Below are 57,671 nucleotides of genomic sequence, written 5' to 3'. Positions count from 1 at the left end.
CGGCTCCGCATCTTCATAGGCGTAAAGCATGACGTGGGCACGAACGCCACCGTCGGGGCCGAGATCGGTCTCGTTGGCGGTGACCAGCAGGTTACGGGCGGGAATGGCAACGCCGCTTTCCGGCGAGAGACCGGACGGCAGAAGCTGTACGAGTTCGGGCGCGTCAGCGGCGCTGTCGTCATAGACGCCGACGACGGAGGCACGCTCGGACAGCACGAACAGATAATTGGTGTCGCCGAAGGTTCCCTTGATCATGCCCTCGGGCTCGACGCCCTTCTTGCCGGCGCGCTTGTCCGGGAAATGGCCGATCGAGGCAACGGCGCGTTCGAACGTGTTGCCGGAATCATAAAGCAGTTCGCCGGCATCCGAGAAAATCGAGAAGCCGCGCGAGCCGCCCTTGTAATCGCCTTCATTGGCGATGGCGAAGCGGTCATTGTCGAGCCATTTAACGGTGTCGGGCTCGCGGGCGATGCCGGACAGCGAGCCGGTGAAATCGAGCTTGCCGTCCTTTTCGATATCAACGCCGCTGATGTCGACCGTACCGGCGGAGAAGTGGTTCTTGACCTCGCCGGTATTGCCGTCAACGATGACGATGCCGTTGTTTTCCTGCAGGGTCACCACGATCTCGTTGTCGTCGTTGATATCGACGAATTCCGGCTCGGGATCGGTGGGCGCGACCATTTCGGAGAAACCGGTCAGGGCAACGTGCTTGATCGTGGCGCAATCGGCAACGCCGTCAGCAAGCGAAATGATGACGAGATCGCCGGCCGGCATCTGCGGGATTTCGCCGTCGTTCAGTTCCTCGTCACGCTCGTTTTCAATCGCGATCGCAACGATCGAGCCATCCGGCGAAACGGCGACGGAATCGGGCTGGCCGCCGAGATCGCACTGGCTTTCCAGCGCGCGCGAGGCGATATCGACAACGCCGAGGAAACCCGACGGCGCGGTGTAACTTTCCGAGGTGTTGACGCCGACCAGCGCCTTTTCGCCGGAAACGGCAACCGATGTCGGCTCGCCGTCAAGCGTGGTGATGCCGAGGCCGGCCGGGGCTTTCGGATCGGTGATGTCGACGAAGCCGATGGCGCCAAGCGGGCTGTCGGAATAGATCAGCGTGTTGCCGTCTTCGCTGGCTGCGATGATCTCGGCCGAGGTCTCGGTCGCAGGGTCCATGTCGGCGGGCAGATTGCCGGCGACGGAGAAGACCGCAATGCGGTTGAAGACGGGCTCGGCGGCGGCGGAGAAAGCGGCGGAAGCCAGAAGCGCAGCGCTCAAGGCCGCGCCGGTGAGACGGAATCGCATGAATATACCCTCCAAGGTGATGATGTCCGGAGGGTTCTGCGCGCCCGGTGTGACAGCAGGATTACGCGGCGATGACAGGACGATGACAACCCCGCCTACTTCTCCCTTCGCCGCTCGATCAGCATGATCGAAAGCGAGGCGCAAAGGATCATCACGCCGCCGATCCAGAACAACGTGTCCGGCGCATAGCCGAACACCAGCCAGCCGCCGAGCACGTTGAGCGGCAGTTTCAGATCGTCAAATGGCTGGACATAGGCCGCGTCCGCGCTCGAATAGGCCAGCGTCAAGAAATATTGCGCCAGCGCCGTCAGCAGGCCGAGCGCCAGCATGATCCAGATCACATCGCCGGTCGGCACGGCGAAACCGCCGCCAATGGCGACCAGCGCGTTGATCGGCGTCAGCAGCATCAGGAGCCAGACGGTGATCGATTCGGGGCGCTCATGGGCCGTCAGCCGCTTGGTGATCAGCGAGGTTCCACCCCAAAGAAGCGCGGAGGCAACCGGCAAAAGCGCCGCCCAGGTGAAGCTTTCCGACCAGGGCTGCAGGATCAGCAACGCGCCGGTGAAGCCGACCGCCGTCGCGATCCAGCGCGACGGGCCGACCGTCTCGCCCAGGAACAGCTTCGCGCCGACGATGATGAAAAAGGGCGAGGTCATGACCAGCGCGATCGCCTGGCTGATCGGAACCGAAGCAAGGCCGATCGCCCAGGCCTGCACGCCGAGCGCGGAAAGCGCGACCCGGAAAACATGCTGCCAGGGATGATTGGTCCGCATCACCGAAAGGCCGGTGCGCCAAAGATAGGGCACGGCAAAGACCAGCGCGATGCCATATTGCCAGAAGGCGACCGAGGAGGCGGCAAACCCCATATTCATCGTCACCTGCTGAAGCGCCACATTGCCGGCCGCGTAGACCACGCCGGCCATCACCATCCAGAAGGCCCCGGTCAGAGCCGGAGAGCGATAGATTGCCTTAGCCATATGTACGACAGACCTTTCAGCACGAGCGCGAAACGATGCCAGAGGTAAAGAAGTTAGGCCTTCCGGGCAAGCGCGTTTGCGCGCCGCGCGTCACAACGGCCGGACGCGGGTGACATAGGCCTCGAAGAAATCCGAAAACCGGGCGACCCGGATCGGCAGACGCTCATAGGGCGGATAGTAGAGCGTGAGCCACAGTTCCGGCGGCGACCAATCGGAAAGCACTTGCCTCAACCGCCCTTGCGCGAGTTGCTCCTCCACAATGAAGCGCGGAAGCAGCGCCACGCCCTCGCCGTTCTCAGCAAGCCGTGCCAGCAATTCGCCGTTGTTGCCAGCGAGTTTCGTCCCTGCCCTCACCCGCCGACTTTTGCCGGCGCTCGTCAGCTCCCAGGTTTCACCCGTCGCCTCGGCGTCGAAGGCGAGGCAGGCGGCGGCGGAAAGATCGTCAGGCGTTTGCGGCGTTCCGTTGGCGGCGAGAAAGCCGGGCGAGGCCACCAGCACCCGACGGACCGGGCACAGCTTGCGCCAGATCGTCGACTTGTCGTCCGGCGGGCCGGAAATGCGGATCGCCAGATCGTAGGGCGCGCCGACGATATCGACGAAGCTGTCCTCCAGCGTCACCGAAAGACTGATCGCGGGATGCTCCGTACGGAAGCCGGACAGCACGTCCGGCAATATCTGCTGGCCAAGCGAGAGCGGCGCATTCAGCCGGATGTGGCCGCTGACGGCGCTTTCACGCTCGCGCACCTCCTCGTTGGCATCGTCGAAGGCGTTCAGCAGCGGCCGCATCCGCGCCGCATAGATCGCTCCCGCCGAGGTGAGCGAAACCTGGCGGGTGGTGCGCACGAAAAGCTGTACGCCGAGCCGTTCCTCCAGCGCGCCAACGGCCCGCGTCACGCTCGGCGCGGTCATGGAAAGCGCGCGCGATGCTGCGGCAAAGCTCCCGAGCTCTGCCACGCTCAGGAAAACGCGGATGTCGTTCAGATCTTTCATGAGACAATTATTACGTATTTTGCAATAATATTGTCAATTTTATTCCACTTATCGTTTCGCGTTTGCGGACCCAACTTGTGTCCATAAACGAGGCGCGGCACAGTCGCCCCGTAAGGCAAGGAACAGTTTGATGTTACAGCAGATCAAAGGCTTGCATCACATCACCTCCATGGCGGCGGATGCACAGGCCAATAACGACTTCTTCACCGGCACGCTCGGTCTTCGCCGCGTCAAGAAGACCGTGAACTTTGATGCCCCGGATGTCTATCACCTCTATTACGGCGATGAAGTCGGCACGCCCGGCTCGGTGATGACCTATTTCCCCTTCCCTCACATAGCGGCGGGAAGGCCCGGAACAGGCGAGGTCGGCGAAACACTGTTTGCGGTTCCGCGCGGCTCGCTCGGCTTCTGGAAGGAGCGTCTCGGCAAGCTGGGGGTGGGAAACGTCACGGAAAGCGAAGTCTTCGGCGAAAAGCGGCTGCATTTCTCAGGTCCCGATCGGGATGCCTTCGCGCTGGTCGAGGTGGACAATGATCACCGCGCCGGCTGGCTCAAGGGCGATATCGCCGAGGCGGAGGCGATCCGTGGCTTCCATGGCGCAAGCCTGCGGCTGGCGGACAGCCGCGCGACGGCGGAACTGCTCGGCTTCATGGGCTATGAAAAGGTCGACAGCAAGGACGACTGGACCCGTTTTGCGATCGGCAACGGCAATGGCGCCGATGTCATCGACATCCAGACCCTGCCGTCCGCCAACGCCGCCCGCCAGGGTGCGGGCTCCGTGCACCATATCGCGTTCGCGGTGGAAGATCGCGCCGCCCAGCTCGACGTCCGCAAGGCGTTGATGGATACCGGTTACCAGGTGACCCCGGTGATCGACCGGAACTATTTCTGGGCGATCTATTTCCGCACGCCCGGCGGTGTGCTGTTCGAGATCGCCACCAACGAACCGGGCTTTGACGCCGACGAGGACACGGCCCATCTCGGCGAGGCACTGAAACTGCCGCCGCAATATGAACAGCATCGCCCCCAGATCGAGCAGATCCTGACGCCGATCGAGGATTGATCCAGCCCCCCTGCCCGTCCGCTGCTTTACCTCCGGACGGGCGGGTTATGATCACCAGTCAGTGGTAATGCCCTCATTTCCTTGACCTCGGCAAAGCCGGGTCCGACTGACGCCGGCTAATAGCTGCCGGCTGGAGCAACATATCATGACAAACGAAGTATATCAGGCCTTCACGCGTAAAGGTGCAGACGGACCACCGCTGGTTTTCAGCTTTCACGGCACGGGCGGCAACGAAAACCAGTTCGTGCCCCTCGTCGATCAGATTCTGCCAAACGCGGCCATCGTGTCACCGCGTGGCGATGTATCGGAACATGGCGCCCTGCGCTTTTTCCGCCGCACCGGTGAAGACGTCTACGACATGGACGATCTCGCCCGCCGCACGGAGAAGATGACCCGCTTCATCAAGATGCACAGGGCGGCCAATCCCGGTCGCGCGGTCTATGGCATCGGCTATTCCAACGGCGCGAACATTCTGGCCTCGGTGTTTCTCGAAAGACCGGAGCTCTTTGACCGCGCCGTGCTGCTCCACCCGCTGATCCCCTGGACACCCAGGGACAATGCCGGCCTCACCGGCAAGCAAATCCTGGTGACGGCGGGCGAGCGCGACCCGATCTGCCCGCCATCGCTGACCGAGGCCCTGATCGGCTATTTCGAAGCGCAGAAAGCGGGGCTTCGTTCACTCTTCCATCCCGGCGGCCACGAAATCCGCCCGGAGGAGATTGACGCCGTCGCCGCCTTCCTCAAGGCCTGACGAAGGCGATCAGGTCGCATCCGGCAACGCGCCGGATGCGGCAGGCCCTATTGGCCCAACAGGTTTTCGACGTGACGCGGGATTGCCGTTTCGCGTTCGCGCTTGGCGCGTTCGGCGCGCAGGATCGAGCGGACGAGGTCGTAGGCATCGTCGAGGTCGTCGTTGATGACGACATATTCGTAGTCCCGCCAGTGCGAGATTTCGCCGGTGGCGTTCTTCAGGCGCACTTCCATGGCGGCCTTGCTGTCTTCCGCGCGCGCCAGCAGCCGGGCCCTCAGCGCCTCCATCGAGGGCGGCAGCACGAAGATGCCGACGACATCGCCGGGCATGGCCTGCTTCAACTGCTCGGCGCCCTGCACATCGATATCGAACAGCACGTCGCGGCCGGCGGCAAGCGATTGCTCGACGGCGGCCTTCGGCGTGGCGTAGTAATTACCGTGCACCTCCGCCCACTCCAGAAACGCGCCCTCGTCGCGTTTCTTCATGAAACCGTCCGGGTCCATGAAGAAATAATGCACGCCCTCGCGCTCGCTCGGGCGGATCTGCCGCGTGGTGGCGCTGATGGACAGATCGATCATCGAGTCCTCGGCCAGAAGCCGCCGCGCGATCGTCGATTTGCCCGCGCCCGAAGGCGCCGCCAGCACCAGCATCACGCCCCGTCGTCTCACCGTTTCGCTCACGTCCATGCTCACTCCAGATTCTGCAATTGCTCGCGAAATTGATCGATGACCGTTTTCAATTCAAGCCCGGCAGCCGTAACCCCCACCGAATTGGACTTGGAACAGATCGTATTGGTCTCGCGGTTGAATTCCTGCGCGAGGAAGTCGAGCCGTCGCCCGCATGGCCCGGGCTCGGCCAGCAGAGCGCGGGCAGCCGTCACATGGGCGCGCAGACGGTCGATTTCCTCGCGAATATCGGATTTGGTGGCAAGCAGCACGGCCTCGGCATAGAGCCGGTCGCTTTCGAGCGAGGGGGCCGCTTCAAGGAGCCGCTGCACCTGTTCGGCAAGTTTCGCCGCGATCATGGCGGGCTGGCGCGACGGGTCCGCCTCGATATCGTCCGTCAGCGCCTCGATCGCGTCGATCTGCGCTTGCAGCACGGCCACGATCTTCTCGCCCTCCTCCGCCCGCATCGAGGCGAGCCGGTCGATCGCGAGCTCCAGATCGCGCAGGATCAGGGCTTCGCGTTTCTGCAGGGTCTCGCCGCCCTCCTCCGCCTCGCGCAGTTCGGCGATGCCGCGAATCGCCAGCAATCCTTCGAGCGACAGGCGCGAATCATCCAGTCTGGAAGCAAGCCGGGTTTTGAGATCGAGCACAGCCTCGAGCGCGCTGTCATTGACGGCCAGTTCGAGCTTGCTATCGGCAACGCTGAGGTTGAGCGCGACCTGCACATTGCCGCGCGTCAGCCTTGCGGCGGCAAGCTTTCTGACAGCGCTTTCCAGATGGTCAAAACCCTGCGGCAGCCTGAGGCGCAGATCGAGGCCCTTGCCGTTGACGGAGCGCAGCTCCCAGGTCCAGCGATAGCGATCAAACTGCCTTTGGCTGCGGGCAAAACCTGTCATCGATTGCTGTGTCATGGTCCCTCGCTAACGCTCGCGTGGCGGCACACTACAGGATTTGACGCAACGTCGGAACGCAATAGACAGGCAAACGCACGGTTTTTAGTTGGCGGAACGCTCGGCCTCGACCTTGCGCCATGCCCGCACATTGGCGTTGTGCTCATCCAGCGTCTCGGCGAAGGCGTGGCCTCCGCTGCCATCGGCTACGAAATACAGCGCATCGGTCTCGGCGGGGTTGGCGACAGCCTCCAGCGCATCGCGTCCGGGATTGGCGATCGGCCCCGGCGGCAGACCATTGATGCGATAGGTATTGTACGGCGTTTCCTTGTCGAGATCGGAGCGGTAGATCGGGCGATCGGAGGGTTTCCCCTCGCCGCCGAAGATGCCGTAGATCACGGTCGGATCGGACTGGAGGCGCATGCCGCGCTTGAGACGGTTGAGGAATACCGCCGCAACCAGCGGCCGCTCCTCGGCCACGCCGGTTTCCTTTTCCACGATCGAGGCGAGGGTGAGGAATTCCTCCTTGTTCTCGATCGGCAGGTCCCTGGCGCGCTGCAGCCAGATTTCATCGACCAGCGCGTCCTGGCCCGCCCGCATCTTTTCGACGATCTCGATGCGCGGCGTTCCGCGCGCAAAGGAGAAGGTCTGCGGCATCAGGCTGCCTTCCGGCGGCAATTCCTCCGGCAGGTCGCCGGAAAGGTTCGGGTCGGCCGCCAGCTTGTCGAAGACTTCGCGCACCGTCAGCCCCTCGGGGAACGAAATGCTGAACAGGATCGACTTGCCGGATTCGAACAGATCGGCGATCTCCTGCATCGAAGCGCCCGCCTCGATCTCGTAATCGCCGGCCTTCAGGGTCTCGCCGTCGCGCATGCGCGCCGCGGTCACATAGCGGAAAATCCGGGAATCCGAGATCACGCCCGCGCGCTCCAGGTCACGCGCGATCATCGCCAGACCCGCGCCGCTCTTCACCGTGAATTCCGTGTCGGCGGCCAGCGGACCGGGATCGCGATAGCTCGACATGGCGTAGTAATAGATCGCGATTGCGCCGAGGCAGCACAGCACCAGCAGCGTCATCATGAAATTAAGCAGGATGACGACCGGGCTCTTGGCTTTCTTCGAACGCGCGCTTGGTTGGGGTACACGCTCAGGCCTCAGCGCCTGCTTGGCCGATTTCACCGCCGCCGGTCTGCGTTCCGGCGCCGAACCGCGCTCACTGTCCTGATCCGAGCCGCTCACCGGACCCCCTTTTCGCATGTTCCTCGACGACTTCGGAAAGCCGCCTGACCCAAATGAATTGCCGGTGTTGTTATCAATGTCCGACATTGCCGGCGAACCGGATGAAAACGGCCAGTCGAAGCTTAGCCGGATGGCGGCGCTGATTCGTCATCAACGGCTGCCAAAGCCTGCTCTTCAATAAAAAAACGGCTGCAAAATGTCAGCCGTTTCTTTTCCATGTCCACAATGGCGGTCGGCTCAATCCGCGTAGCGCCGCAGCACCAGCGAGGCATTGGTGCCGCCAAAGCCGAAGGAGTTCGACAGCGCAACATCGATATTGCGCTTGCGGGCCGCCTTCGGCACCAGATCGATCGCCGTCTCGCGCTCGGGATTGTCGAGGTTGAGCGTCGGCGGCGCGACATTGTCGCGGATCGCGAGCGTCGAGAAGATCGCCTCGATCGCGCCCGCCGCGCCCAGAAGATGGCCGGTGGCGGACTTGGTGGAGGACATCGACACCTTGCCGGCGGCATCGCCCAGCAGCCGCTCGACGGCGCCAAGCTCGATCGTGTCGGCCATGGTCGAGGTGCCGTGGGCATTGATGTAGTCGACCTCGGACGGCGCGATGCCGGCGCGCTTCAGCGCCGACGTCATGCAACGGAACGCGCCCTCGCCATCCTCGCTCGGCGCGGTGATGTGGAAGGCATCGCCGCTCATGCCGTAGCCGACCACTTCGGCATAGATCTTGGCGCCGCGGGCCTTGGCGTGTTCCAGCTCCTCCAGCACCACGATGCCGGAGCCCTCGCCCATCACGAACCCGTCGCGATCGACATCATAGGGGCGCGAAGCCCGCTGAGGGTCGTCATTGAAATTGGTGGAGAGCGCCTTGCAGGCGGCAAAGCCGGCAAGCGCGATGCGGCAGATCGGCGATTCCGTGCCGCCGGCGACCATCACATCGGCATCGCCATAACCGATGATCCGGCTGGCGTCGCCGATCGCATGCGCGCCCGTTGAGCACGCCGTGACCACGGAGTGGTTGGGGCCGCGCAGCTTGTGGCGGATCGAGACCTGACCGGAAGCGAGATTGATCAGCCGGCCGGGAATGAAGAACGGGGAAACGCGGCGGGGGCCGCGGTCGCGCAGCGTGTAGCCGGCTTCGACGATGCCTTCGAGGCCGCCGATGCCGGAGCCGATCAGCACGCCGGTCGCGATCTGGTCGTCATCGCTCTCGGGATGCCAGCCGGCATCGTCAAGCGCCATGTCGGCGGCGGCGATCGCATAGGTGATGAACGGATCGACCTTGCGCTGTTCCTTCGGCTCCAGCCACTGATCGGCATTGAAGGTTCCATCGCTGCCGTCGCCAACCGGGATCGAGCATGCGATCCGGGCTGCAAGATCTTCGGTCTCGAACGCGGTGACCTTGCTTGCGCCGCTAACGCCGTCAAGCAGACGCGACCAGGTTGCCTCGGTTCCTGAGCCCAGCGGCGTTACCATGCCCAGACCGGTGATTACGACACGCCTCATTGGTGGATCGCCCCCATTCTCTCAAGTTTCTTGTCATCGTGACCGATCGTTCGTGCCGGTCGGAGCCGCATTGAATCGGCTTCGTCCCGACTATAAACGCTCTCGTCACAAGCGCAAAACCGTCCTTGATGCGTTCCCGTCCCGGAACGCCGGACAAAAAAATGGCCCGTATTACCGGGCCGTTCGAGGCGGGTTGCAGGTATGACCCGAACGCCGCCCTGAATTTTCAGTCGATCAGGCCTGAGCCTTTTCGATGAACTTGATGGCATCGCCGACCGTGAGGATCGAATCAGCGGCATCGTCGGGGATTTCCACACCGAACTCTTCTTCGAAGGCCATGACCAGCTCGACGGTATCGAGCGAGTCGGCGCCGAGATCGTCGATGAAGCTTGCGCTTTCGACAACCTTGTCGGCATCCACGCCCAGGTGGTCAACTACAATTTTCTTAACGCGTTCTGCGATATCGCTCATGTCGGTTTCCTCGACCTGTCTCAAGTTCTACCGGATGCCTTGACATCCGCTATGTGAAAGCCGTCGGCCCTCCAAAAGGAAACACGCCGCGGCAGATATGTGAACCAAAGCCCACTTAAACCGAAATCCCGGTCGATGGACCGGGCTTCGTTTGCTGGACTGTTCTTGGCAGTCCCGGCCCGCTTACCATGCTTTGTTCTGAGCGCAAAGCCCAAAAAACACCGCGTTGCCGGTCTCTCCAGCATTTTTGACGGCCCGCGTGGAGCGGACCGCGATGTCAGATCATGGCCATCCCGCCATTGATATGCAAGGTCTGGCCCGTCACGTAGCCAGCCTCGTTGGAGGCAAGATAGGTAACGGCGGCGGCAATGTCATCCCCGCTGCCCATCCGCTTCATCGGAACGGCGCCGAGGATCGCCTCTTTCTGCTTGTCGTTCAGCTTGTCGGTCATGGCGGTTTCGATAAAGCCGGGGGCGACGCAATTGACCGTGACGTTGCGCGGCGCGACTTCCTGCGCCAGCGATTTCGAAAAGCCGATCATGCCGGCCTTGGCGGCGCAGTAATTGGCCTGACCCGGATTGCCGGTGACGCCGACGATCGAGGTGATGTTGATGACCCGGCCGAAACGGCGGCGCATCATCGGATGCATGATGGTGCGGGTCAGCACGAAGGCGGCGGTGAGATTGACCTCCAGCACGCTTTCCCAGTCGGCATCGCTCATGCGCACGAACAGGCCATCCTTGGTGATGCCGGCATTGTTGACCAGGATATCGATGCCGCCGAGATCGGCCTCGGCCTTTTCGCCGAGCGCCTTGACGGCCTCGCGATCCGAAAGATTGGCGGGAAACACATGGGTGCGTTCGCCAAGCTCGCCGGCCAGCGCCTCAAGCTTTTCCGCGCGGGTGCCGTGGAGCGCCACGGTTGCGCCCTGGGCGTGGAGCATGCGGGCGATCGCCTCGCCGATGCCGCCGCTGGCGCCGGTAACGAGCGCCTTTCGGCCAGTCAGATCCAACATGTCATAACCTCGTCAGATGTTTGCCCGCCAGGCGGGCTGTTTCGGTTTCAGCCCTTGATCGCCTTCAGCGCCGCGTCGATATCGCCCGGCGCGTTGATCGCGACGCCGTTCAGGGCACGCTCGATGCGCCGCGCAAGACCGGTCAGCACCTTGCCGGCGCCGACTTCATAGAGCGTTTCGATTTCATTTGCCGCAAACCAGCTCACCGTCTCGCGCCAGCGCACCCGGCCGGTGACCTGCTCGACCAGCAGCTTCGTGATCTCGTCGGGATCGGAAACGGGGGCGGCGCGGACATTGGCGATCACCGGCACCACCGGCTCGCCGCGACGGACTTCGGCAAGCGCCTCCTCCATGGCATCGGCGGCGGGCGCCATCAGGGCACAATGGAAGGGTGCGGAGACCGGCAGCAGCAGCGCGCGCTTGGCGCCCTTTTCGGTCGCGATCCCGACCGCCTTTTCGACAGCTTCCTTGCTGCCGGAGATGACCACCTGGCCGCCGCCATTGTCATTGGCGATCTGGCAGACGCCGGCGGATGATGCTTCATCGCACAGCGCCTCGACATCATCGAACTCAAGCCCGATGATCGCCGCCATCGCACCCTTGCCGACGGGGACGGCGCGCTGCATGGCGTTGCCGCGAATCCGCAGAAGACGCGCGGTATCGGCCAGCGAGAAAGTGCCGGCGGCGCAGAGCGCCGAATATTCGCCGAGCGAATGGCCGGCGACGTAGGAAATGTCCTTGGCGAGATCGAGCCCTTCGGCTTCCAGCACCCTGACGGTTGCAAGCGAGACCGCCATCAGCGCCGGCTGGGCGTTGGCGGTGAGCTGGAGCTGATCCTCCGGCCCTTCCCAGATCGTGGCGGAGAGCTTTTCGTCGAGGGCGTCGTCCACTTCCTCGAACACCAGTCGGGCGGCCGTGAATTCGTCCGCCAGCGCCTTGCCCATGCCGACAGTCTGGCTTCCCTGTCCGGGAAAGGTAAATGCAACGCTCATCTCGATCAGCCTCTTTGCCGTGAAACCTCCCCGCGCGCTCCTTCTTCATAGCGGACCGCGTCGGTTTTCGTTCTCCAATTGACGTTTCATGCGCCCAAGTCAAGGGCGCGCCATGATGCGCCGTCATGGGGCCCGTCCCGAAAAAAGCCCGGATGCGCTTGCGCCCGGGGCGGTTCCGGCTAAAGTCGCCTCACCGATCACACCAGCCGTTTTTCAAGGTAAACTTATGAAAATCAAAAGTTTGGGCCGCACCGGCATCAAGGTTTCGCAAATCTGCCTCGGCACCATGACATGGGGCACGCAGAACACGCTGGAGGAAGCCTCCGCCCAGATGGACTATGCCGTGGAAAACGGCGTCAACTTCTTCGATACCGCCGAGATGTATCCGACCACGCCGATCGGCCCGGAAACCTATGGCCGCACTGAGGAATTCATCGGGCAATGGCTGAAGGCGCGCGGAAGGCGCGACGATATCGTGCTTGCCAGCAAGGTGGCCGGACCCGGCCGGCCCTGGGTCAGAGACGGCGCGCCGGTAACCCCCGCCGGCATCCGCGCCGCGCTCGATGACAGCCTGAAGCGGCTCAACACCGACTATATCGACCTCTACCAGGTGCACTGGCCGAACCGGAACCATTTCCACTTCCGCAATTCCTGGTCCTACTCCCCTTTCGGTCAGGACCGCCATCAGGCCCGCGTCGATATCGCCGAAACGCTGGATACGCTCGACGAGTTGGTGAAGGCCGGCAAGATCCGCGCGATCGGCCTTTCCAACGAGACCTGCTGGGGCACGATGAAATATCTGGAGCGCGCCGAGGCGAAGGATCGCGCCCGCATCGCCACCATCCAGAACGAATACAATCTTCTCTACCGCCACCACGATCTCGATATGGCGGAGCTCGCCTTTCACGAGGATGTCGGCCTGCTGGCGTTCTCGCCGCTTTCCGCTGGGCTTCTCACCGGCAAATACCGCAACGGAAAGCGGCCCGAAGGCTCGCGCGCGGCGGTCTCGTCTGCCGATCTCGGCGGCCGCCTGCAGGAGCATCAGGAACCGGCGGTGGATGCCTATTGCAAGCTTGCCGAAACCCACGGGCTTGACCCGGCGCAGATGGCGCTCGGCTTCGTGCTGTCGCGCCCCTTCGTGACCGCCGCCATCATCGGCGCCACCACGATGGACCAGCTCAAGACCAACATCGCCGCAGCCAACGTGGCCATGACCGACGACATTCTCGGCGATATCGCAAGGGTGCACCGGGCGTTTCCCGCGCCGGTCTGAGGACTGACTGCATAGCCCCCAAACAATCTCCCCCCTTGAGGGGGAGATGCCCCGACAGGGGCAGAGAGGGGTGAACCCTATCCGAGAGCATGGAGTTAGCGGCTTTTAGGGCTTGCGCCCTTTACCCCTCTCTGTCGCTTTCGCGACATCTCCCCCTCAAGGGGGGAGATTGTGGGCTGCGGCGCCGTGCGCATCACCTTGACCCCGATCGCGGCACTTCTGCTAACCAAATTCCGTCCCGCCTCATTGTCTCTTGCGCACAAGCCCCCATATCCACCCCAAACGCCGGTGACGGCCGGCCAGAATGGGGACTTGCATTGGATTTTCTTTATATCGCGCTCGGGCTCGTCGGGCTTTACTTCGGAGCGGAATGGCTGGTTTCAGGCGCGGTCGCGACCGCGCGGCGGATGGGGATCTCGCCGCTGGTGGCCTCGCTGATCATCGTCGGCTTCGGCACCTCGCTGCCCGAGCTTCTGGTTTCCATCCGCGCAGCACTTACCGGCGCGCCGGGCATCGCGCTGGGCAATGTGGTCGGCTCCAACATCGCCAATATATTGCTGATCGTCGGCGCTGCGGCGGTGATCTTTCCGATTTCCGGATGGAACCGGGATGTGCGCCGCGATGCCATCGCCATGACGGGCGCCTCCATCCTCCTCCTGTTCCTGGTGCAGTTTGACGTGATCGGGCGGACGGCAGGCCTGGTGCTGCTGGCGCTGCTCGCGCTGTTCCTCTACCGCACCTACCGCTTCGCCGTCGCCACCGAGACCAAGCCCGAACTGCCGGCCGATGGCGCGATGCCGGTCTGGAAGATGGCGGTGCTGATCGTCGCGGGTCTGATCCTGCTGATCATCGGCGCGGAACTCCTGATCCGCGGCGCGACCGAGCTTGCCGCCCATTTCGGCATATCGGACGCCGTGGTCGGCCTGACGGTCGTGGCGCTCGGCACCAGCCTGCCGGAGCTCGCCACCGCCGTCGTCGCCGCCCTCAAGCGCCACTCGGACGTGGCGATCGGCAATGTCACCGGCTCCTGCATCTTCAACGTGCTGTGCATCATCGGCGCCACCGCCGTGATCGCGCCGCTGCCCGTGCCGGAAGGCTTCGCGACCTTCGACGTGCCGGTGATGCTGGCCGCGACGGTGTTCTTCGCGCTGATGCTGTTCTTCGCCCCGAAATTCCACCGGGCGACGGGCGCTGCAATGCTGGCCGCCTATGCGGGCTATATCTGGGCGCTTGTGTAGCCTTGTGTAGCGCGCCCCGCCCTCACGTCGCGCCTTGCTAAACATGATAATAATAGTCATATTAAAGCGATGAACAAACGACCAGAACCGAAGCGCTTCGAGGTCCTCTCGACGGCGCAACTCACCCCGAACATGCGACGCGTAACCATTGGCGGCCCCGCCATGGCGAAGTTTCCACCCCACCAGGACGGCGGCTATGTGAAGCTGATGCTGCCCGGCGCCGGTGAAAAGCCGATGGTGCGCACCTACACGATCCGCCGCCAGACGGCCGACGCCCTCGACATCGATTTCGCGCTCCACGGCGATCACGGCAGCGGCGGACCGGCCGTGTCATGGGCGCAGACCGTAAAGCCCGGCGAGACGATCACCGTCGGCGGACCGGGCCCGGCCAAACCGCTTGCGCCCGGCGCAGACTGGTATCTCGTCGCCGGCGACATGACCGCGCTCCCCGCCATCGCCGTCAATCTGGAGGCCCTGCCCGATGATGCCGTCGGCGACGCGGTGATCGAGATCCAGAGCGAAGCGGACCGCCAGGACCTGCCCCACCCCGAAGGCGTCACCCTGCACTGGCTCATCAACCCCGAACCCGGCCATCACCCGCAAAAATTCGAAACCTTCGTCCGCGCCCTCCCCTGGCGCAACGGCCGCGTCTACGCCTGGTGCGCCGCCGAATTCGAAACCATGCGGCGGGTGCGGGCGTATCTGAGGCAGGAACGCGGGCTTGGGCCGGACCAGCTCTATATTTCCAGCTACTGGAAACAGGGGCTCGGGGAGGATCAGCACCGGGTGGTGAAACGGGCGGATGCTGAGACGGCAGCCGGGTGAGAGGGGCAGCAACGTGGTATGGGGCTGGCAGCTTGGATTATGTAAAAATTTGCGCTTTGGTGTTGAACTCTGATTGTGAAGGTAAGCAGCTGCAATGGGGCCGGCTGCTGACAGCTGGCTTTCCGCCTCGCGATTGACAGAGCTGACACTCGCGGTCGGCAGGCGCATGGTCACTTGCGGCCCATTCCGAGCTTTCATGCCGAGTTGGACGAATAATCGATGCCAGTTCAAACACGATGTTCGGTCGCGACGGAAATCGATATGGAGCAAGACGTAGGCTTTTCGGTGATGCTGAAGAAGGTGCTGCATCTGCGAAATGACCGCAGGGCGCAGCCGGTTTCGCAACACTGATTTGCCTACTGAGTGACTTAACTCTTTCTGATAACTCGATTCTGAATAAAAAATTGTCGGCCTTTTGGAGTAAGTGTCATAAATTCGGCAACACTGCCGTTGGTCGTTTTGCTAACCATAGTTTTTATCAGCCCAAGCGCTTCAAGCTGCACTTTAATCGTTACCCTGTCCGTACCATTCATTGACGAAATCTTATATCCGAATTCAACTTCGTTCGCGGCCTCTTTTAAAGCAGATAAAATTGCGGCATCTGTTTTCGCCCTGTCGAGTTCACCAGCCACAGCAACAAAAATCTGCCTCCAAGTGAGATCAATCGTTCTCTGTGTGTAGCGTGTTCCCCTGGAAGAAGGAGGATTATACGATGTGGTAAGACGCACTGTAAATGTATCATCTAAATCGGCAATGTCCTCAATTTCGGAACTTCCGGACGCTTGGAGCGTCTGTATCTTTTCCTTGAGTTCAGCATTCTCCTGAAGTGTTTTATTACTTTGCTCTAATAGGGTATCGCTCGCTGCGCTATCTCCACGGATCCACCCGACTTGAGGGAAATCGCTAAACGCGTGTATCAACGACTTAAGGACCAGCGGCTCTAGCTCCTGTCGACTCCCCCAAGACTTGACCAATCGACCTGTCATCACCTTTTCTCTGAAGTTGTTTAAAGCCTCGACAACCTCGGGGTCGACATCACTTTTTCCCACTGGAATAGCTGCCGGATCGCTATGCACAAAGGCTACAACGACCTTTCCGGTTTCAACCGCGTAATCATATTCGCGTTCGGTGTAACTTATGCCGTCTGCGTCCATGGACCCGTAGCGCCCACCCATTATCAGAAGATAATAGTCGCACTCATCAATCACCTTTTTAATGTATTCGAGTTGACCAATATCCGCCGCCGGAAACAACTCCATGCCAGCAGGAATATGCTTCAAATCCAAAATATTTCGGATGGCGTCTTGCCGCTCTTCAAATAAATCCCGAAACGTTGAGGAAACAAAAATTTGATATTTCTTTTGCGACATAATCACTTTCCTAGCCAAGTTAACTACACAACAGTCAGGACTTTTTCGGCCCATTTTTGCGCATAAGATTGCTTTCCCGGCGCTTCATGTCCAGCCCAACAAGCTGCCGCGCAGCGTAAGAAGAGGCCAAGGTGTCCAGCGCCAAGTTCCGGCGACGTGAAATCAACTCCAGGCCGGCATGCAGCAGCCCCGGCTGAACTTAGTAATCAGTCGTTCCGCACATGATTGGTAGAAATGTTCGCCAGGCGGGTTTTCCGAGTACAGCATAGGTTCACCGTGGACAAAGCGCTGGTGTACTCCCAGCCTCGCCGATCAGTGCCAGATGGATCGTCCATGCCGTGGACTTTTTTTGGAAAGACCGTTCTGGAGGCGCAGAGCTGGCCTTGCCCTCAACCACTAACGCCCCTCCTTCCAGCTCACCCCTTGCATTCCGCCCGAAAATCCGTATAAGCCGCTCATCCAAAGGTCCGGTCTTCAGGCTGGTGGCTGAACGGAGGGCTGTTTTCGCTGTGGCGGAAATGCCTGGCGCGGTAAAAGCGCCTGCCTCCCGTGTCGCCGCTCTCGACCGTCTCGTCTAACGCTTTTCTTGCCGGGGTTTCCCCTCAGGAGCAGTCGTTGAGGCTTAGCCGCCGAAGTCCGGGTCCTGGAAACGCAAGAAAGGCATATATCAATGGCACTTTACGAACACGTGTTCCTGGCCCGCCAGGACATCACGGCCCAGCAGGTTGACGCCATCGTCGAGCAGTACAAGGGACTGATCGAGGAAAACGGCGGCAAGGTCGGCCGTATCGAGAACTGGGGCCTGAAGTCCCTCACCTACCGCATCAAGAAGAACCGCAAGGCGCATTACGCGCTGATGGACATCGAAGCGCCTGCTGCCGCGATCCACGAAATGGAACGCCAGATGCGCATCAATGAAGACATCCTGCGCTACATGACCATCAAGGTCGAAGCGCATGAGGAAGGTCCGTCGGCCATGATGCAGAAGCGCGACCGCGACGACCGTCCCCGCCGTGATGGCGGACGCGACGGCGGCCGTGACAACCGCGGCGGCGACCGCGGCGAACGCCGCCCGCGCTTCTAAGAGCTGGCGCTCTTAGATTTTGTTTTTGCGCAATGTCCGGACGCAAAACCGGTTCCCACTTTTGCTGGAATTGCTCCGGTCGCAAGATTAAAGGATAATTACAATGGTAGCCATCGCTTCTATCCCGACGCGTCGCCCGTTCAACCGCCGCCGCAAGACCTGCCCGTTCTCCGGCGCCAACGCTCCGAAGATCGACTACAAGGACGTGCGTCTGCTGCAGCGCTACATTTCCGAGCGCGGCAAGATCGTGCCCTCGCGCATCACCGCCGTCAGCCAGAAGAAGCAGCGTGAACTGGCCCGCGCCATCAAGCGCGCCCGCTTCCTCGGCCTTCTGCCCTACGTCGTTTCGTAAGGTTCGGCTTTAAGGTTTTGGCGGGCGGGGCGGCTTATGCGTCCCTCGCCCGCCTCCCTCTCCGACGTCATCCTCGGGCTTGACCCGAGGATCTAACCACCCCTCAAAGCGACAGGCGTTCGCGCTCGTCTCGTAAGGGGCAAGGACCGAGGCAGGACCCGCAGGCTCCGCTCGCGTCAGACGTGATTAGATGCTCGGGTCAGGCCCGAGCATGACGGATGGGGAGAGGAATGTGGACTATCGAGGGGTTCACCCCTCTCTGTCGCTTTCGCGACATCTCTCCCTCAAGGGGAGAGATTGTTGGAAAGCGGCGAGACTGGAGGGCAACCTCCCTCAGGCTCCGGCGCGGTGGGCGCGCAGCAGCCGAGAACATAACCCAGGTTGGGAAACCAGGTTTTCCCTAACTGCTTGAACAGCAGGACAGCGAGATGAAGACGCTTAACGCAAGAACATTGCTGATCGGTGCGCTTTCCGGCGTGGCAGCCTTCGCGCTTGCCTATGCCGCCGGCGTGACCGTGCTGTTTTCGACGCTGCTTGCCGCCGCCTCCGCCCTTCCCATCCTGATTGCCGGTCTCGGCTATGGGCTTATCCCCGCGATCGTCGGCATCGTGGTTGCCGGCGCGCTGGGTCTCGCGCTCGCCTCGCCGTTCTTCGCGCTCTATACGCTCGCCGTCACGCTGATCCCGGCCGGCTGGCTCAGCCATCTCGGCAATCTCGCGCGCCCGGCCTCCGAGATCGGCGGCCCGGACGGCCAGATGGCGTGGTATCCGCTCGCCGACATCATGATGCATCTCTGCGCCGCCGTGACGCTGGCGCTGATCGTGGTCGGCGCGGTGGCGGGCTACGGCCCCGACACCACCGGCCAGGTGATCGACGCCGTGATCGACGCTCTGAACTCCGAAAACCCCGAACTCGCCCTCGAACCGGCGCTGATCGCGCAGTACAAGGCGATGTTTGCCGTGCTCCTGCCTATGGTGCAGGGCGCGACCTCGGTGATCCTGCTGTTCGTCGCCTTCCATTTCGCCAGCCGCATCGCCATCGCCTCGGGCCTGTCCAACCGCCCGCGCGAGGATGTGGCCGTGGCGCTGCGGATGAACACCAACGCGATCTTCGTGTTCCTGGCCGCGCTGGTGGTGACGTTCTTCTTCGGCGGCCCGATCGGTCTGATCGGCGCCGCCTGCCTCGGCGCCTTCGGCGGCGGGTTCCTGCTTGCCGGCCTTGCCCGCATGCATTTTGCCGCCCGCGGCAAGAGCTGGGCCGTGCCGGTGATCATTCTCTCCTACCTCTCGCTGATCTTTACCTTCCCGGCCCTGGTGTTCGTCGTCATGGGCCTTCTCGACACGCGTCGGGCGATCGCTCTTTCACCGGGCGCGCCCACCAACAACAATGATGATGATGAAAGGAATGAACCATGGACGTAATTCTGCTTGAACGCATCGCCAAGCTTGGCCAGATGGGCGAAACCGTAAAGGTTCGCGACGGCTATGCGCGTAACTACCTTCTGCCGACCGGCCGTGCGCTGCGCGCCAACGCCGCCAACAAGGCCCGGTTCGAGGCCGAGCGCGCGGTGCTCGAAGCCCGCAACCTCGAGCGCAAGAACGAGGCCCAGAAGGTTGCCGACGTGCTGGAAGGCAAGTCCTTCATCGCCGTGCGCGCCGCCGGCGAAACCGGCCAGCTCTACGGCTCGGTTGCCGCTCGTGACGTCGTTGAAATCCTCGCCGAAGAGGGCTTCAATGTCGGCCGCAACCAGGTCGAGCTGCATGCCCCGATCAAGACCGTCGGCCTGCACAATGTCGCGCTGCACCTGCACGCCGAAGTCGAGATCACCATCGAGCTGAACGTCGCCCGCACCAAGGAAGAAGCCGAGCGCCAGGCCAAGGGTGAAGACCTCACCTCCGCCGACGCGATCTACGGCGTCGACGAGGACGCGCTGCGCCCCGAAGACTTCTTCAACCCGGATGCCGATTACGATCTGGACGACGAAGCCGAAGAAGCCCCGGAAGCCTCCGAGGAAGCCGGCGAAGACGAAGACAAGTAAGGCGTTTGGCCTTGCCGTATTGAAGTGCCCGGCCTCTCGCGAGGCCGGGCATTTTCTTTCGGAGTAGCCCCACGACTTCAATCTCCCCCCTTGAGGGGGAGATGTCGCGAAAGCGACAGAGAGGGGTATAGGGCATAAGCCGCATACACTGTGCGTGCGGAAAGGGTTCACCCCTCTCTGCCCTGCCGGGCATCTCCCCCTCAAGGGGGGAGATTGACCGCGCGGCACTTCCTCGTGATCACATGAGCGCCGTGGACTGCACCCATGCACTGCATTTGGCTTCAGCCGCGCGCGATGTATAATCGCCATGATCGTGTCAAGGCGTTGACGCGACTCAGTGCCCACCGTCGGGGCGATTATTTTTTCGACCTGTGGAAAGCGGGTAGACTGGGGAGCGTTCGATGCGATCGCGGGAATGTCTACGCGACTCAGTGACGATCATCTATGCTTCGCCAAACCAGTCGGGAACCTCCGGAAAGCCACCATGAACGATCTTGCGCCATCCTTCCAAGCCGCCGCACCGCAACGCGAAGCGCCGAACAATCTGGAAGTCGAGCAGGCGCTTTTGGGCGCGATTCTGGTCAACAACTCGGCCTTTTACCGGGTTTCGGACTTCCTCAAGCCCGAGCATTTCTACGAGCCGCTCCACCGCAAGATCTACGAGCTCGCCGGCGACACGATCCGCATGGACAAGATCGCCAACACGATCACGCTCAAGACCCACCTGCCGGCAAACGTGAAGGTCGGCGACCTGACGGTGGCGCAGTATCTGGCGCGCCTTGCGGCCGAAGCCGTGACCATCATCAATGCCGAGGATTACGGCCGCACGATCTACGATCTCGCGATCCGCCGCCAGTTGATCGAGATCGGCGAGGATGTCGTCAACACCGCCTATGAAGCGCCGATCGACATGCCGCCGTCCGAACAGATCGAGGAGACCGAGCGCAAGCTGTTCGCGCTCGCCGAAACCGGCCGTTACGAGGGCGGGTTCCAGACCTTCGAGAACGCGGTATCGATTGCCATCGACATGGCCGGCAAGGCGTTCGAAAGCGACGGCCACCTCTCCGGCATCTCGACCGGCCTTGCCACGCTTGACGCCAAGATGGGCGGGCTGCAGCGCTCCGACCTGATCATCCTTGCCGGCCGTCCCGGCATGGGCAAGACCTCGCTCGCCACCAACATCGCCTGGAACGTCGCCTCGTCCTATGAGCCCGAAGTGCTGCCCGACGGCACGATCGAGGCCAAGCAGGGCGGCGTCGTCGCCTTCTACTCGCTGGAAATGTCCGGCGAGCAGCTCGCCACCCGTATCATTTCCGAACAGACCGAGGTCTCGTCCTCGAAGATCCGCCGCGGCGATATCACCGAGGCCGATTTTGACAAGCTGGTCGCCTGCTCGCAGACCATGCAGAAGGTGCCGCTCTATATCGACCAGACCGGCGGCATCTCGATCGCCCAGCTTTCCGCGCGCGCAAGGCGGCTGAAGCGCCAGCGCGGGCTCGATCTTCTGGTGGTCGACTATGTGCAGCTCATGACCGGCTCCAAGAAATCCGGCGAGAATCGCGTGCAGGAGGTGACGGAAATCACCACCGGCCTGAAGGCCCTAGGCAAGGAACTCAACGTGCCGATCATCGCGCTGTCCCAGCTCTCCCGTCAGGTGGAAAACCGCGAGGACAAGCGCCCGCAGCTCTCCGACCTTCGCGAATCGGGCTCGATCGAGCAGGACGCCGACGTGGTGCTGTTCGTGTACCGCGAGGAATATTACGTCCAGAATCTCGAGCCGCGCGACCCGGACGATCCCGCCTATGACGAGTGGAAGATGAAATACGACAAGGTCAAGGGCACCGCCGACGTGATCATCGCCAAGCAGCGTCACGGACCCACCGGCACGGCCAACCTCGCCTTCCAGGCGGCATACACGCGCTTTGCCGATCTGGCGGACCCATCCTATTCAAGTTTTGACGAATAATTCTGTCTCGAACGCGATAATCGCGCTATACATGCCGTAACAACGCAACGAACGGCAGTTTCATGACTGAATATTCGAATGAATTCATGGAGACCGAAATCGGTTTCGATGCCGCCCCTGCCCGGCTGACGGTCGATCTTTCGGCGATCGTCAGCAACTGGCGGACCATGCGCGCGCTCTCGGGCAAGGCCCGCACCGGCGCGGTGGTCAAGGCGGATGGCTACGGGCTCGGCATCGAGGATGTCGGCGAGGCGCTCTATGAGGCGGGTGCGGCCGATTTCTTCGTCGCCGTTCCGGAGGAAGGCGCGACGCTCAGGCGGTTTGCGCCCGAAGCCCGCATCTTCGTGCTGTCGGGCATGTGGCCCGGCACGGAGGCGGTGTTCTTTGAAAACGGCCTCGTGCCGGTGGTGGCGAGCGAGGAACAGCTCGCCTTCTTCTTCGCCGCGATCGCAGATTATGGCGATTACCCCTGCGCGCTGCAGGTCGACACCGGCTTCAACCGGCTCGGCCTTTCGCATGACGAGGCGCTGCGGCTTGCCGCCGACGGCGCGCGGCCGGCAAGCTTTTCGCCGGTTCTGGTTCTTTCTCACCTTGCCTGCGGTGATGATGCGGCATCTCCGATGAACCGCGCGCAACTGGCGCGCTTTCGCGATGTCGCCAAAGCCTTCGAGGGCATCGAGGCGAGCCTTTCAGCCTCCGCAGGCATTCTGCTCGGAGAGGATTATCATTTCGATCTGACCCGGCCGGGCATCGCGCTCTATGGCGGTGATTCGGCGCCCGGTGCGTCGAAACGGCTGAAACCGGCCGCCACGGCGGAAGCCCGAATCATTCAGACGCGCTTTGCCCGCAAGGGCGAAAATGTCAGCTACGGCGCAACCCAGCAGCTTGCCCGCGACAGCCGGCTCGCCATCGTTTCGGCGGGCTATGCCGATGGTTATCTGCGCGCCAAATCGGGAACCGGCGTACCGCTGCGCGAGGCCGTTCCCTCGGGCGGCATGGGCTTTGTCGCCGGCCATCGCGTGCCAATCCTCGGCCGCATCACCATGGATATGACAATTTTCGACATTACCGATTTGCCCGAAGGCGCGGTCAGGGCGGGCGACTACGTCGAGCTCTTCGGCCCCAATATCGCGCTTGACGATGCTGCGGCGGCGGCCGGAACCATCGGGTATGAATTGCTGACCTCCCTTGGCTTGCGCTATAACCGCCGTTATATCCAGCCGGACTGAAACCGCTCCCGAAAAGACGAGACCTTGGCCAAACCGAAAACCCAGTTCATCTGCCAGAATTGCGGATCGGTGACGCCGCGCTGGTCCGGACGCTGCGATGCGTGCGGGGCTTGGAACACCATCGTCGAGGAAAACCCGACCGCCGGCATCGGCGGCGGTCCCGCCCGCTCGCCGAAAAAAGGCCGTCCGGTCGCCCTCGTTCCGCTCGACGGCGAAAGCGAGGAAGCGCCGCGCATCCACAGCCGGATCGCCGAACTCGACAGGGTCACCGGCGGCGGTTTTGTGCGCGGCTCGGCGGTGCTGGTCGGCGGCGATCCCGGTATCGGCAAGTCGACGCTGCTTATGCAGGCGGCCGCGGCCCTCGCGCGCCAGAACCAGCGGGTGATCTATGTCTCCGGCGAGGAAGCGATTGCCCAGGTGCGCCTTCGGGCAAAACGGCTGGGCGCTGCCGACGCCCAGGTGCTGCTCGCCGCCGAAACCAATGTCGAGGACATCCTGGCGACGCTCGCTCATGGAGATCGTCCCGATCTGGTGATCATCGATTCGATCCAGACGCTCTGGTCCGACATGGCGGAAGCAGCCCCCGGCACGGTGACGCAGGTGCGCACCGGCGTGCAGGCGATGATCCGCTTTGCCAAGCAGACCGGCGCCGCCATGGTGCTGGTCGGCCACGTCACCAAGGAAGGCCAGATCGCCGGCCCCCGCGTGGTGGAGCACATGGTCGATGCCGTGCTCTATTTCGAGGGCGAGCGCGGCCATCACTACCGTATCCTGCGCACCGTGAAGAACCGCTTTGGCGCGACCGATGAAATCGGCGTGTTCGAAATGGGCGACAAGGGCCTGCGCGAGGTCGCCAATCCCTCCGAGCTGTTTCTCGGCGAACGCAACGAGAAAGCCCCGGGGGCTGCGGTTTTCGCCGGCATGGAGGGCACCCGCCCGGTGCTGGTGGAAATCCAGGCGCTGGTCGCGCCCACCTCGCTCGGCACACCGCGGCGCGCGGTGGTCGGCTGGGATTCGGCGCGGCTTTCGATGATCCTCGCCGTGCTAGAAGCGCATTGCGGCGTCCGGCTCGGCAATCACGATGTCTATCTCAATGTCGCCGGCGGCTACCGCGTTACCGAGCCGGCCGCCGATCTCGCCGTCGCGGCCGCCCTGATTTCGTCGCTCGCCGGCCTTGCCCTGCCCGCCGATTCTGTTTATTTCGGCGAAATCAGCCTGTCCGGCGCGATCAGACCCGTCGCCCACGCCGTTCAGCGCCTGAAGGAGGCCGCGAAACTTGGCTTTTCCAGTGCCGTTCTTCCGGCCGGCACGGTTGAAATTGCAACAGTCACGGGAAACGGGTTAAAAGGATTCGAGACTCTACCGGAGCTTGTGGCGGAAATTGCAGGCGGCAAACGGTTGGAGCGCACGAATGACGACGGCGACTTTTGAGTTCTCCGGAGTCGGTCCAACCAGAATCTGGCCGCAGGCAAGGCCGAAAGACGAGCGGAGCAATGAATGCCAGTGACCCTGTTTGACCTTATCGTCGTTTTGGTCGTTCTGTTTTCCGCGCTTCTGGCCATGGTCAGGGGTTTTTCCCGCGAAATCCTGGCGCTTCTGGCCTGGGGCCTGTCCGCCGCGATCGCCTATCTCGGCTATCCCTATCTCGCCCCGCCGCTTCAAAACCTGCTGAGCGACCCGCGTCTGGCGATGGCCGGCGCCTTCGCGATTATCTTTCTGGTGGCGTTGCTGCTTCTTTCGCTGGTTACAACGCGATTTGCCGACTATATTATCGACAGTCGCGCCGGCGTGCTCGACCGGTCGCTTGGTTTCGTTTTTGGCCTGCTGCGCGGTATTCTCATTCTGGCCGTCGCCGTTGCCTTCTGGAACTGGCTGGTCGGCGACGCGCAGAGCCCGGACTGGATCAGAAACGCGAAGTCCAAGCCGCTGCTCGATATTCTGGCCGACAAGCTCGAGGCCCTTCTGCCGGGCGGCGAAGAGATCGAGACTTATCTTGCGCCCGCGCAAGGCCGCGTGGTAGCCGAAATCGATGGTAAGACGATTGTGATCCTTCCGCCCGATGTACAGGCTTCGACCGAGGCTATATAAGTCGAGACGAATTTACAGCGGCCCCCTGCCCCGCCTTATCCGGACCAGATGATGAGCACCAGTTTTGACGTGAGCGACGATTTCAGCATTGATGACGATACGCTGCATGAGGAATGCGGCGTATTCGGCATTCTGGGCCACCCCGATGCGGCCGCGCTCACCGCGCTTGGCCTGCACGCGCTGCAGCATCGCGGCCAGGAAGCGGCGGGCATTGTTTCCTATGACGGCCAGCAGTTCCGCTCCGAACGCCATCTCGGCCTCGTCGGCGACCACTTCACCGATCCCGCCATGCTGGAGAGCCTCAGCGGCTCGATGGCGATGGGCCATGTGCGCTATTCGACGACCGGCGGAACCGTGCTGCGCAACGTCCAGCCGCTGTTTGCAGAACTCGGCGTCGGCGGCATCGCGATCGCCCATAACGGCAATTTCACCAATGGGCTGTCGATGCGGCGCAAGCTGATCTCCGACGGCGCGATCTGTCAGTCGACCTCCGATACCGAGGTGGTGCTGCACCTCATCGCCCGCTCGCGCGCCAAGACCTCGTCCGACCGCTTCATCGATGCCATCGGCCAGATGGAAGGCGGCTATTCGATGATCGCGATGACCCGCACCAAGCTGATCGCCGCGCGCGACCCGACCGGCATCCGCCCGCTGGTGATGGGCGAACTCGACGGCAAGCCGATCTTCTGTTCGGAGACCTGCGCCCTCGACATTATCGGCGCGAAATTCATCCGCGATGTCGAAAATGGCGAAGTGGTGATTTGCGAAGTCCAGCCCGACGGCACGATCTCTATCGACAGCCGCAAGCCGGCGTTGAAACAGCCGGAACGGCTCTGCCTGTTCGAATATGTCTATTTCGCCCGCCCCGATTCGATCGTCGGCGGCCGCAATGTCTACCAGACCCGCAAGAATATGGGCTTCAACCTTGCCAAGGAAGCGCCGGTGGAAGCCGATGTCGTGGTGCCGGTGCCAGACGGCGGCACGCCGGCCGCGATCGGCTACGCCCAGGAAAGCGGCATCCCGTTCGAGCTCGGCATCATCCGCAACCATTATGTCGGCCGCACCTTTATCGAGCCGACGCAGCAGATCCGCGCCTTCGGCGTCAAGCTGAAGCATTCTGCCAACCGGGCGGTGATTGAAGGCGCGCGCGTGGTGCTGATCGACGATTCGATCGTGCGCGGCACCACCTCGGTGAAGATCGTGCAGATGCTGCGCGAGGCCGGCGCCAAGGAAGTGCATATCCGGGTCGCAAGCCCGATGATCTACTATCCGGATTATTACGGCATCGACACGCCGGACCGCGACAAGCTGCTCGCCAACAATCACGAGACGCTTGCCGACATGTGCCGCTTCATCGGCGCGGATTCGCTGCAATTCCTGTCGCTCGACGGGCTTTACGAAGCTGTCGGCGGCCAGAAGCGCAACAACGCGCTGCCGCAGTTCACCGATCACCAGTTCACCGGCGATTACCCGACCCGCCTCCTCGACAAGGAGCATGAGGGCGAGTTTTCGAGGGTCGAGCTTCTGGCCGGCAACGGCTGAAAACACTTCCGGAGCATACCATGTCCAAACCACTTGAAGGGCGGTTGGCCGTCGTCACCGGCGCCTCCCGCGGCATCGGCTATTTCACCGCGCTCAAGCTTGCCAGCGAAGGCGCGCATGTGGTTGCCTGCGCGCGCACCGTCGGCGGGCTGGAAGAGCTCGACGACGCGATCAAGGCCGATGGCAATGGCTCGGCCACGCTGGTGCCGATGGATCTCGCCGATATGGGCGCGATCGACCGGCTCGGCGGCTCGATCTTCAAGCGCTGGGGCAAGCTCGACATCATGGTTGCCAATGCCGGCGTGCTCGGCGTCGTCTCGCCGCTCGCCCATGTCGAAGCCAAGGTGTTCGAGCAGGTCATGACCGTCAACGTGACAGCCACCTGGCGGCTGATCCGTTCGCTTGAACCGTTGCTGACGCAGTCGGATGCCGGGCGCGCTGTGCTGCTCTCCTCCGGCGTCGCCCATACCTGCCGCCCGTTCTGGGGGCCCTATGCCGCCTCCAAGGCGGCGGTCGAGGCGCTGGCGCGCACCTGGGCGGGCGAAACCGCCCATACCGGGCTCAAGGTCAACAGCGTCGATCCCGGCCGCACCCGCACCGCCATGCGCGCCCAGGCAGCGCCCGGCGAGGATCCGATGACGCTGCCGCATCCAAGCGAGGTTGCGGCCAAGATCGTGGGGCTGACGCGGCCGGATTTCACCGAAAGCGGCAAGCTCTATTCCGTCCGCGAGGATCGCCTCAAGGACTATCAGCTACCGCAATAAGGGGGGCCGGGCGATGCGCGAATGGCTGAACGAACCGGCCGAGTGGTCCACGGATGGCGCATCGCTGACGCTTGTTACCGACAAGGCGACCGATTTCTGGCGCGGAACCTTTTACGGCTTTACACGCGACAGCGGCCATGCCTGGCTCGAGCCGGTGACCGGCGATTTCTCCGCCAGCCTCACCGTCAGCGCCGATTATCAGGCGCTCTACGATCAGGCCGGCATCATGCTGAGGATCCACGAGACCTGCTGGATCAAGGCCGGGATCGAGTTCACAGACGGCCTAATGCATTTTTCGACGGTCGTGACCCGCGATGTCTCGGACTGGTCCGTGATCCCGCTTCATTCGGCCACGCCGGAAACGCCTGTCTCGATCCGCATCACCCGGCATGACGACGCCGTCCGTGTCCAGTTTCATCTCGGCGACGGAAAATGGCAGATGGCGCGGCTTTGCCCCTTCCCGGCTGACCACGCCATGGTGGGAATGACCGCCTGCACGCCGGAACGCGCCGGACTGAAAGTCCGCTTCAGCGCCTTCGAGGTCGGGCCGCCGATCGCGCGGCGGCTTCACGACTGATCAGATCCGGCGGATGCGCCAGTTCAGGATCACGGCGACCGCAACCAGGATGGCGGCCATCAGCGAAACCGCGCCGAAACCATCCGCCGCATAGAGCGCGCTCATCAGCAAGGGGCCGCAGAACACCGCGATATAGGTCGCGGTGATATTGAAACCGATCAGGATGCCGCGCGCAGCGGGATTGCGCCCGGCCAGGCGCAGCACGGTGAGGTTCAACCCGAAATGGTTGAAGAAGCCGAGAGCGAGCGTTGCCAGCAGCGCACTCCAGAATGCCTGTGTGGCAAAGGCCAGCACTAGATAGAGCGCGCTGGAACATGCCAGGATATAGGGAAACACCCGCGCCGGGCCGAGGCGATCCACGTGCCGCGCGGCAACGCCGCCGAGCCCGAAACCGATGCCATAGGTCAGAGCCGCCATGCTGGCCGCCGAGGCGCTGATGCCCAGCGTCTCGCGCATATGGTGGCCGAGCAGCGCATAGGCGCCATAAAAGGCGCTCATGAAGCACAGGCAGGTGACCAGCAGGCTGCGAACCCCGGCAATGCGCAACACCTGGAGTCTGGCTGGCCCCTTCGCGCGGTCGGGCTCAACCGGCTGGGAGGGTCGGAACATCGCAAAGGCCACGGCCTGCAGCGCGGCAATGCCGCCGAGCGCGAAATAGGCGGTGCGCCAGTCCAGCATGTCGCTGAGCGCCGCGGAGAGCGGCACCCCAAGCATAAGGGAAAGAGACCAGCCCGACAGCACGATGCCAAGCGAGCGCGCGCCCGCGCCTTCGGGAGCGATCCGCACCGCCTCCGAATAGATCGCCGGCAGCAGGATGCCCGTCGCGACGCCAACCAGCGCCTGACCGGCGGCGAGCCCCTGCCAGACCGGCGTCGCCGCCGAGCCGACAAAGCCGAGTGCCATCACGATAAACGCCGCTGAAAACACCAGCCGCGCATCGGACCGATCGATCATGCCAGAAAGAAAAAAGGCCGAGAGGCCGGTCGCCCCGCCGAAAGCCGAGATCGACCAGGTGATCGGCACGGCAGTGGTGTTCAGCGATGCGGCGACATCGTTCAGGATCGGGCTGAGGATGAACGAATTGGCGCCGATCAGAAAGACGCCGATAACCAACGCGGCAAGCCGCAGCCGGAATGTGAGCGGATTTGGCAAGGAATGACCTGTGGCAAGTGATTCACGAGCGACCATTATCGCCCGATCACTCTGCCAAGCAACCCGCCCTCCGGCGCGTCTGCCAACCGTATTTCATCGGAAGGCCGGGATGATCAGGCGATCACGGTGATCCGCCTGATTATCCAGATCCTTCGACGCTAGAACTTGTAACCGAGACCGACCTTCACGACGCTCTGCGATGCATCCATGCTGAAATTGGGATCCCAGCTGAAGCTCTTGTCGTATTTCGGGAAATCGCTGTAGCGATACTCGATGCGACCAAACAGGTTGTCGTTGAAGGCATGTTCGATGCCGGCGCCGACGGTCCAGCCGAGAATGGCCTGTTCGCCGGTGTCGAGCGAATAAAGCGCGGTCGAACCTACCACCTTGCCGCTGGCAACTTCGCCGCCCGCCGTGGCATAGATCAGGGTCCGGTCCATGGCGTAGCCGAGCCTGCCGCGCAGCGAACCGGCCCAGCCGCGCTCGAACTTGCCGACGGCCGGCTCCGGCGCACCGCTGATGATCACCTGAACCGTCTGGTCGTCCGAATTGCCGAAGTAATCGACTTCGCCTTCCACACCGACGACGACATCGTTCGAGAGCTGGTAATTATAGCCGAAGAAGGCGCCGCCAACCCAATTGTCAAAATCGAAACTGCTGTCGAGCAGTCGATAGGTATTGGCATTGGCCTGCGTCCAGTGATAGCCGAAGTTGGCGCCGAGATAGAAGCCGGTCCAGGTAAAGCCCTGCTGCTCGACGATAACGACATCCTCGACGACCGGCGGCGTGTAAACCACGTCAGCCGCCTGAGCACCGATGGCGGGCACGAACGCCGCCGCGAGAATTGAAATTCGCTTGATCATTTTATGTACCCCAGTTGCTCTTCCAGATTAAAAGGTAGGGCATAGAGTGCATTAGTATAGTTTAAATTAGATTATTATTTTTGGAAAAGCGTACATTGGTGCATGAAAGACACACAAAAATACCTATACCTCTGATTTAAAAAGATAAATTGAACATCAGTCTAAAATCGCAATTGATTTCTTATACTACTTATAGATGTTTTTTCTCGCCCATGTCGGCACACGGACAATACCCGCCTGCAAAGCAGGCAAGGCTTCAGGGCTAAAGGACCCTTGCGCAATCGGCGGCCTTGTGCGCGCTGCGCCAGCCGCCCGCGCACCAAATCTCCCGCCGGGCAGACCATCCCACTGCGCGCTGATTGAGGGAGCCCGGCACTGCGCTTTCTGGCCGGCGTTGCCCCCTTGCCGTCGCGATCTAGAACTTGTAGCCGAGGCCGACCTTCAGAAGGCTCTGGCTTGCCTTTATGCTGAAGTCCGGGTCCCAGCGAAAGCTGTGGTGGACCGACGGGAAATAGGAGTAGCGGTATTCGAGCCGGCCGAACAGGTGATCGGTAAAGGCTTGCTCGACGCCGGCACCGACCGTCCAGCCGAGCATGACCTTTTCACTCGTATCGAGGGAATAGGCCGGTACGCTGCCGGTAACGCTGCCCGTTGCCACTTCGCCGCCGCCAGTGGCATAGACCAGCGTGCGGTCGAAGGCATAGCCCAGCCGACCCCTGATCGAACCGCCCCAGCCGAGATCGAAATCACCGGTCCCGGTTTCGGGCACGCCGGCGATGATAATGTCGAGGGTCTGGTCATTGGCGCCGGCCGCGTAGTCGAACTCGCCCTCCAGACCGAGAACCAGATTGTTGTCAAACTGATAGTTGAACCCGAAGAACCCGCCGGCGAGCCAGTTGTCGAGCTGGAAGTCCTTGTCCACCAGACGCCAGGTGTCGGTTTCGGTATCAGTCCAGTGATAGCCAGCCAGCGCGCCGAGATAGAAGCCGGTCCATGTGAAACCAGTCTGCTCGGCAATGATAACTTCATCGGTTACAGGCGGCGGCGTAAACACGACATCCGCAGCCTGGCTGGCAGCGGCAGGCATGAAGGCCACAGCGCAAATCATCAGTCTATTGGTCATTTCTAAGCCCCCTGTTGCTTCAGCAATATGACTACATATAAAATCTATATTGGTAAAGTTTAAAACTTATTTATATTCTAAATATGACCATAATTTTATCTATAAAATTCTATGTTATTGTAACTATTTTTAGTTTATTAATTTATATATTAGTAATAATGATTTTATTTGGTGCTTGAATAGCGGTGAACTTCAGAATCCGCGTTGCGGGCTTGACGCCGACATCCCGACTCGCCATAACTCCGCGCATGAACACGGCCATCTGCACGATCTGCATCATTATTCGCTAGCGCTTCGCTGGCCGGCCGTTCTTGTCCTGAAAATCCATCCCAGACAGACGACCCGGCTCAGGGGCGCGGCTCGTCAATACGGATTTCGGGAGAGACGACATGGGCAATGCCCTCAGACTCTACAATACGCTGACCCGCGAGAAGCAGGCTTTCGAGCCGATCGATCCGGACAATGTGCGCATGTATGTCTGCGGGCCGACGGTCTATGACTTCGCCCATATCGGCAATGCCCGCCCGGTGATCGTGTTCGACGTGCTCTACCGGCTGCTGCGCCATCTCTATGGCGAGGACCACGTCACCTATGTGCGCAACATCACCGACGTTGACGACAAGATCAACGCGCGGGCCAAGCGCGACTATCCGGACCTGCCGCTGAACGCGGCGATCCGCGCCGTCACCGAGAAGACCGCCGACCAGTTCCACAAGGATATCGCGGCGCTCGGCGTGCTGCCGCCCACCGTCGAGCCGCGCGCCACCGACCATATCGACGGCATGGTGGCGATGATCCAGACGCTTCTCGACAAGGACAATGCCTATGTGGCGGAAGGGCCGGAAGGCAGGGAGGTGCTGTTCGACGTGCCCTCGATGCCCGATTACGGCAGGCTCTCGCGCCGCAACCTCGAGGACCAGCAGGCCGGCGCCCGCATCGCCGTCGAAACCCACAAGAAAAGCCCCGCCGATTTCGTGCTGTGGAAGGAAAGTGCTGCCGACGAACCCGGCTGGGACGGCCGGTTTACGGTCGATGGCCAACCCGTCGCGATCCACGGCCGGCCCGGCTGGCATATCGAATGCTCCGTCATGTCGGAAAAGCATCTCGGCGAGACCTTCGACATCCACGGCGGCGGCCTCGACCTGATCTTCCCCCACCACGAAAACGAAATCGCCCAATCCTGCTCCGCCCACGGCAACCATGTGATGGCCAACGTCTGGATGCATAACGGCTTCGTGCAGGTGGAAGGCCGGAAGATGTCGAAGTCCGAGGGCAATTTCGTGACCATCCATGATTTGCTGGAGACGCGCAAATTCGGTGATGTTCCGTGGAATGGTCAGGCCGTGCGTCTGGCAATGCTGACAACACACTATACTCAACCGATCGATTGGACTGTCGATCGTTTGGCAGCATCGTCAGCAAACCTCCATACGTTCGAGAGAATAATCCGAGAAGGATTGGGACTTCCTCCGGAAGGCCTAGAAACCGTGGAGGGGCTCGGTAACGGTCGTCCTTCTGCGAGGCTTCTGGAGTGCCTCGAGGATGATCTCAATACTCCGAGCGCTATCACACATCTTTCTGATCTCGTTCGAGAAGCCACACGCGGTGTTGGCAGGGGGCAAGAGCCTGCCCTAGCATTATTAAATGATTTGAACTTCTTGGGTCTCGACGTGTTGAGACATTCTTTTGATGAATTAAGCGCGTTTGACTCTCAAAAAGGAGATATCGACCGCAAAATCACCGAGCGCCTCGCCTTCATCCGCGACAAGAACTGGGCCGAAGCAGACCGCATCCGAGATGAACTCGCCTCTCAGGGAATCCAGCTAAAGGATTCAAAAGACAAGGAAACCGGCGAGCGCATCACCACATGGGAGGTGAAGCGGTGAACACCGTTGCGAGCCCCTCGCTCCCAACAATCTCCCCCCTTGAGGGGGAGATGTCGCGAAAGCGACAGAGAGGGGTAATGGGCATAAGCTGCAAACGCCGTGCTCTCGGAAAGGGTTCACCCCTCTCTGCCCCTGTCGGGGCATCTCTCCCTCAAGGGGAGAGATTATGGGCTGCAGACGCTTACGGAAGCAGAGCGTCCTTTTCGCCTGCCATGACGTCTCGGAATGGAAACCGGCGAGCGCGTCGCTACATGAAAATTCAAGCGGTGAACACAGTGGCTAGCCCCTCGCTCCAAACAATCTCCCCCCTTGAGGGGGAGATGTCGCGAAAGCGACAGAGAGGGGTATCGGGCATAAGCCGCAAACGCCGTGCTCCCGGAAAGGGTTCACCCCTCTCTGCCCCTGCCGGGGCATCTCCCCCTCAAGGGGGGAGATTGGTGGTTGCTGACGCCCACAGCAACAGATTAGCCTGCGTTTTTGGCGACCGACCTGAAATTACTATTGGCCAGATAGCAGAAGAGCCGCACTCTTACCCTCGCAAGGAAATCGAGGGGAGTATCAACATGCCGCATCATGCCGTCTCGAAAAGCTTGCGGGCCAACGCACGCCGAATGCGCAAAGACATGACGGATGCCGAATTGAAGCTCTGGAACGAGCTGCACGCCAAACGGCTGATGGGGCTCGCGTTTCGGCGGCAAATGCCAATTGATCGCTATATCGCCGATTTCGCGTGCCCCGATCACAAACTGATCATCGAGGTTGATGGCTCACAGCACGGCGTAAGGCTCGCTGAAGACACAGAACGCTCCGCGCGTCTTGCCGCGCTCGGCTGGACCGTCCTCCGCGTTTGGAACGACGATGTTCTGCGCGATATCGACGCCGTTTGCACCCATATTCTCAGAACCATCGGGAGGCATGAGCCATGACGGAACGCGGCTACTCCGGCGGTTGCCAGTGCGGGGCGGTGCGGTATCGGGTCGAGGGCGCGCTTGCGACGCCGCATCTGTGTCACTGTCGCATGTGTCAGAAGGCGGCGGGGAATTATTTTATGCCGCTGGCGAGCGCGGACAACGACGCGTTTTCGCTGACGCGCGGTGCGCCGCGGTGGTTCTTTTCTTCCGAGCATGTCAAGCGCGGCTTTTGCGAGCAATGCGGCACGCCGCTGTTCTTCATGACGGAAGGCGGCGATCATGTCTCGGTGACGCTTGGCAGTCTTGATGACCCCTCCGCGATTGTCCCGGCAACGCAGGATGGCGTCGAAGGGCGGGTCGCCTTCTTCCATGCCCTGCCCGGCCTTCCCGAACGGCCGACCGACCGTTCCGATCTTCCCGGCGGAACAGAGGGCGTGGCCGGAAGCAACCGTCAGCATCCCGATCACGACACAGTCCATTGGCCGAAGGAGCGTGACGATGAGCGATGAACGCAGTTTTTCCGGCGGTTGCCAGTGCGGCGCGGTGCGGTTTCGCGCAAGCCATCTCGGTCGACCGTCGATCTGTCACTGCAGGATGTGCCAGAAGGCGTTCGGCAATTTCTTCGGCGCGCTGGTGACGGCGGATATCGCGCATCTCACATGGACACGCGGCAAGCCGAAGATGTTTCGCTCCTCCGCCAAGGTGCTGCGCGGCTTCTGCGAGAACTGCGGCACGCCGCTGACCTATCAGTTTTCGGGTGGCGTCGAGCTCGCGATCGGCGCATTTGATGAGCCGGAGCATTTCGAACCGCAGATCCAGATCAACCACGACTGCCGCCTGCCGTGGATCGATACGCTTTTCGAGAAACCCGGACGTCCGCAGACGCTGGAGGAAAGCGAGATCGTCTCGCGCCAGCACCCTGACCACGACACGGACCAATGGCCGTCCGAAGACGGCTCAGACGCATAACAGGCGCATAACAGACGCATAAGAATGGCCGCAAAGGCCCGAAGGGATGGAGACCCGACAATGTCAGACCGCAAACGCATCTATTTGTTCGACACAACCCTGCGCGATGGCCAGCAGACGCCGGGCGTCGATTTCTCGGTCGAGGACAAGATTGCGATTGCCAATATGCTCGATCATTTCGGCATCGATTATGTCGAGGGCGGCTATCCCGGCGCAAACCCCACCGACACCGCGTTCTTCTCAAAGAGACGCACCGGCCGGGCGAAAATGACGGCGTTCGGCATGACCAAGCGCGCCGGCGTCTCGGCCTCCAACGATCCGGGCCTTGCAGCGTTGATCGATGCTGCTGGCGACGCGGTCTGTCTGGTCGCCAAGAGCTGGGACTATCACGTCAAGGTCGCGCTCGGCATCTCCAACGAAGATAATCTCGAATGCATCGCCGACAGCATCGCAGCCGTGGCGGCGTCCGGTAAGGAAGCGCTGCTTGACTGCGAGCACTTCTTCGACGGCTACAAGGCCAACCCCGCCTATGCGCTCGCATGCGCCAAGGCTGCCTATGATGCCGGCGCGCGCTGGGTGGTGCTGTGCGACACCAATGGCGGCACGCAACCCGATGAGATCGCGGAAATCATCGCCGATGTCATCGCCAGCGGCATTCCGGGAGAAAATCTCGGCATCCATGCGCATAACGACACCGGACAGGCGGTCGCCAACTCGCTCATCGCCGTCAACGCCGGGGTGCGCCAGGTGCAGGGCACGCTGAACGGCATCGGCGAGCGCTGCGGCAATGCCAACATCATCACGCTCGCCGCCACGCTGGCGCTGAAGGAGCGCTACAGCAGCCGTTTCGAACTCGGCATCGATGCCGAAGGGCTGACGGAAATCTCCGCCCTCTCCCACGGCTTCGATGAGTTGCTGAACCGCGCGCCCGATCCGCAGTTGCCCTATGTCGGCGCATCGGCCTTCGCCACCAAGGCCGGCATCCACGCCTCCGCGCTGCTGAAAGACCCGAAGACCTATGAGCATGTCGATCCGGCGGCCGTCGGCAACAGCCGCCGGGTGATGGTGTCCGACCAGGGTGGAAAGTCGAATTTCATCAACGAACTCAACCGGCTGGGCATTTCCGTTGCCAAAGACGATCCACGGCTCGACAAGCTGATTGCGATCGTCAAGGAGCGCGAGGCCATGGGCTATGCCTATGAGGCCGCCGATGCCAGTTTCGAGCTTCTGGCGTTGCGCGAGCTCGGCAGCGTGCCACATTTCTTCCATGTCGACAGTTTCCGGGTCATGGTCGAGCGCCGTTACGACAGCCACGGGCGGGTGAAGACCGTGTCGGAGGCCGTGGTCAAGCTAGAGATCGACGGCCGCAGGGTATTGTCGGTGTCGGAGGGCGACGGCCCGGTCAACGCGCTCGACAAGGCGTTCCGCAGGGACCTCGGCAAGTTCCAGGGCGAGATTGCCGACCTCAAGCTTGCCGACTACAAGGTCCGTATCCTCAATGGCGGCACGGAGGCGATCACCCGCGTGCTGATCGAGAGCGTCGACGACGACGGTGTGCGGTGGTGGACGGTTGGCGTCTCCGAAAACATCATCGACGCCTCGTTCCAGGCGCTGATGGATTCGATCACCTTCAAGCTGATGAAAAACCGCAAGCTTGCCGGCCGCGTTGCGGCGGAATAGGCGGTCCGTTCAATTCAATTGATGGTTTGATCGCAAGTTTCGTGTGGCGGCGGCGATAACGAAGGTCTATTGCGTTTGGGCAAAAGACTTCAAGGAAACACCATGTCCACCGAAATCCCAGCCGCCCACGAAGCGCCGGCGCCGCAGGGCGATACCACGAAGGGTTTCGTGCTTGCCTTCATCGTCTTCATGCTGTGGGGCGTGCTGCCGCTTTACATGAAGCTGGTCATCGACCTTCCGACAGACGAAATCCTGGCGCACCGGATCGTCTGGTCGCTGCCGTTCGCCGGCGCGATGGTCGCCTATTCCGGCCAGTCGCGCACCGTCACCAGCGTGCTGCGCCAGCCGAAGATGATGGGGCTTGTGGTTCTGTGCAGCCTGTTCATCACGCTCAACTGGGGCACCTATATCTACGCGGTCAGCAGCGCCCAGACGGTGGACGCGGCCCTTGGCTATTTCATCAACCCGCTGTTTTCGATCGCGCTTGCGGCGGTGATCCTGCGCGAAAAGCTCGGGCGCGGGCAGATGGTCGCCGTCGTCCTCGCCTTCGCGGCGGTGGTCATCCTCACCGTGGAACTCGGCCGTCTGCCGCTGGTCGCCCTGGCGCTGCCGCTCAGCTTCGGGCTCTACGCCTTTCTGCACAAGGTCATGCCGGTCGAAGGCACCACCGCCTTCACGCTGGAAGCGATGGTGCTGAGCGGCCCGGCGCTCGGATACATCATCTATCTGGAAGCAACCGGTGCAGGCCACTTCCTGCGCTCGCCGGTCACGGCGCTGCTCTTGATCGGCTGCGGCGCGGTCACCGCCATTCCGCTGTTGATCTATGCAAACGCCACCAAGCTGCTCAGGCTTTCGACCATCGGCATCATGCAGTATATCGCGCCGAGCGTGATCTTCCTGATCGCCGTGCTGATCTTCCGCGAGCCGCTGGAGCCGGCGAAACTTGCCGCCTTCGCGCTGATCTGGGTGGCGCTGGTGATCTATACCGCGCCCATGGTCAGGCGCAGACGCAAAACATCCGCGCTCGCCGAATAGCATTGCCTACATCTTGCCGATGATCCGGGCGTCGCCGTCGTCGTCGGCCGTCTCCGCCCAGCCGGCCTCGATCGCGGGGATCATGTCCTCGACATTGGCGATCAGCTGCGGGCGCACCTGATGGCTGGTGTGGAGGAAGCCCTCCTTCAGCATGTGATCGAGCAGCTCGATCATCGGCTGCCAGAAACCGCCGATATCGCCGAGGATCATCGGCTTGGCGTGGCGGCCGAGCTGCGCCCAGGTCATGATCTCGACGATCTCCTCGAGCGTGCCAATCCCGCCGGGAAGCGCCACGAAGGCGTCCGCCCGTTCGAACATGGTATGCTTGCGCACATGCATGTTCGGCGTGATCATGAGCTCGTCGAGCGCCTCGAGCTGGTCGCGGGTCGCTTCCATGTCGACGAGGAATTCCGGAATGATGCCGACGACGTGGCCGCCGTTTTCCAGCACGCCCTCGGCGACCGCGCCCATGATGCCCTTGGTTCCGCCGCCATAGACGAGGCCGTAACCGGCTGTCGCGATGGCAGTGCCAAGCGCCTTGCCGGCAGCCATATATTCAGGCGCCGCGCCCGGCCTGGAGCCGCAATAGACGCAGATGCTGCGAATCGGTTTGTCTTGTTTTTTCATGCCGCCAATCAATCCCATTAGCCCGCGACCGGTCAAGTTCATTGCATTTAGACCACAATCGCAGATTTACCCTGTTCACGCTTTGCCGAGACAGCCAATGAACTCTTGTATATATCCGGCACTATGGCTAGCGTTTTCAGCCAATTGGCGTCATCGCCTCTTCGGAGCTCTGAATGAAAAATAACCGGTCCGGTATCGTCATCGCCATCATCCTGCTCGTTCTCCTTGCAGCGGGCCTCTATTATTTTACCCGCGAGGATGGTGGCGAGATCGGCGACACGACTCAAGGCAGCGCACCGCAGACCGAGCAGAGCGAACCCGCGGACGCTTCCGGCGAGAGCGCTAGTGGGCCCGACAGCGACAGCGACGCAAACGAAGAGCAGCAGCAGACGGGCCTGCGCATCCCCACCTTCGATGTGCTGCGCGTGGAACCCGACGGCACGGCCGTGATCGCGGGCGCCGCCGAGCCGCTTGGCGTGCTCGACGTCAAGGAGGGCGACACTGTTGTCGCCTCCTCCAGTGTCGGCGATTCCGGCGATTTCGTCGCCATCATCGAAACGCCGCTGACGCCCGGCGATCATCTCATCTATCTCGACGTCACCATGCCCGACGGGCGCACCGCCCGATCGCTGCAAACCGCGACGATCTCGATCCCCGAGACTCCGGACGGCGACCTGCTGGCCCTGATCACCGAGCCGGGCAAGGCCTCCGAAATCATCGCCTCGCCGGATGGCGACGAAAGTGCGCCGAAAGGCACGGTCATAGCGCGCGCGCCTGGGTCCTCCGGTGAGCAGGAGAATGGCGGACAAACGTCCGGCAATCAGGATCGCGACGGCGTCAATGCCTCGGACGACACGAACGCGGCGGGCGGAGACGCGGAGCGGACCAGCGCCAACGAGCAGACACAGGATGGGTCCGGCACGGATAACGTCAGCGATCAGGAGGAGACCCAGCTTCAGACGGTCACGGTCGAGACCGACGCGGAAAAGACGGACAAAAATGGCGGTCAGGGCGAGGTCGTGGCGCTTGTCAGCATCAAGGCCGTTGAAATCGAGGGCAACCGCCTGTTCGTGGCCGGGAGCGGCACGCCGGGGTCCACCATTCGCGGCTATATCGATGACGCGCTCATCGGCGATGCGGAGGTGAATGTCGATGGCAACTACGTTCTCGATGCCGAGATCGACATTTCGGTGGGGCTGCATACGATCCGCGTCGATATGCTGGATGAGGATGGTCAGGTCGTTGCCCGCGCCGTCGTGCCCTTCGACCGCCCGCCCGGCGACCAGGTGGCGGCAGTCTCCAGCGCGCCGGCAACCAGCGGCGAACAGCAGCAGGACGGCAGCCAGACCTTCACCCAGCCGCAGCTTGAAAGCAGCGACAACGCCGTCATCATCCGCCGCGGCGACAACCTGTGGCGCATCTCGCGGCGCATGTATGGGCGCGGCGTTCGCTACACGACGATCTACCTCGCCAACGAACCCCAGATCGTCAATCCCGACCTGATCCTGCCCGGCCAGGTCTTCTCGGTGCCGAAGGAGCCGCTGCCGATCGGGGAAGCGGAAACGATCCACCGCCGCCTGCTGGACGGCATGCCGATCGGCCCGGAATACCATCTGCCGGCGAGCGACCAGTAGCGGGATAAAACGCGGTCCAAAAAGCGGCGGCGGTGAAATTCGTTTCGGCCCCCTACCATTGCAATATCCCCGCGGCGACCTTATGTCGCGGTGAAAGCGGCGCCCCGCGGGGCGCCTTTCATTTTGATACTTCTCTTATTTCGGCTCGGCCTAAGGCCTTGAGCGCGGGGACTAGCATGGCAGATCGCGGTAAAACCGTGTCAGCGGATTCATCCAATCCGCTTCAGACGATCATCAATCTGTGGCCGTATATCTGGCCGGAAAGTCGTCCGGACCTGAAGCGTCGCGTGGTTCTCGCTACCATCGCGCTGGTGGTCGCAAAGCTCATCCTGCTGCTCGTCCCCTATTCCTTCAAATGGGCGACCAATGCGCTGACCGGCGAGCTGGAGATCAACACCATCCTGCCGGCCGTTCTGTTCGGCGCGGTCACGCTGGTGCTGTTCTACAATCTCGCGCGCATCGGGCAGCTCGGCTTCAACCAGTTGCGCGACGCCCTGTTCGCCAGCGTCGGCCAGTATGCCGTGCGCCGACTTGCCCACCGCGTTTTCGTGCACATGCACCAGCTCGCCCTGCGCTTTCATCTCTCGCGCAAGACCGGCGGTCTGTCGCGGATCATCGAGCGCGGCACCAAGGGCATTGAGACGATCGTGCGCTTCACGATCCTCGCGACCCTGCCGACCGTGCTCGAATTCTTCCTGGTCGCGATCATCTTCTGGTGGGGCTACGGCTTCGATTATCTCGCCATCACCGCCGTCACGGTCGTGCTCTATGTCTGGTTCACCATCAAGGCCAGCGACTGGCGCATCGCCATTCGCCGCGAGATGAACGACAGCGACAACGACGCCAACACCAAGGCCGTCGACTCGCTTCTGAACTACGAGACCGTCAAATATTTCGGCAATGAGAAGATGGAGGCGCATCGCTTCGATGCCTCCATGGCGCGCTATGAGAACGCGGCGACCCGTATCTGGACGTCGCTCGGCTGGCTCAATTTCGGCCAGGGCGTGATCTTCGGCGTGGGCATGACGATCATGATGGTGCTGTCGGCGATCTCGGTGAAAAACGGCACCCAGACTATCGGCGATTTCGTGTTCATCAACGCCATGCTGATCCAGCTTGCCATCCCGCTCAATTTCATCGGCTCGGTCTACCGCGAAATCCGCCAGGGCCTGACCGATATCGAGCAGATGTTCGATATTCTCGAGGAAGACCTCGAAATCACCGACAAGCCAGATGCACCGGACCTGCAGATCCGCCAGGGCGCGATCGCCTTCAAGGACGTGCATTTTTCCTACGATCCGTCACGCCCGATCCTGAAAGGGGTCTCCTTCGAGGTGCCGGCCGGCAAGACGGTGGCGATCGTCGGCCCGACGGGCGCCGGCAAGTCGACGATCTCGCGCCTGCTGTTCCGCTTCTACGATGTCAATGAGGGCGCGATCACCATCGATGGGCAGGACCTGCGCGAGGTGCGCCAGTCGAGCCTGCGCGAGGCGATCGGCATGGTGCCGCAGGATACTGTGCTGTTCAACGACACGATCGCCTACAATATCCGCTATGGCCGCACCTCGGCGACCGACGAGGAGGTCAATGCCGCTGCCGAACTCGCTCAGGTCGGCGATTTCATCCGGCAATTGCCGGAAGGTTTCGACACCCAGGTCGGCGAGCGCGGCCTGAAGCTTTCCGGCGGCGAGAAGCAGCGCGTGGCGATCGCCCGCACCATTCTGAAAGCCCCGCCGATCCTGGTACTTGATGAGGCGACCTCCGCGCTCGATACCCATACGGAGCGCGAAATCCAGGCGGCGCTCGACGTGGTCTCGAAGAACCGCACGACGCTGGTGATCGCCCACCGGCTTTCCACCGTGATCGGCGCCGACGAGATCATCGTGCTGAAACGCGGCGAGATCGCCGAGCGCGGCACCCATGATGACCTGATCGCGCAGAGCGGCCTTTACGCCCAGATGTGGGAGCGCCAGCGCGAGGCGACCCTTGCCGAGGAGCAGTTGCGCAAGGTGCGCGAAAGCGACGATATGGGCGTTATCATGCGGCTCGACCCCGCCAACTGACAAGACCGCCGCAAAACCGACGCACGGCCGTGTTCCCAAGGTCGCGCGCAGCCTGTATTGTCGCCCGTGAGAACCTGGGCAACCTAGCGAGGACCAATGACCATTATCGATTCCATCCGGCATTCGATGGCGCCGATTCACAAGGAAGGCCACCGCTTTGTGGCCATCTTTCTGGTGGCGACCCTGATCCTTGGATGGATTGCCCAGCCGCTGTTCTGGATCGGCCTGATCGCCACGCTCTGGTGCGCCTATTTCTTCCGCGATCCCGACCGGGTGGTACCGCAGGACGACAATCTCGTCATCAGCCCGGCCGATGGCCGCGTCTCCGCAATCAGCGAGGAAATCCCGCCGGCCGAAATGGGCCTCGGCGCCGAGCCGATGCTGCGCATCTGCGTGTTCATGAACGTGTTCGACTGCCATGTGAACCGCGCGCCGATGGCCGGCCGGATCACCGGCATCCACTATCGCCCCGGCAAGTTTCTCAACGCCGAACTCGACAAGGCGAGCGAAGACAATGAGCGCAACGGCCTCGTGATCGAAACCGGCCACGGTTTGATCGGCGTGGTGCAGATCGCGGGCCTCGTCGCCCGCCGGATCGTGTGCTTCTCCGAGAACGGCGATGTGCTTGATGCCGGTGAGCGCTTCGGCCTGATCCGCTTCGGTTCGCGGCTCGACGTCTACCTGCCGACCACGGCCACCCCGCGCGTTGCCGTCGGCCAGATGGCGACGGCCGGCGAGACCGTGCTGGCGGGCTTCGGCGGTTTTGATCTTCCGACCGTCGGACGGAAAATGTGATGGATGAAGGCAGCCAGGATCGTGCGCTGGAGCCCCGGATAAAGCCCACGGCCGATAAATCCGGTCGTGGACCGCGCCTGCGCGAAATACCGCTCCGCCTCATTATTCCCAATCTGGTGACCGTGCTCGCCATCTGCGCCGGGCTTTCGGGCATTCGGATGGCGATCGACGGCCAGTTTCCCAAGGCCGTGGCGATGCTGCTGATCGCGGCGTTTCTGGACGGCGTCGACGGCAGGCTGGCGCGGCTTTTGAAGGCCTCCTCCAAATTCGGCGAGCAGATGGACTCGCTTGCCGATATCGTCAATTTCGGCATCGCGCCGGCGCTCGTCGCCTATACCTATCTGCTGAATGACGGCGGCACGCTCGGCTGGATCGCGGCGCTGACCTATGCGATTGCCGCAGCACTCCGCCTCGCCCGCTTCAACGTGATGGCCGACCGCAAGCGCAAGGCGAGCTGGCAGGGCGAATATTTCGTCGGCGTCCCCGCGCCGCTTGGCGCGATCATCATGCTGTTGCCGGTCTATCTCGGCTTTCTCGGCATGCAGCTTGGCCGTGGCGTGGCGCTGGCCTCGGCCGCCTACACCGTGCTCATCGGCTTCCTGCTGATCAGCCGCCTGCCGGTCTGGTCCGGCAAGAGCCTCGGCTTCACCGTCCGGCGCGATTTCGCGTTGCCGATGATGCTGGTCGCCGTGCTCTCGGTCGCGCTGCTGTTCGCCTACACCTGGCACGTGATGATCGTCGGCTCCGTTCTCTACCTCCTCAGCCTGCCGCTCGGCGCCCGCGCCTGGCACCGCAAATACGGCACGCTGGTGATGGAGGACGACACCGATGACGACGAGGATGACAGCCTGCCGCGCAAGAACCGGCTGGATCTGGATATTTGACGTGTTGGCGGGCATCGGTGACCGATGCAACGCAGCCGCCGCCAGGCGCCGGTTACATACAGAAGCTTTTCCGCCAACAATCTCCCCCCTTGAGGGGGAGATGCCCCGACAGGGGCAGAGAGGGGTGAACCCTCTCGGCGAATTCGGCTTATAGGGCTTGCGCCCTCTACCCCTCTCTGTCGCTTTCGCGACATCTCCCCCTCAAGGGGGGAGATTGGGGCGGCGAGGCTTCCCGAGCTGAAAGTCGGAGACGGATTGTAGGTCCGTCACGCAACGGACCGCCCTCAAAACAAATCCATCTGCCCCGGTCCCTCATCCCTGGGCTCACCCTCCAACGGTGGCCCGATCGGCTCGATCAGGTCTGCCCCCATATTGCGGGCGTTGCTGACGGCCTTTGACACCGGGAGGGCCTCGAAGAAATCGGCGGGCGGCGGGGCCAGCAGGTCGGCGACCTCGCGTGGTTCGAAGTTGCGGCAGTCGAGCCAGCGTTCGTAATCCTCCGGCGCGATCACCACCGGGGAGCGCTCGTGGATGTGCGCAATCACGCCGCTTGAGGATGTGGTCAGGATCGTGCCGGTATCGATCTCCGTGCCGTCAGCGCCCAGCCATGGCGACATCAGGCCGGCAAAGGCGATCACTCCGCCATGGCGCGGGCGGATCCAGTAGGGTTGCGCGCCGCCGCCGGTCCTGCGCCATTCGAAGAAGCCGGAGGCTGGAACCAGCGTGCGGAAGTGGCGCATCGACCCACGAAAGGCCGGTTTCTCGGCCGCGGTTTCGCTGCGCGCGTTGAACAGCAGCGAAAACTCCCGCGCATCCTTCACCCATGCCGGAATCAGGCCCCAGCGCACCAGCAGCGCATTGCGCCCCTCCCCGCCGCCGGTCAGTTCCGAAGCGCTCACGACTATCAGGATCGGCTGCGACGGCGCGATGTTATAGCGCGGCGGGAACGGGTCGATACCGGTAATATCGAAAGCCTCGCCCACCTCCTCGGGGGTTGCTATCAGGCCGAAACGTCCACACATTGCGCTTTGAAACTCATCCTGAAAACGGAAGGCGCGCCTTCCGTAAAACATCCATTGGGCATTACCACCCGTATATAGCATGACAGAGACGCCAAAACCCGCCTCCTCGGTGATCATCCGCCGGAAAGACACGTTCCTGCTGGTACGCCGCGCCAATCCTCCGGCGAGAGCCATGTATGCCTTTCCGGGCGGCAAGGCGGAAGCGGGCGAGACAGCGGAACAGGCGGCGATTCGCGAATTGAAGGAAGAAACCGGCCTAACAGCCGAAAATGTAAAGCTGTTTTCTGTTTATGATCTGATCGACAGGACTGAATCCGGCGCGGTTTCGAGCTTTTACCGACTGAGCGTCTTCCTCGCGGAGGTCGATGACCGCGCGATCGCAGCGGCGGCCGACGACGCCGACGATCTCGGCTGGTTCACGCTCGCCGATATCGCCCGGCTCAACGTGCCCTCGAGCGTGCGCGAATGCGCCGAGGCGCTGGATCGGCAACGCCGCGACACTGTGGCGAAAGAAGCACATTAGCGCCGTGAAATAATCGCTAAAGCGCTGCGATTAACCGGAAATTCACTTTTTCGGACGGCCGCTCTGACACAAGCGCGAAAAAATTGGTAGCATGACGATCAAAGACGAAGCCGACAAGGATATGCGATGAAGCCGAACGCCAACGAGATCGACGACATGATCGTGCGCGAAAAGATGCAGGTGGCTCTCGAATATCAGAATGAAGCCTGGGCTGATGGCGTAGCCGACGGCATCGAGCCCGAGATCATCGCCGACGCGGCGCTTGCGCTTGCCATGCGCGAAACCGTGCGGATGATCGGCGAGGAAGGCGCGGAAGCCATGCTCGAATCGCTGCGCGAACGCATGCTCGCCGGCGAGTTTTCGCCCGAACGCATCCTGCAATAGCGCCCTCGTCCTTCGGGCATCAGCAGCCCGACCCTTCCACCATTGACGAATCCCTCGCGCCGCGTGACAACACGGGCAATTGTCCCGTTGACCGGGCGTTTGACGCATGAGCGCCTTGCGGGCCGCGCCTGCGACCCTACATTTTCAATTGCTGCCTGTGGACTACTACCGGCATGCCAGAGGATACGATCATGGCTGAGATTCACCTTCCGGAACGGGCCGTCATCACGCTTTCCGGCGATGACGCCGAACATTTTCTGCAGAACCTGATCACCACCGATCTCGACCGCATCGGCCCCGCCGAGGCCTGGCCGGGCGCGCTTTTGACGCCGCAGGGCAAGGTGATGTTCGATTTCCTCATCAGCCGGACCTATACGGGTTTTGTGATCGAAACCCATGCCGAAGACGCCGCCAGCCTGCTGCAGCGACTGACGCTCTACAAATTGCGGGCAAAAGTGACGATTGCTCAGGAAGAGGCCGAGGGCGTGACAGTCTTCACCGGCAATGCCCCCGAAGCCGCCGTGACCGACATGCGTTTTGCCCCCGCCGGCATGACCGTGAAGCGCCTGCCCGGCCGCCATGGCGCTCCGGACGCCGCAGCTTACACCGCGCTGAGAATCGAAGCGGGCGTGCCGGAAATGCATGCCGATTACGCCCCGCAGGACGCCTTCCCGCACGATCTTCTGTTCGACCGGAATGGCGCGGTCTCCTTCAAGAAGGGCTGCTTTGTCGGCCAGGAAGTGGTCTCGCGCATGCAGCATCGCGGCACCGCGCGGCGCAGGCTGGTCATGATGCGTGGCGCGGAAGCCCTCCCCGCTTCCGGCACGACGGTCCTTGCGGATGGCAAGCCCGCCGGCGAACTCGGCTCGGTCGCGGGTGATGCGGCGATGGCCATCCTCCGGATCGACCGGGTTGCATCTGCCGAAAGCCTGATGGCCGGCGATGTGTCGGTGACCGTCACGCCCTATGGCTGGAGCGGCATCACGCTCGAAGCATCCAAGGCGGAATAGGCCGATGCCGCCGAAAAACGACAGTCGCGCTTGGCAGCGCATGCTCTCGGGCCGCAGGCTCGACCTCCTGGACCCCTCGCCGCTCGATGTCGAGATTTCCGATATCGCCCACGGTCTGGCGCGGGTCGCGCGCTGGAACGGCCAGACGCTGGGCGAACATGCCTATTCGGTCGCCCAGCACTCGCTCGTGGTCGAGGCGGTGTTCTGCCACATCACCCAGGCGAATGCCGACGATTGCCAGGCGGCGCTGCTGCACGACGCGCCGGAATATGTCATCGGCGACATGATCTCGCCGTTCAAAGCGGTCGTCGGCGGCGGCTACAAGGCGGTGGAAAAGCGGCTGGAGGCGGCCGTGCACCTCCGCTTCGGCCTGCCGCCGCATCCCCGCCCGGCGCTGAAGGCCAAGATCAAGGCGGCCGACAGGATCGCGGCCTATTTCGAATCGGTAAGCCTCGCCGGCTTTTCGATCGCCGAGGCAAAACGGTTCTTCGGGGAGCCGAATGGCGTCTCGATCGAGCTGTTGCCGATCGAGCCGATGCCGACGGCGCTTGCTCAGCAGCGCTTTCTCGACCGGTTCGACGAAATCGAGACCGCGCGCACGGAACTTCAGAAAACGGCCAGGAAAGCCGCCAAATGAGCGGGGCGATCATCGTATCGCCGCTGGAACGGATCGGCGAGATGGCGGCCCGGCACGGCTGCCGGCAGATGGTCTCGCTGATGGCCGCCGGCCATGATTTCGCCCGTCCCGGCATGATCGACCGACACCTCGTGCTGCGCATGAACGATATCGCCTTTGCCGGCGCCGGCGATCTCGTGGCCCCGGAACGGGCCCATGTGGATCAGATCATCGATTTCGCCCGGCAGTGGGCTGGTGACGGCCCGCTGCTGGTGCATTGCTGGCTGGGCGTCTCGCGTTCGCCGGCCGCGGCCATGATCGCCGCCCTCGCGATCGCGCCCGATATCGATGAGGCGGCGCTGGCGAAGGCGTTGCGCGCGGCCTCCCCCTCCGCCACGCCAAACAGGCGGCTGGCGGCGCTCGGCGATGAAGCGCTTCAGCGCGGCGGCCGGCTCGCTGCCGCCGTCAAGGATATCGGCCGCGGCCGCGAATGTCAGCTCAACGCGCCTTTCAGACTTGATCTCGACGATCTTGCCATCGCACCGTTGCGCCATAGGTAGAGTATCCGTACCCTTGGCCCGAAATATTTGAGATGAATTAATAAGGACTGATTGATGGATTCGATAGAGAAGCAAGCCGCCGACCTTCTAAATGCATCCAGCGATTTTGCCGAAGCGATGATGGCCCTGGTCGTCACCTACGCGTTCTCGGTGCTTGGCGCGATTATCCTGCTGATCGTCGGCTGGATCGTCGCCGCGATTGCCCAGCGCTCCGTGAAGACGGCATTCATGAAGTTCGACAATGTCGACAAGACATTGGCCGGCTTCTTCGGCGCGATCGCGCGCTACGGCATTCTCACCATCGTCATCGTCATGGTGCTTGGCCAGTTCGGGGTACAGACCGCTTCGATCCTCGCCGCTCTCGGCGCCGCCGGCCTCGCCATCGGTCTCGCCCTGCAGGGCACGCTGCAGAACATTGCCGCAGGCATCATGCTGCTGGTGCTGCGCCCCTTCAAGGTCGGCGAATATATCTCCACCGGCTCGATCGACGGCACGGTGCAGGAGGTCGGCCTGTTTGCCACCGAGCTCAAGACCTTCGACGGCCTCTACCGGCTCGCGCCGAACTCGACGCTCTGGAATGTCTCGATCACCAATTATTCCCGCGTCGCCCAGCGCATGCATGAACTCGCCATCGGCATCGGCTATGAAGACGATCTGCGCAAGGCGATCGATATCATGCTCGATCTGGCCAAGAACAACGAGAACGTGCTCTCCGATCCCGAGCCCTACGCCTTCGTCAAGGAACTCGGTGACAGCGCCGTGGTGGTGGCCATGCGCTATTGGGTGCCCGGCCCGCTGTGGTGGAAGACCACCCATGTAATGACCCGCGACGCCAAGCTCGCCTTCGATGACGCGGGCATCTCGATACCGTTCCCGCAGGTCACGCTCTCGACGCTCGATGACGACGGTCTTCCGGTAAAGCCGGAGAAGACCGACCAGGCTGATACGGACGAAAGCAAGCCGGCGGCGAAGGCCGGCGCGAAGAAACAACCTGAATGATCGGAGCCCGGCGGTGAACGTCGCAGAACTCAACATCTACCCCATGAAAAGCGCGCGCGGCATCACTCTCGATGCCGCGCTTTGCCGTGCAAGCGGCCTTGAAGGCGATCGCATCGCGGTTCTGACGGAGCCGGATGGCCGTTTCATCACCCAGCGCGATCTGCCGGCGCTCGCCCGGGTAACGGCGCGTCCGGGGCCGGACGGGCTTGTGCTGTCGATGGAGGGCAAGGGGGAGATCGAAACCGGGCCTTCCAGCGAGCAGCGGATCGATGTCACCGTCTGGAAAGACACGGTCAACGCGGCGGCGAGCACCGGCGCGGCCGATGCCACACTTTCGGACTGGTTCGACCGTCCGGTCCGCCTCGCCTTCTTCGATAACGCAGCACAGCGGATCGCAAGCCGCGACTGGGTAAGCGACGAAACGCCGGTTTCCTTCGCCGACGGTTTTCAGGTGCTGGTGACCACCACGGGGTCGCTTGCCGCGCTCAATGCCGATCTGAAGGCCCATGGCGCGGAAGAAGTCGGCATGGAGCGGTTTCGCCCGAATATCGTGGTCGATTGCGACGAGGCCTGGGCGGAGGATGGCTGGGCCGGCATCGAGATTGGCGGCATCGCGTTTGATTTCGTCAAGCCCTGTACCCGCTGCATCATGACCACGCAAGACCAGACCACCGGCTCACGCGAAGGCGCAAACCCGCTGCCGGCGCTCGGACGGCTCCGCATGTCCGCCGACCGCCGGGTGCCCGGCCCGCTGTTCGGCTGGAACGCCGTGCCGCGCGGCGAAGGCATGCTGCGCGTCGGCGATCCGGTCACCGTCACCAAAAGCACGGCAGAGCGCTGGCCGGTGAAGACGCGGGCATAACAACCCTCGGCCCTCAAATTCCGGCCGCGCGACGGTCGCTATAGCCTTAGGCGCGAAACTCGGGCAAGGTAAACTATGACCAACCTATCCGGCAGTCAGACCATGCCGGGTTTTCCACGCAGCAGGTCTAAATGGCGCATTTTCTTCACGAGTCGATTACCTTCATCGAACCCTATCTCCATCATTATGGCCTGCTGGCGCTGTTCGTGATCATTTATCTCGAATCGCTCGGCGCGCCGCTGCCGGGCGAAAGCGCGTTGATCGGCTCCGCGCTGCTGGCGGCAGACGGACAATTGTCGATCGTCGGGATCTTCTTCGTCGTCGTCTGCGCCGCGGTGATGGGAGACAGCACCGGCTATCTGATCGGCCGGTTTGGCGGCCGGGCGTTGATTTCGCGCTATGGACGTTATGTCGGCATGACGGAAGACCGCCAGAAATGGATCGAGGGCCTTTACGAAAAACGCGGCGCGTGGGTCGTGGTCGGCGCCCGCTTCGTCGTCATCCTGCGGCAGTTGAACGGAATTGCGGCGGGCTCCATGGGAATGCGCTGGCCACCCTTCCTCGCCGCCAATATCGCCGGCGGCCTGCTGTGGGCCGCAGTCTGGACCATCGGGCCCTATATGTTCGGCGACGTCATCGCCGAGCGCCTGCATCTTACCTTGCATTAACCGCCTGCCGGAGACATCGGGCTTGTAATAGGCCGCATGGCCGGGACAGCCTAATCACATGGAATTCTTTGCGCTTTCCCGGTGATCCAGTGGCGCATGGATCACGTTAGAATGACGCGTGAACAGGCAATTGTTTTCATCCGCGGTAGCCCCCTGTGCCTGATGCCGCAACCCGGCAGACTGCTACCGTAAAATCTGCCGATGTGATATAATTTCAACAAAAGACAACGAATAGTCAGACTTTTTTGAAGCCTGCAAGGAAGCGCCCGCTTGAACAGTCGAACAACATCCCCCGACACGCCTTACCCCATGCTCGAAGACGAGGAAGGACGCCTGGAGGCGCTCAGGCAGTTCCAGCTTATGGATACCGCGCCGGAGGAAAACTTCGATCGTTTGACGGCGCTCGCTGCGCGACTCTTCAACGTTCCGATCGTGCTCATCTCGCTGGTCGGGCGCGACAGGCAGTTCTTCAAGTCTCGTATCGGGCTGGACGTATGCGAGACCAGCCGCGATGTTTCGTTTTGTGCGCATGCGCTGGTTCAGGATGATGTGCTGTTCATTCCCGATGCGCTGAACGATCCGCGCTTTGCCACAAATCCGCTCGTGCTGGGTCATCCCTTCATCCGGTTTTATGCCGGCAAGCCGCTGATCACCCAGTCCGGACACAAGCTCGGCACCATTTGCCTTATCGACAGCAAGCCGCGAAGCGCCTTTACCGACGAGGATCGCAAGCTGCTGGCCGACATTGCGGCGCTGATTATGGATCGCTTCGAATTGCGCCGCCTGGAATATCTGCGATCCGTAGGCCAGGCGCGCTTCGAAAGCATCGCCCGAACCGCGCCCGACGCGATCATCTTTACCGACAGCGAGGGGAAAGTAACCTTCTGGAACCGGGCCGCGGAGAAAATATTCGGCTACGCGGAATCGGAAATGCTCGCGCGCTCCAGCGAGTTGCTGGTGCCAGATAGCTGGCTTTCGATATTCGAAGCCGAAATGGAGCGATTGAAGACGGGCGCGCCGCTTGAGCTCGCCGACCGGATCGTGGAACTGCCAGGGCTGAGAAAGGACGGCACCGCGTTCCCCGCGGAATTTTCGCTCTCGACCTGGCATGAGGGCACAGAAATCTGCGCCGGAGCGATCGTGCGCGATATCTCCGAGCGCCGCCACAATGAGGAGCGGCTGTTCCGGCTGGCCTCCCTCGATCCGCTTACGGACCTTCCCAATCGCGGCGCATGGCGGGAATGTTTGAAGAAGGAGATTTCCGGCGGCAAGCCCAATACGGTTCTGCTGATGGATCTCGATCGCTTCAAGGAGGTCAACGACACGCTTGGCCATTCGGCCGGTGACGCCGTTCTCAAGAAGGTTGCCCAACGTCTGAAGCGGTCCTGCCCGGAAGCGGTGATGATCGCGCGCCTGGGCGGGGACGAATTCGTCATTCTCCTCAAGGGCGACGATGAACGCGCAGCCTTTGCGGCGGCGGAGGAAATCGCGAATGCCGTTGCGGCACCATATGACATTGCTGGTCTGCGCGCGGACATCGGAATAAGCATCGGCATCGCGCTGGCACCTCAGCACAGCACCAGCCCGGAAGAACTGCTCGGCGCTGCCGATCTTGCGCTCTATCGCGCCAAGAAAAGCGGCAAGGGACGCTGCGAAATTTTCGTTCCAGCGTTGCGGGAGGTCGCGGTTGCCCGCCGCGCTTTCGAAAAAGAACTGAAGAAGGCGTTTCTGGAGCGCGAGTTCGAGCTCTACTATCAGCCGCAATTCATTGCCGACAGCATGCAACTGACGGGCGCGGAGGCGCTGATCCGCTGGAACCACCCCGAACGCGGCCTGCTGGGCCCCGCATCCTTCATCGATGTCCTCGGCCAGAAACCTTCCTCATCCGAGATCGGCGAGTGGATCCTGCGCACCGCGCTGGCGCAGACAGCGCGTTGGCGCAGGCACGCTCCGCACTTCCGGATGAGCGTCAACCTGTTCGAAAGCCAGTTCCGCGCCGGAAACCTCGTTCAGGTCGTCGAAAACGCCCTCGCGCATTATGCGCTTCCCGCCGGGGCCCTTGAGCTCGAAATCGTTGAAAGCACTCTTCTCGAGGATGATCCGACGACGCTTGGGATGCTGCAGAACCTCCGCGCACTTGGAATCGGCCTTGCCTTTGACGATTATGGCACCGGCTTCGCCTCGCTCAGCCTTCTCAAGAAGTACCCGGTCACGCGTCTGAAGATCGACCGGACCTTCATCCGCGACATCGACACCGACCCCGAGGACGAAGCCGTCGTCCGCGCCGTCCTTTACCTCGGAAAGGTCTTCGGCATGAATGTCATCGCCGAAGGGGTGGAGACGCAAGCCCAGTTGGAACTGCTGAAGAAATACGAATGTCCGGAAGTTCAGGGCTACCTGTTCGGCCGTCCTTTACCGGCAGCCGAATTCGAGCGAAGATTTATCATCCAGCGTTAGACAAGGGCATCAGGGCCCAGTCATCGACTCTTGGTAATAAGGCATGTTCGGGCTTAACGGTTGAGATCATCTCCGTTACAGGTAACCCGCTGTCTTTTTGTTGGAATGGTTTGATATGACTTCGGTTTTCTGGCTTCTTGTGATCCTCCTAGTGGCATTCGCCATGTCGCATTCCAGGGTGAGAGGCCGTATCAGGAAACTGGAGGACGAGCATCAGAGAACGCGCCAACGGCTGGAAATGCTGGAGAGCCAGACGCAAGGCGATATGAAAGAAAGCGTTGCCGCCGGCGCAGAAGCCACGGAAAAAACGCCGGTCGGAGAACCGGCCGAAAGCGTGGAGCCGTCCGCGGCCGAGACCGTCGCGCCGCCGAAAGGTGCGGCGCCGACCGAAACCGAAAAGTCATCCAGCGCCGTCAAGGGACCGCCGCGCGCCTTCGTCTTTACCGGCGACGTCATGGGGCAATTCGCACAATGGATCCGCCAGAACTGGACGATCGCTCTGGCAGCCCTTTCGCTGGCGCTGGGCGGCGTCTTCATGGTTCAGTATGGCGTCGAAAACGGGCTGCTGACGCCGGTTTGGCGCGTGATCGGCGCGCTGGCGCTGGGCGCCTTGATGATTGCCGCCGGCGAGGCGATCCGCCGCCGCTACGGTGACGAAGGAACGGCCGCGACAGCCGCCCTGCCCTCGGTGTTTGCCGGCGCGGGACTGGTGACGCTGTTTTCCGCCGTGCTTGCCGCCCGCCTTCTCTACGGCCTCGTTTCCGCCGAAACCACGCTCGCCGGGCTGGTTCTGGTCAGCATACTGGCGGTGACGCTCGGCTGGCTCTATGGCTCTGTCCTGAGCGCCGTGGGCATTATCGGCGCCACCGCCGCGCCCTTTCTTGTCGGCGGGCAATCCGAGAGCGGCTGGCTGTTCTTCTATTATTTCGCCCTGATCGCCATTGCCGGCCTCGCCGTCGACAGCGTCAAGCGCTGGGCCTGGGTCTCCGCCGTCGTGCTGATCGCGACCGCGAGCGCCGCCACCCTGCTCTATGTCGCGACTGGCGGTCTGATCCATTATGCGGCCTTTCTCGCGCTGTCCTGGCTGGCGGCTGTCATCATTCCGGTGCAGAGCTTCGTGCCGACGCATACAGGCCAGACGGTTCTGGCTACGCTTGCGGGCCTGCGCCCGCGCGCCGATTTTCCGACGCGGATTGTCGCGGCGATGACGCTGTTCGTCAGCACGGCCAGCATGTATCTATCACTTGAAGCGCCGTCCGCGACAGAGGCGAATGTGGCCTTCCTGCTCGTCGCCCTCATCCTTGGCGCGACGCTGACATGGATGCACCGGGCCGAGGCGCTGAAAGACATTCCGCTTCTGCCCGCAGCCGCGTTTCTGGCCGTACTCGTACTGCAGGCGGTGGAGTTTGGTCCGCTTTTCAGCCGTTTCGTCGCCCTGCGGGAGGCCGCGACGACTCAAGCGAGCTTTTTCGTCACGCTGGCTCTGGTGCTCTCGGCGCTCGCATCGATCATGGCCTTCTGGCGCATGACCCGATCCCGAAACGACCCCCGCGCGGCCCTCGGCTTCGCGCTGGCGGCGGCGACCTTCGCGCCGGCGAGCGCCTTCATCTTCCAGTTTCTCTGGTCGCCGGCTGCGGCCTTCGGCGATTACCTCTGGAGCCTCCATATTCTCGCGGTCGCGGCGGTCATGGCCGTCCTGACGGACCGCACCTTGCGCGGCGACGACGACAACAACCAGCGACAGCTTCGCGCGGCCCTGTTCGCAATCGCGGCGCTGTCGGCGCTCGCACTGGCTCTGTTCGTGGTGCTGACCCAGACGGCGCTCACGCTGGCGCTCGGCGTAGTGGTGATCCTCACCATCTGGCTTGACCGGCGTTTCAATCTCGCGCTCATCGGCATTTTCACCAAGGTGGCGCTCGCCATTATTGCCTTCCGCCTGATCGCAAGCCCCGGCTTTTTCTGGGCGGTGCGCAGCACCACATCATGGCTGGCAGTCATCGAGGCCTATGGCGGCACGCTCGTGCTGCTCTATCTCGGCTGGCGACTGACGGTTTTGCGCGCACGAATATCCGTTCAGGCGGCAATCGAAACAACGACATGGACGGTGGCCGCCGTCTTTGCCTGCGCGCTGCTGCAGCGACTGGTGCCCGATGAGCCGGGACTGCTCGCCGCGGTAATGGCGATCGCGATGCTCGCCCAGATCAGCCGCCTGCCGACCACCGGCAGGTGGTTGCGGCTTTTCCGGGCGGCGCTTGCCGTGCTGTTCGGCCTCACCGCCATCGCCCTGATTGCCGTACCGCTCACAATCACCAATCCCGTGCTGTTCCGCTTCAACCCGGTGACGGGGCCAGCGATTTTCGACAGTCTGGCGCTCAGCTATCTGCCGCTTGCGGCCGTGCTGGCGGTCGGCGCATGGAAGATCGGCAATCTCGGTCGACGGTTGCGGGTCGCCTTTATCTGCGTATCCGGCCTGCTTGCAGGCTTCTATGTCACCTGCGAGATCCGACGGTTTTGGCGCGGCAATGATCTTTCGGTCCCGGGCGTCACCCAGCCGGAACTCTACAGCTACACGATCGCGCTGGTGATCGTTTGCGCTGTTCTGCTGCTGATCAGCTTTTCCCGCCGTTCCCATACCCTGCGCAAGGTCGCCATGGCGGCCACCGGCCTGACGATCGCGAAGGTCTTTCTGGTGGATATTTCCGGCCTCGAAGGGCTCCTGCGCGTCGTTTCCTTCATCGGCCTCGGCTTGGCGCTGGCCGGTCTCGGCTGGCTCGACCGCGCCATGAACCAACGCTGGAACCGGATCTCGGACAGGTCATTGGATGCGGAGGATGGCTCGTAGACGATTGCCCGCTTCTGCGCAGGATCAGCGCGATCCCGCATGACGGCTACGCAATGTCCTTCGTCGGCGATAGCGGCATATTCCTGCGCCGCTATCGCCAGACGGAGGTTATCAACGATATCAGCGGCGATGTCGCCTCAGCATCCTGCAACGGTACTTTCCGCATTTCTGCAGCGCGTGACCGCCTTTGGCGCAAAAATGGAACCACTTTGACCCAGAGAGCTTTGTGCCGAGTTTAAATTTTGTCTGCCGCCAGCGCGAGTTTGATAGCGCCTTGCAAAGCGCCTTCACCATACATTTTGTTAAACTCGGATGATACAACCAACGGTATGCCTGGGTTTTGTTTCTGAAAGGCAGGCGTGTCTTCGATGATAGACAACCCGAATGGGAAATACTCAACCTTGAGCCTATAACCACTCACATAGTCGAAGAGTAGCATGTCGTCGAAACGACGCTTTCCCCTATAGTCGAACGTCGCGTCGCGCACCCCCTTATCGAGTATTGATTGCGCATTCTCGCTTTACCGGACTGCGGCTTCGAATTCGCCGAAACCAACCGGCTCCGCCAAAGCAAGAAGCTCGCTCAAAAGCTTTCGCTCAAAGTCAGCTGGCAATGGCTCGTCTATCCAAATGTAGAGCACGTCTAGCCCACTAGCTTCGCCGAGATCGTGTCCCGCAGCGTGGTGTAGCTTCGGCGATTGCCGTGCCTTCCGGACGGTGCCGGGATCGGATCAGCTCGCCGCAGCGGGCAGGCTGATGAGTGGATCATCGCTCATTGCGGCGATTGTCTCAAGGGTCATGTAGCGGGATCGCTGAACGGCCCACTCGTCGTTCTGTTCGAGCAGGAGCGCGCCGACGAGACGGACGATGGCATCATCGTTGGGAAAGATGCCGACAACCTCGGTGCGCCGCTTGATCTCGCCGTTCAATCGCTCAATGGGGTTGGTGCTGTGTAGCTTAGCCCAATGCTGCTTTGGGAAGGTCATGTAGGCCAGAACATCCTCTTCGGCGCTGTCCATGAGGGTGGCGAGCTTCGGCACCTTCGGCCTGATCTGGTCTGCGACGCTACGCCATTGTGCGCTTGCGGCTTGCTGCGTGTCCTGGGCGAAGGCGGTGGCAATAAAGGCCGACACAACGCGCCGGCCGCTCTTTCCCGCATGCGCCAGGGCGTTTCTCATGAAGTGGACCCGGCACGCTGCCATGTGGCGGACAGAACCTTGGAAACGGCGGCCTTGATGCCCTCGTGCGCATCGGAGACGACGAGCTTGACCCCGCTGAGGCCTCGCCGGGTCAGCTTTCGCAGGAATTCCGTCCAGATCGGCTCGGCCTCTGACGTGCCGATCTCCATGCCCAGGACCTCGCGCCGTCCATCGGTGTTGACGTCGACGGCAATGATGACGGCGACCGAGACAATGCGACCGCCACGCCGGACCTTCATGTAGGTGGCGTCGATCCACAGATAGGGCCAATCGCCCTCAATGGGCCTGTCGAGGAACGCTTTGACCTTGTCGTCAATCTCTTCGCACAGCCGGGAAACCCGGCTTTTGGAAGTACCGCTCATGCCCATGGTCTTGACCAGGTCACCGACAGAGCGGGTCGAGACGCCCTGGATGTGGACTTCATGAATAACAGCCGTCAGCGCCTTTTCGGCCATGCGTCGCAGTTCGAGAAAGCTCGGGAAGTAGCTGCCTGACCAAAGCTTGGGAATGCGCAGTTCCACAGTTCCCGCACGCGTCTCCCAATCACGATCTCGATAGCCGTTGCGCTGGGTCAGCCGAAAGGCGTTCTTCTCGCCATAGCCCGCGCCGGTCTTCGCGCCGACCTCCAGCTCCATCAGCTTCTCGGCTGCAAAGCTGAACCGCACCGGGTTTGCCGGAGGCTCCAACTCTTGAGTAAGATGGAGCATTAT

General features: G+C 62.1%; 54 protein-coding genes and 1 pseudogene (1 of these 55 running past the window's edge). 37 read left to right on the top strand and 18 right to left on the bottom strand.

The genetic code is table 11. The features are described 5' to 3' along the window. From V6767_RS13420 to V6767_RS13410, 3 genes are all read right to left on the bottom strand, one after another. Positions 1–1,299, bottom strand: the 5' portion of a protein-coding gene (locus V6767_RS13420) for an esterase-like activity of phytase family protein (RefSeq protein ID WP_448473955.1). It extends 897 nt beyond the left edge of the window; the window shows 1,299 of its 2,196 coding nt (coding positions 1–1,299); the start codon lies at positions 1,297–1,299; its stop codon lies beyond the left edge, outside the window. 95 nt (positions 1,300–1,394) lie between these two features. Next, positions 1,395–2,276, bottom strand: a complete 882-nt coding sequence (locus V6767_RS13415; protein WP_448473954.1) for a DMT family transporter — start codon at positions 2,274–2,276, stop codon at positions 1,395–1,397. Between the two features lie 90 nt (positions 2,277–2,366). Then, positions 2,367–3,266, bottom strand: a complete 900-nt coding sequence (locus tag V6767_RS13410) for a LysR substrate-binding domain-containing protein (RefSeq protein WP_448473953.1) — start codon at positions 3,264–3,266, stop codon at positions 2,367–2,369. 130 nt (positions 3,267–3,396) lie between these two features. Here V6767_RS13410 and V6767_RS13405 point away from each other — a divergent pair, with 130 nt between their 5' ends. Both V6767_RS13405 and V6767_RS13400 read left to right on the top strand, forming a co-directional pair. Next, on the top strand, positions 3,397–4,329 hold the full coding sequence (locus tag V6767_RS13405) for a ring-cleaving dioxygenase (protein WP_448473952.1): 933 nt from the start codon (positions 3,397–3,399) through the stop codon (positions 4,327–4,329). Positions 4,330–4,474: 145 nt separating this feature from the next. After that, on the top strand, positions 4,475–5,080 hold the full coding sequence (locus V6767_RS13400) for an alpha/beta hydrolase (protein ID WP_448473951.1): 606 nt from the start codon (positions 4,475–4,477) through the stop codon (positions 5,078–5,080). A 47-nt stretch (positions 5,081–5,127) separates the two neighbouring features. On the opposite strand, the gene gmk is transcribed toward V6767_RS13400, so the two are convergent. The 3 genes from gmk to mltG all read right to left on the bottom strand — a co-directional run bounded on the left by gmk (position 5,128) and on the right by mltG (position 7,892). Then, complete coding sequence (gmk, locus tag V6767_RS13395; RefSeq protein WP_448473950.1) at positions 5,128–5,766, bottom strand: guanylate kinase; 639 nt, start codon at positions 5,764–5,766, stop codon at positions 5,128–5,130. Between the two features lie 2 nt (positions 5,767–5,768). Beyond that, complete coding sequence (locus V6767_RS13390) at positions 5,769–6,656, bottom strand: YicC/YloC family endoribonuclease (RefSeq protein ID WP_448473949.1); 888 nt, start codon at positions 6,654–6,656, stop codon at positions 5,769–5,771. An 84-nt stretch (positions 6,657–6,740) separates the two neighbouring features. Next, positions 6,741–7,892 (bottom strand): endolytic transglycosylase MltG, encoded by a 1,152-nt coding sequence (mltG, locus tag V6767_RS13385; protein ID WP_448473948.1) that lies wholly within the window; start codon positions 7,890–7,892, stop codon positions 6,741–6,743. Here mltG and V6767_RS13380 point away from each other — a divergent pair. Further along, entirely contained in the window at positions 7,891–8,055 is a 165-nt protein-coding gene (locus V6767_RS13380; RefSeq protein ID WP_448429082.1) for a hypothetical protein, read from the top strand. The genes mltG and V6767_RS13380 overlap by 2 nt on opposite strands. Before the next feature lie 56 nt (positions 8,056–8,111). Here the strand turns inward: V6767_RS13380 and fabF are convergent, their stop codons facing one another. The 4 genes from fabF to fabD form a co-directional block, all read right to left on the bottom strand. Then, positions 8,112–9,374: a beta-ketoacyl-ACP synthase II gene (gene fabF / locus V6767_RS13375; protein ID WP_448473947.1), complete on the bottom strand. Its 1,263-nt coding sequence runs from the start codon at positions 9,372–9,374 to the stop codon at positions 8,112–8,114. Positions 9,375–9,608: 234 nt separating this feature from the next. After that, positions 9,609–9,845, bottom strand: a complete 237-nt coding sequence (locus V6767_RS13370) for an acyl carrier protein (protein WP_018062986.1) — start codon at positions 9,843–9,845, stop codon at positions 9,609–9,611. A 277-nt stretch (positions 9,846–10,122) separates the two neighbouring features. Further along, on the bottom strand, positions 10,123–10,860 hold the full coding sequence (gene fabG / locus V6767_RS13365; protein WP_448465691.1) for a 3-oxoacyl-[acyl-carrier-protein] reductase: 738 nt from the start codon (positions 10,858–10,860) through the stop codon (positions 10,123–10,125). A 47-nt stretch (positions 10,861–10,907) separates the two neighbouring features. Beyond that, positions 10,908–11,852: an ACP S-malonyltransferase gene (gene fabD / locus V6767_RS13360; protein ID WP_448473946.1), complete on the bottom strand. Its 945-nt coding sequence runs from the start codon at positions 11,850–11,852 to the stop codon at positions 10,908–10,910. Between the two features lie 226 nt (positions 11,853–12,078). Here fabD and V6767_RS13355 point away from each other — a divergent pair, with 226 nt between their 5' ends. The 3 genes from V6767_RS13355 (at position 12,079) to V6767_RS13345 (ending at position 15,188) form a co-directional block, all read left to right on the top strand. Then, positions 12,079–13,125, top strand: coding sequence for an aldo/keto reductase (locus tag V6767_RS13355; protein WP_448473945.1), 1,047 nt, complete (start codon positions 12,079–12,081; stop codon positions 13,123–13,125). 317 nt (positions 13,126–13,442) lie between these two features. Then, positions 13,443–14,363: a calcium/sodium antiporter gene (locus tag V6767_RS13350; RefSeq protein WP_448473944.1), complete on the top strand. Its 921-nt coding sequence runs from the start codon at positions 13,443–13,445 to the stop codon at positions 14,361–14,363. Between the two features lie 69 nt (positions 14,364–14,432). Continuing rightward, positions 14,433–15,188, top strand: coding sequence for a siderophore-interacting protein (locus tag V6767_RS13345; RefSeq protein WP_448473943.1), 756 nt, complete (start codon positions 14,433–14,435; stop codon positions 15,186–15,188). Between the two features lie 368 nt (positions 15,189–15,556). On the opposite strand, the gene V6767_RS13340 is transcribed toward V6767_RS13345, so the two are convergent. Then, positions 15,557–16,558: a DUF4062 domain-containing protein gene (locus tag V6767_RS13340; protein ID WP_448473942.1), complete on the bottom strand. Its 1,002-nt coding sequence runs from the start codon at positions 16,556–16,558 to the stop codon at positions 15,557–15,559. Between the two features lie 670 nt (positions 16,559–17,228). Here V6767_RS13340 and rpsF point away from each other — a divergent pair. The 11 genes from rpsF (at position 17,229) to V6767_RS13285 (ending at position 28,198) form a co-directional block, all read left to right on the top strand. Further along, on the top strand, positions 17,229–17,642 hold the full coding sequence (gene rpsF / locus V6767_RS13335) for a 30S ribosomal protein S6 (protein WP_448473941.1): 414 nt from the start codon (positions 17,229–17,231) through the stop codon (positions 17,640–17,642). 103 nt (positions 17,643–17,745) lie between these two features. Beyond that, entirely contained in the window at positions 17,746–17,994 is a 249-nt protein-coding gene (rpsR, locus tag V6767_RS13330; protein WP_018062978.1) for a 30S ribosomal protein S18, read from the top strand. A gap of 428 nt (positions 17,995–18,422) precedes the next feature. Then, positions 18,423–19,415 carry a DUF2232 domain-containing protein gene (locus tag V6767_RS13325; RefSeq protein ID WP_448473940.1) on the top strand — a complete coding sequence of 331 codons (993 nt, stop codon included), beginning with the start codon at positions 18,423–18,425 and terminating at the stop codon, positions 19,413–19,415. Next, positions 19,406–20,032 (top strand): 50S ribosomal protein L9, encoded by a 627-nt coding sequence (gene rplI / locus V6767_RS13320; RefSeq protein ID WP_448429101.1) that lies wholly within the window; start codon positions 19,406–19,408, stop codon positions 20,030–20,032. The genes V6767_RS13325 and rplI overlap by 10 nt, the downstream gene beginning before the upstream one ends. A 484-nt stretch (positions 20,033–20,516) precedes the next feature. After that, positions 20,517–21,998, top strand: coding sequence for a replicative DNA helicase (locus V6767_RS13315; RefSeq protein WP_448429103.1), 1,482 nt, complete (start codon positions 20,517–20,519; stop codon positions 21,996–21,998). A gap of 62 nt (positions 21,999–22,060) precedes the next feature. Then, entirely contained in the window at positions 22,061–23,227 is a 1,167-nt protein-coding gene (gene alr / locus V6767_RS13310) for an alanine racemase (protein ID WP_448473939.1), read from the top strand. Positions 23,228–23,251: 24 nt separating this feature from the next. Continuing rightward, positions 23,252–24,658: a DNA repair protein RadA gene (gene radA, locus V6767_RS13305; protein WP_448473938.1), complete on the top strand. Its 1,407-nt coding sequence runs from the start codon at positions 23,252–23,254 to the stop codon at positions 24,656–24,658. A gap of 66 nt (positions 24,659–24,724) precedes the next feature. After that, positions 24,725–25,315: a CvpA family protein gene (locus tag V6767_RS13300; protein ID WP_448473937.1), complete on the top strand. Its 591-nt coding sequence runs from the start codon at positions 24,725–24,727 to the stop codon at positions 25,313–25,315. 51 nt (positions 25,316–25,366) lie between these two features. Next, positions 25,367–26,857, top strand: a complete 1,491-nt coding sequence (gene purF / locus V6767_RS13295) for an amidophosphoribosyltransferase (RefSeq protein ID WP_448473936.1) — start codon at positions 25,367–25,369, stop codon at positions 26,855–26,857. Positions 26,858–26,877: 20 nt separating this feature from the next. Continuing rightward, positions 26,878–27,621: an SDR family NAD(P)-dependent oxidoreductase gene (locus tag V6767_RS13290; protein WP_448473935.1), complete on the top strand. Its 744-nt coding sequence runs from the start codon at positions 26,878–26,880 to the stop codon at positions 27,619–27,621. A 13-nt stretch (positions 27,622–27,634) separates the two neighbouring features. Continuing rightward, positions 27,635–28,198 (top strand): DUF1349 domain-containing protein, encoded by a 564-nt coding sequence (locus V6767_RS13285; RefSeq protein ID WP_448473934.1) that lies wholly within the window; start codon positions 27,635–27,637, stop codon positions 28,196–28,198. Here the strand turns inward: V6767_RS13285 and V6767_RS13280 are convergent, their stop codons facing one another. From V6767_RS13280 to V6767_RS13270, 3 genes are all read right to left on the bottom strand, one after another. Next, positions 28,199–29,350 carry an MFS transporter gene (locus V6767_RS13280; protein ID WP_448473933.1) on the bottom strand — a complete coding sequence of 384 codons (1,152 nt, stop codon included), beginning with the start codon at positions 29,348–29,350 and terminating at the stop codon, positions 28,199–28,201. A 158-nt stretch (positions 29,351–29,508) separates the two neighbouring features. Continuing rightward, a complete protein-coding gene (locus V6767_RS13275) occupies positions 29,509–30,213 on the bottom strand; it encodes an outer membrane protein (protein WP_448473932.1) in 705 nt (234 codons plus the stop codon). 415 nt (positions 30,214–30,628) lie between these two features. Then, positions 30,629–31,336: an outer membrane protein gene (locus tag V6767_RS13270; protein ID WP_448473931.1), complete on the bottom strand. Its 708-nt coding sequence runs from the start codon at positions 31,334–31,336 to the stop codon at positions 30,629–30,631. 389 nt (positions 31,337–31,725) lie between these two features. On the opposite strand from V6767_RS13270, the gene cysS reads away from it, so the two are divergent. From cysS to rarD, 6 genes are all read left to right on the top strand, one after another. Then, the gene (gene cysS / locus V6767_RS13265) at positions 31,726–33,222 is read left to right on the top strand and encodes a cysteine--tRNA ligase (protein WP_448473930.1); all 1,497 of its coding nucleotides are present in this window, start codon (positions 31,726–31,728) and stop codon (positions 33,220–33,222) included. 563 nt (positions 33,223–33,785) lie between these two features. Further along, complete coding sequence (locus V6767_RS13260; protein WP_448474004.1) at positions 33,786–34,148, top strand: endonuclease domain-containing protein; 363 nt, start codon at positions 33,786–33,788, stop codon at positions 34,146–34,148. Beyond that, positions 34,145–34,642 (top strand): GFA family protein, encoded by a 498-nt coding sequence (locus V6767_RS13255; RefSeq protein ID WP_448473929.1) that lies wholly within the window; start codon positions 34,145–34,147, stop codon positions 34,640–34,642. Before V6767_RS13260 ends, V6767_RS13255 begins: the two co-directional genes overlap by 4 nt. Next, complete coding sequence (locus tag V6767_RS13250; protein ID WP_448473928.1) at positions 34,632–35,102, top strand: GFA family protein; 471 nt, start codon at positions 34,632–34,634, stop codon at positions 35,100–35,102. The genes V6767_RS13255 and V6767_RS13250 overlap by 11 nt, the downstream gene beginning before the upstream one ends. Before the next feature lie 60 nt (positions 35,103–35,162). After that, positions 35,163–36,782 carry a citramalate synthase gene (cimA, locus tag V6767_RS13245; protein ID WP_448473927.1) on the top strand — a complete coding sequence of 540 codons (1,620 nt, stop codon included), beginning with the start codon at positions 35,163–35,165 and terminating at the stop codon, positions 36,780–36,782. Between the two features lie 102 nt (positions 36,783–36,884). Then, entirely contained in the window at positions 36,885–37,817 is a 933-nt protein-coding gene (gene rarD, locus V6767_RS13240) for an EamA family transporter RarD (protein ID WP_448473926.1), read from the top strand. A 6-nt stretch (positions 37,818–37,823) separates the two neighbouring features. Here rarD and V6767_RS13235 read toward each other — a convergent pair whose 3' ends face one another. Continuing rightward, positions 37,824–38,444 (bottom strand): LOG family protein, encoded by a 621-nt coding sequence (locus tag V6767_RS13235; protein WP_448473925.1) that lies wholly within the window; start codon positions 38,442–38,444, stop codon positions 37,824–37,826. A 173-nt stretch (positions 38,445–38,617) separates the two neighbouring features. Between V6767_RS13235 and V6767_RS13230 the strand changes: the two genes are divergently transcribed. From V6767_RS13230 to pssA, 4 genes are all read left to right on the top strand, one after another. Further along, a complete protein-coding gene (locus V6767_RS13230) occupies positions 38,618–40,078 on the top strand; it encodes a LysM peptidoglycan-binding domain-containing protein (protein WP_448473924.1) in 1,461 nt (486 codons plus the stop codon). A 176-nt stretch (positions 40,079–40,254) separates the two neighbouring features. Further along, a complete protein-coding gene (locus V6767_RS13225; RefSeq protein WP_448473923.1) occupies positions 40,255–42,141 on the top strand; it encodes an ABCB family ABC transporter ATP-binding protein/permease in 1,887 nt (628 codons plus the stop codon). 96 nt (positions 42,142–42,237) lie between these two features. Then, positions 42,238–42,936 carry a phosphatidylserine decarboxylase gene (locus V6767_RS13220; RefSeq protein ID WP_448473922.1) on the top strand — a complete coding sequence of 233 codons (699 nt, stop codon included), beginning with the start codon at positions 42,238–42,240 and terminating at the stop codon, positions 42,934–42,936. Next, on the top strand, positions 42,936–43,820 hold the full coding sequence (gene pssA, locus V6767_RS13215; RefSeq protein WP_448473921.1) for a CDP-diacylglycerol--serine O-phosphatidyltransferase: 885 nt from the start codon (positions 42,936–42,938) through the stop codon (positions 43,818–43,820). The genes V6767_RS13220 and pssA overlap by 1 nt, the downstream gene beginning before the upstream one ends. A gap of 284 nt (positions 43,821–44,104) precedes the next feature. Here pssA and V6767_RS13210 read toward each other — a convergent pair whose 3' ends face one another. Next, a complete protein-coding gene (locus tag V6767_RS13210) occupies positions 44,105–44,842 on the bottom strand; it encodes an SOS response-associated peptidase (RefSeq protein WP_448473920.1) in 738 nt (245 codons plus the stop codon). Between the two features lie 79 nt (positions 44,843–44,921). Here V6767_RS13210 and V6767_RS13205 point away from each other — a divergent pair, with 79 nt between their 5' ends. The 10 genes from V6767_RS13205 (at position 44,922) to V6767_RS13160 (ending at position 55,763) form a co-directional block, all read left to right on the top strand. Further along, complete coding sequence (locus V6767_RS13205; RefSeq protein WP_448473919.1) at positions 44,922–45,365, top strand: NUDIX hydrolase; 444 nt, start codon at positions 44,922–44,924, stop codon at positions 45,363–45,365. A gap of 126 nt (positions 45,366–45,491) precedes the next feature. After that, on the top strand, positions 45,492–45,749 hold the full coding sequence (locus tag V6767_RS13200) for a hypothetical protein (protein WP_018066457.1): 258 nt from the start codon (positions 45,492–45,494) through the stop codon (positions 45,747–45,749). A 191-nt stretch (positions 45,750–45,940) separates the two neighbouring features. Next, positions 45,941–46,759: a CAF17-like 4Fe-4S cluster assembly/insertion protein YgfZ gene (gene ygfZ, locus V6767_RS13195; RefSeq protein WP_448473918.1), complete on the top strand. Its 819-nt coding sequence runs from the start codon at positions 45,941–45,943 to the stop codon at positions 46,757–46,759. Positions 46,760–46,763: 4 nt separating this feature from the next. Then, positions 46,764–47,396, top strand: a complete 633-nt coding sequence (locus tag V6767_RS13190; RefSeq protein WP_448473917.1) for a YfbR-like 5'-deoxynucleotidase — start codon at positions 46,764–46,766, stop codon at positions 47,394–47,396. Next, on the top strand, positions 47,393–47,935 hold the full coding sequence (locus V6767_RS13185) for a tyrosine phosphatase family protein (protein WP_448473916.1): 543 nt from the start codon (positions 47,393–47,395) through the stop codon (positions 47,933–47,935). The genes V6767_RS13190 and V6767_RS13185 overlap by 4 nt, the downstream gene beginning before the upstream one ends. A 63-nt stretch (positions 47,936–47,998) precedes the next feature. Further along, entirely contained in the window at positions 47,999–48,934 is a 936-nt protein-coding gene (locus V6767_RS13180; RefSeq protein ID WP_448474003.1) for a mechanosensitive ion channel family protein, read from the top strand. A 13-nt stretch (positions 48,935–48,947) separates the two neighbouring features. After that, positions 48,948–49,796 carry an MOSC domain-containing protein gene (locus V6767_RS13175; protein ID WP_448473915.1) on the top strand — a complete coding sequence of 283 codons (849 nt, stop codon included), beginning with the start codon at positions 48,948–48,950 and terminating at the stop codon, positions 49,794–49,796. Between the two features lie 155 nt (positions 49,797–49,951). After that, on the top strand, positions 49,952–50,464 hold the full coding sequence (locus V6767_RS13170; RefSeq protein ID WP_448474002.1) for a DedA family protein: 513 nt from the start codon (positions 49,952–49,954) through the stop codon (positions 50,462–50,464). A 270-nt stretch (positions 50,465–50,734) separates the two neighbouring features. Beyond that, positions 50,735–52,921 carry a putative bifunctional diguanylate cyclase/phosphodiesterase gene (locus V6767_RS13165; protein ID WP_448473914.1) on the top strand — a complete coding sequence of 729 codons (2,187 nt, stop codon included), beginning with the start codon at positions 50,735–50,737 and terminating at the stop codon, positions 52,919–52,921. A 115-nt stretch (positions 52,922–53,036) separates the two neighbouring features. Continuing rightward, positions 53,037–55,763, top strand: a complete 2,727-nt coding sequence (locus V6767_RS13160; protein ID WP_448473913.1) for a DUF2339 domain-containing protein — start codon at positions 53,037–53,039, stop codon at positions 55,761–55,763. Positions 55,764–55,998: 235 nt separating this feature from the next. Here V6767_RS13160 and V6767_RS13155 read toward each other — a convergent pair whose 3' ends face one another. Beyond that, the gene (locus V6767_RS13155) at positions 55,999–56,250 is read right to left on the bottom strand and encodes a hypothetical protein (protein ID WP_448473912.1); all 252 of its coding nucleotides are present in this window, start codon (positions 56,248–56,250) and stop codon (positions 55,999–56,001) included. A gap of 243 nt (positions 56,251–56,493) precedes the next feature. Further along, positions 56,494–57,671, bottom strand: a pseudogene (locus tag V6767_RS13150) (IS256 family transposase); the annotation flags it as partial.

The sequence above is a fragment of the Martelella sp. FLE1502 genome, assembly GCF_053484255.1.
Note: the sequence above shows the minus strand (reverse complement) of the source record. Positions and strands in the feature narration are given on the sequence as shown.

Excerpts from the sequence above, each read along its gene's own strand:
- V6767_RS13190 (WP_448473917.1), top strand. The coding sequence starts at position 46,764 with ATGCCGCCGAAAAACGACAGTCGCGCTTGGCAGCGCATGCTCTCGGGC.
- V6767_RS13225 (WP_448473923.1), top strand. The coding sequence starts at position 40,255 with ATGGCAGATCGCGGTAAAACCGTGTCAGCGGATTCATCCAATCCGCTT.
- V6767_RS13200 (WP_018066457.1), top strand. The coding sequence starts at position 45,492 with ATGAAGCCGAACGCCAACGAGATCGACGACATGATCGTGCGCGAAAAG.
- V6767_RS13340 (WP_448473942.1), bottom strand. The coding sequence starts at position 16,558 with ATGTCGCAAAAGAAATATCAAATTTTTGTTTCCTCAACGTTTCGGGAT.
- V6767_RS13370 (WP_018062986.1), bottom strand. The coding sequence starts at position 9,845 with ATGAGCGATATCGCAGAACGCGTTAAGAAAATTGTAGTTGACCACCTG.
- V6767_RS13235 (WP_448473925.1), bottom strand. The coding sequence starts at position 38,444 with ATGAAAAAACAAGACAAACCGATTCGCAGCATCTGCGTCTATTGCGGC.
- fabG (WP_448465691.1), bottom strand. The coding sequence starts at position 10,860 with ATGTTGGATCTGACTGGCCGAAAGGCGCTCGTTACCGGCGCCAGCGGC.
- V6767_RS13210 (WP_448473920.1), bottom strand. The coding sequence starts at position 44,842 with ATGTGTGGACGTTTCGGCCTGATAGCAACCCCCGAGGAGGTGGGCGAG.
- rarD (WP_448473926.1), top strand. The coding sequence starts at position 36,885 with ATGTCCACCGAAATCCCAGCCGCCCACGAAGCGCCGGCGCCGCAGGGC.
- V6767_RS13415 (WP_448473954.1), bottom strand. The coding sequence starts at position 2,276 with ATGGCTAAGGCAATCTATCGCTCTCCGGCTCTGACCGGGGCCTTCTGG.
- gmk (WP_448473950.1), bottom strand. The coding sequence starts at position 5,766 with ATGGACGTGAGCGAAACGGTGAGACGACGGGGCGTGATGCTGGTGCTG.
- V6767_RS13250 (WP_448473928.1), top strand. The coding sequence starts at position 34,632 with ATGAGCGATGAACGCAGTTTTTCCGGCGGTTGCCAGTGCGGCGCGGTG.
- V6767_RS13160 (WP_448473913.1), top strand. The coding sequence starts at position 53,037 with ATGACTTCGGTTTTCTGGCTTCTTGTGATCCTCCTAGTGGCATTCGCC.
- V6767_RS13345 (WP_448473943.1), top strand. The coding sequence starts at position 14,433 with ATGAACAAACGACCAGAACCGAAGCGCTTCGAGGTCCTCTCGACGGCG.
- V6767_RS13290 (WP_448473935.1), top strand. The coding sequence starts at position 26,878 with ATGTCCAAACCACTTGAAGGGCGGTTGGCCGTCGTCACCGGCGCCTCC.
- V6767_RS13220 (WP_448473922.1), top strand. The coding sequence starts at position 42,238 with ATGACCATTATCGATTCCATCCGGCATTCGATGGCGCCGATTCACAAG.
- alr (WP_448473939.1), top strand. The coding sequence starts at position 22,061 with ATGACTGAATATTCGAATGAATTCATGGAGACCGAAATCGGTTTCGAT.
- V6767_RS13405 (WP_448473952.1), top strand. The coding sequence starts at position 3,397 with ATGTTACAGCAGATCAAAGGCTTGCATCACATCACCTCCATGGCGGCG.
- V6767_RS13325 (WP_448473940.1), top strand. The coding sequence starts at position 18,423 with ATGAAGACGCTTAACGCAAGAACATTGCTGATCGGTGCGCTTTCCGGC.
- V6767_RS13185 (WP_448473916.1), top strand. The coding sequence starts at position 47,393 with ATGAGCGGGGCGATCATCGTATCGCCGCTGGAACGGATCGGCGAGATG.
- ygfZ (WP_448473918.1), top strand. The coding sequence starts at position 45,941 with ATGGCTGAGATTCACCTTCCGGAACGGGCCGTCATCACGCTTTCCGGC.
- V6767_RS13390 (WP_448473949.1), bottom strand. The coding sequence starts at position 6,656 with ATGACACAGCAATCGATGACAGGTTTTGCCCGCAGCCAAAGGCAGTTT.
- V6767_RS13270 (WP_448473931.1), bottom strand. The coding sequence starts at position 31,336 with ATGACCAATAGACTGATGATTTGCGCTGTGGCCTTCATGCCTGCCGCT.
- cysS (WP_448473930.1), top strand. The coding sequence starts at position 31,726 with ATGGGCAATGCCCTCAGACTCTACAATACGCTGACCCGCGAGAAGCAG.
- V6767_RS13230 (WP_448473924.1), top strand. The coding sequence starts at position 38,618 with ATGAAAAATAACCGGTCCGGTATCGTCATCGCCATCATCCTGCTCGTT.
- V6767_RS13255 (WP_448473929.1), top strand. The coding sequence starts at position 34,145 with ATGACGGAACGCGGCTACTCCGGCGGTTGCCAGTGCGGGGCGGTGCGG.
- fabF (WP_448473947.1), bottom strand. The coding sequence starts at position 9,374 with ATGAGGCGTGTCGTAATCACCGGTCTGGGCATGGTAACGCCGCTGGGC.
- cimA (WP_448473927.1), top strand. The coding sequence starts at position 35,163 with ATGTCAGACCGCAAACGCATCTATTTGTTCGACACAACCCTGCGCGAT.
- V6767_RS13300 (WP_448473937.1), top strand. The coding sequence starts at position 24,725 with ATGCCAGTGACCCTGTTTGACCTTATCGTCGTTTTGGTCGTTCTGTTT.
- purF (WP_448473936.1), top strand. The coding sequence starts at position 25,367 with ATGAGCACCAGTTTTGACGTGAGCGACGATTTCAGCATTGATGACGAT.
- V6767_RS13260 (WP_448474004.1), top strand. The coding sequence starts at position 33,786 with ATGCCGCATCATGCCGTCTCGAAAAGCTTGCGGGCCAACGCACGCCGA.
- V6767_RS13410 (WP_448473953.1), bottom strand. The coding sequence starts at position 3,266 with ATGAAAGATCTGAACGACATCCGCGTTTTCCTGAGCGTGGCAGAGCTC.
- rplI (WP_448429101.1), top strand. The coding sequence starts at position 19,406 with ATGGACGTAATTCTGCTTGAACGCATCGCCAAGCTTGGCCAGATGGGC.
- pssA (WP_448473921.1), top strand. The coding sequence starts at position 42,936 with ATGGATGAAGGCAGCCAGGATCGTGCGCTGGAGCCCCGGATAAAGCCC.
- V6767_RS13380 (WP_448429082.1), top strand. The coding sequence starts at position 7,891 with ATGTTCCTCGACGACTTCGGAAAGCCGCCTGACCCAAATGAATTGCCG.
- V6767_RS13355 (WP_448473945.1), top strand. The coding sequence starts at position 12,079 with ATGAAAATCAAAAGTTTGGGCCGCACCGGCATCAAGGTTTCGCAAATC.
- V6767_RS13315 (WP_448429103.1), top strand. The coding sequence starts at position 20,517 with ATGAACGATCTTGCGCCATCCTTCCAAGCCGCCGCACCGCAACGCGAA.
- V6767_RS13400 (WP_448473951.1), top strand. The coding sequence starts at position 4,475 with ATGACAAACGAAGTATATCAGGCCTTCACGCGTAAAGGTGCAGACGGA.
- V6767_RS13205 (WP_448473919.1), top strand. The coding sequence starts at position 44,922 with ATGACAGAGACGCCAAAACCCGCCTCCTCGGTGATCATCCGCCGGAAA.
- V6767_RS13285 (WP_448473934.1), top strand. The coding sequence starts at position 27,635 with ATGCGCGAATGGCTGAACGAACCGGCCGAGTGGTCCACGGATGGCGCA.
- V6767_RS13275 (WP_448473932.1), bottom strand. The coding sequence starts at position 30,213 with ATGATCAAGCGAATTTCAATTCTCGCGGCGGCGTTCGTGCCCGCCATC.
- fabD (WP_448473946.1), bottom strand. The coding sequence starts at position 11,852 with ATGAGCGTTGCATTTACCTTTCCCGGACAGGGAAGCCAGACTGTCGGC.
- rpsF (WP_448473941.1), top strand. The coding sequence starts at position 17,229 with ATGGCACTTTACGAACACGTGTTCCTGGCCCGCCAGGACATCACGGCC.
- mltG (WP_448473948.1), bottom strand. The coding sequence starts at position 7,892 with ATGCGAAAAGGGGGTCCGGTGAGCGGCTCGGATCAGGACAGTGAGCGC.
- rpsR (WP_018062978.1), top strand. The coding sequence starts at position 17,746 with ATGGTAGCCATCGCTTCTATCCCGACGCGTCGCCCGTTCAACCGCCGC.